This is a genomic window from Acidianus manzaensis, from assembly GCF_002116695.1.
Classification (GTDB): Archaea; Thermoproteota; Thermoprotei_A; order Sulfolobales; family Sulfolobaceae; genus Acidianus; species Acidianus manzaensis.
Window position 1 is genome coordinate 173,014 of the sequence record NZ_CP020477.1, and the last position, 57,671, is coordinate 230,684.

62 protein-coding genes (2 of these 62 only partly in view) are annotated in these 57,671 nt (G+C 31.8%); 31 read left to right on the forward strand and 31 right to left on the reverse strand.

The window, feature by feature from the left end; genetic code table 11:
- On the forward strand, positions 1 to 290 hold the 3' portion of the coding sequence (locus B6F84_RS14160) for a 3-hydroxyacyl-CoA dehydrogenase (RefSeq protein WP_250638081.1). The gene continues 541 nt to the left of window position 1, outside the view; only the last 290 of its 831 coding nucleotides appear in the window; the start codon falls outside the window, past its left edge; the stop codon is at positions 288 to 290.
- Positions 291 to 302: 12 nt separating this feature from the next.
- Here the strand turns inward: B6F84_RS14160 and B6F84_RS00555 are convergent, their stop codons facing one another.
- The 5 genes from B6F84_RS00555 to B6F84_RS00575 all read right to left on the reverse strand — a co-directional run bounded on the left by B6F84_RS00555 (position 303) and on the right by B6F84_RS00575 (position 8,011).
- Positions 303 to 3,755 carry a proton-conducting transporter transmembrane domain-containing protein gene (locus B6F84_RS00555; RefSeq protein ID WP_148690410.1) on the reverse strand — a complete coding sequence of 1,151 codons (3,453 nt, stop codon included), beginning with the start codon at positions 3,753 to 3,755 and terminating at the stop codon, positions 303 to 305.
- A gap of 602 nt (positions 3,756 to 4,357) precedes the next feature.
- A complete protein-coding gene (locus B6F84_RS00560; protein WP_148690411.1) occupies positions 4,358 to 5,128 on the reverse strand; it encodes an SDR family oxidoreductase in 771 nt (256 codons plus the stop codon).
- 41 nt (positions 5,129 to 5,169) lie between these two features.
- Positions 5,170 to 5,718: a hypothetical protein gene (locus tag B6F84_RS00565; RefSeq protein ID WP_148690412.1), complete on the reverse strand. Its 549-nt coding sequence runs from the start codon at positions 5,716 to 5,718 to the stop codon at positions 5,170 to 5,172.
- Positions 5,681 to 7,066, reverse strand: a complete 1,386-nt coding sequence (locus B6F84_RS00570) for a selenium-binding family protein (protein WP_148690413.1) — start codon at positions 7,064 to 7,066, stop codon at positions 5,681 to 5,683. The genes B6F84_RS00565 and B6F84_RS00570 overlap by 38 nt, the downstream gene beginning before the upstream one ends.
- A gap of 171 nt (positions 7,067 to 7,237) precedes the next feature.
- Positions 7,238 to 8,011, reverse strand: a complete 774-nt coding sequence (locus tag B6F84_RS00575) for a DMT family transporter (protein WP_148690414.1) — start codon at positions 8,009 to 8,011, stop codon at positions 7,238 to 7,240.
- Positions 8,012 to 8,283: 272 nt separating this feature from the next.
- On the opposite strand from B6F84_RS00575, the gene B6F84_RS00580 reads away from it, so the two are divergent.
- From B6F84_RS00580 to B6F84_RS00590, 3 genes are all read left to right on the forward strand, one after another.
- Positions 8,284 to 9,408, forward strand: coding sequence for a thiolase family protein (locus tag B6F84_RS00580; protein WP_148690415.1), 1,125 nt, complete (start codon positions 8,284 to 8,286; stop codon positions 9,406 to 9,408).
- Positions 9,405 to 9,680: a PhlB family protein gene (locus B6F84_RS00585; protein ID WP_148690416.1), complete on the forward strand. Its 276-nt coding sequence runs from the start codon at positions 9,405 to 9,407 to the stop codon at positions 9,678 to 9,680. The genes B6F84_RS00580 and B6F84_RS00585 overlap by 4 nt, the downstream gene beginning before the upstream one ends.
- Positions 9,681 to 10,061: 381 nt before the next feature.
- A complete protein-coding gene (locus B6F84_RS00590; RefSeq protein WP_148690417.1) occupies positions 10,062 to 10,589 on the forward strand; it encodes a DUF998 domain-containing protein in 528 nt (175 codons plus the stop codon).
- Between the two features lie 56 nt (positions 10,590 to 10,645).
- Here B6F84_RS00590 and cyp119 read toward each other — a convergent pair whose 3' ends face one another.
- Both cyp119 and B6F84_RS00600 read right to left on the reverse strand, forming a co-directional pair.
- The gene (gene cyp119 / locus B6F84_RS00595; RefSeq protein ID WP_148690418.1) at positions 10,646 to 11,773 is read right to left on the reverse strand and encodes a cytochrome P450 Cyp119; all 1,128 of its coding nucleotides are present in this window, start codon (positions 11,771 to 11,773) and stop codon (positions 10,646 to 10,648) included.
- Between the two features lie 167 nt (positions 11,774 to 11,940).
- Entirely contained in the window at positions 11,941 to 13,374 is a 1,434-nt protein-coding gene (locus tag B6F84_RS00600) for an MFS transporter (protein ID WP_148690419.1), read from the reverse strand.
- 153 nt (positions 13,375 to 13,527) lie between these two features.
- Between B6F84_RS00600 and B6F84_RS00605 the strand changes: the two genes are divergently transcribed.
- The 6 genes from B6F84_RS00605 (at position 13,528) to B6F84_RS00630 (ending at position 19,343) form a co-directional block, all read left to right on the forward strand.
- Positions 13,528 to 14,166: a hypothetical protein gene (locus B6F84_RS00605; RefSeq protein ID WP_148690420.1), complete on the forward strand. Its 639-nt coding sequence runs from the start codon at positions 13,528 to 13,530 to the stop codon at positions 14,164 to 14,166.
- 97 nt (positions 14,167 to 14,263) lie between these two features.
- Positions 14,264 to 16,090: a thiamine pyrophosphate-dependent enzyme gene (locus B6F84_RS00610; protein WP_148690421.1), complete on the forward strand. Its 1,827-nt coding sequence runs from the start codon at positions 14,264 to 14,266 to the stop codon at positions 16,088 to 16,090.
- Entirely contained in the window at positions 16,078 to 16,647 is a 570-nt protein-coding gene (locus B6F84_RS00615) for an indolepyruvate oxidoreductase subunit beta (protein ID WP_148690422.1), read from the forward strand. The genes B6F84_RS00610 and B6F84_RS00615 overlap by 13 nt, the downstream gene beginning before the upstream one ends.
- Before the next feature lie 10 nt (positions 16,648 to 16,657).
- A complete protein-coding gene (locus B6F84_RS00620) occupies positions 16,658 to 17,956 on the forward strand; it encodes an acetyl ornithine aminotransferase family protein (protein ID WP_148690423.1) in 1,299 nt (432 codons plus the stop codon).
- A gap of 185 nt (positions 17,957 to 18,141) precedes the next feature.
- The gene (locus B6F84_RS00625; protein WP_148690424.1) at positions 18,142 to 19,029 is read left to right on the forward strand and encodes a thiaminase II/PqqC family protein; all 888 of its coding nucleotides are present in this window, start codon (positions 18,142 to 18,144) and stop codon (positions 19,027 to 19,029) included.
- On the forward strand, positions 19,026 to 19,343 hold the full coding sequence (locus tag B6F84_RS00630) for a TA0938 family protein (RefSeq protein WP_148690425.1): 318 nt from the start codon (positions 19,026 to 19,028) through the stop codon (positions 19,341 to 19,343). Before B6F84_RS00625 ends, B6F84_RS00630 begins: the two co-directional genes overlap by 4 nt.
- Before the next feature lie 163 nt (positions 19,344 to 19,506).
- On the opposite strand, the gene B6F84_RS00635 is transcribed toward B6F84_RS00630, so the two are convergent.
- The gene (locus B6F84_RS00635) at positions 19,507 to 19,716 is read right to left on the reverse strand and encodes a sulfocyanin (RefSeq protein ID WP_148690426.1); all 210 of its coding nucleotides are present in this window, start codon (positions 19,714 to 19,716) and stop codon (positions 19,507 to 19,509) included.
- Positions 19,717 to 19,832: 116 nt separating this feature from the next.
- On the opposite strand from B6F84_RS00635, the gene B6F84_RS00640 reads away from it, so the two are divergent.
- A complete protein-coding gene (locus B6F84_RS00640; RefSeq protein ID WP_148690427.1) occupies positions 19,833 to 20,210 on the forward strand; it encodes a hypothetical protein in 378 nt (125 codons plus the stop codon).
- A 102-nt stretch (positions 20,211 to 20,312) separates the two neighbouring features.
- Here B6F84_RS00640 and B6F84_RS00645 read toward each other — a convergent pair whose 3' ends face one another.
- Complete coding sequence (locus B6F84_RS00645) at positions 20,313 to 20,897, reverse strand: thiaminase II/PqqC family protein (protein WP_148690428.1); 585 nt, start codon at positions 20,895 to 20,897, stop codon at positions 20,313 to 20,315.
- Positions 20,898 to 21,278: 381 nt separating this feature from the next.
- Between B6F84_RS00645 and B6F84_RS00655 the strand changes: the two genes are divergently transcribed.
- Entirely contained in the window at positions 21,279 to 22,106 is an 828-nt protein-coding gene (locus tag B6F84_RS00655; protein ID WP_148690429.1) for an MBL fold metallo-hydrolase, read from the forward strand.
- Here the strand turns inward: B6F84_RS00655 and B6F84_RS00660 are convergent.
- Positions 22,021 to 23,178, reverse strand: coding sequence for an extracellular solute-binding protein (locus B6F84_RS00660; protein ID WP_148690430.1), 1,158 nt, complete (start codon positions 23,176 to 23,178; stop codon positions 22,021 to 22,023). The two genes, B6F84_RS00655 and B6F84_RS00660, sit on opposite strands and share 86 nt — an antisense overlap.
- An 87-nt stretch (positions 23,179 to 23,265) precedes the next feature.
- On the opposite strand from B6F84_RS00660, the gene B6F84_RS00665 reads away from it, so the two are divergent.
- A complete protein-coding gene (locus tag B6F84_RS00665; protein ID WP_236748990.1) occupies positions 23,266 to 23,997 on the forward strand; it encodes a cyclase family protein in 732 nt (243 codons plus the stop codon).
- Positions 23,998 to 24,061: 64 nt separating this feature from the next.
- Positions 24,062 to 24,802 (forward strand): helix-turn-helix domain-containing protein, encoded by a 741-nt coding sequence (locus B6F84_RS00670; protein WP_236749103.1) that lies wholly within the window; start codon positions 24,062 to 24,064, stop codon positions 24,800 to 24,802.
- A gap of 29 nt (positions 24,803 to 24,831) precedes the next feature.
- On the opposite strand, the gene B6F84_RS00675 is transcribed toward B6F84_RS00670, so the two are convergent.
- From B6F84_RS00675 to B6F84_RS00685, 3 genes are read right to left on the reverse strand one after another with little or no spacing between them, the layout of a single operon-like run.
- Positions 24,832 to 25,569: an ATP-binding cassette domain-containing protein gene (locus B6F84_RS00675; protein WP_148690431.1), complete on the reverse strand. Its 738-nt coding sequence runs from the start codon at positions 25,567 to 25,569 to the stop codon at positions 24,832 to 24,834.
- Between the two features lie 10 nt (positions 25,570 to 25,579).
- Complete coding sequence (locus B6F84_RS00680) at positions 25,580 to 26,578, reverse strand: ABC transporter permease (protein ID WP_148690432.1); 999 nt, start codon at positions 26,576 to 26,578, stop codon at positions 25,580 to 25,582.
- A gap of 12 nt (positions 26,579 to 26,590) precedes the next feature.
- Entirely contained in the window at positions 26,591 to 27,619 is a 1,029-nt protein-coding gene (locus B6F84_RS00685) for a substrate-binding domain-containing protein (RefSeq protein ID WP_236748991.1), read from the reverse strand.
- Between the two features lie 111 nt (positions 27,620 to 27,730).
- On the opposite strand from B6F84_RS00685, the gene B6F84_RS00690 reads away from it, so the two are divergent.
- Genes B6F84_RS00690 through B6F84_RS00700 form a run of 3 tightly spaced genes read left to right on the forward strand, consistent with a single transcriptional unit; the run spans position 27,731 to position 30,098 of the window.
- Positions 27,731 to 28,492 (forward strand): SDR family NAD(P)-dependent oxidoreductase, encoded by a 762-nt coding sequence (locus tag B6F84_RS00690; protein WP_148690434.1) that lies wholly within the window; start codon positions 27,731 to 27,733, stop codon positions 28,490 to 28,492.
- Entirely contained in the window at positions 28,489 to 29,670 is a 1,182-nt protein-coding gene (locus tag B6F84_RS00695; protein ID WP_236748992.1) for a CaiB/BaiF CoA transferase family protein, read from the forward strand. The genes B6F84_RS00690 and B6F84_RS00695 overlap by 4 nt, the downstream gene beginning before the upstream one ends.
- Complete coding sequence (locus tag B6F84_RS00700) at positions 29,667 to 30,098, forward strand: MaoC/PaaZ C-terminal domain-containing protein (protein ID WP_236748993.1); 432 nt, start codon at positions 29,667 to 29,669, stop codon at positions 30,096 to 30,098. The genes B6F84_RS00695 and B6F84_RS00700 overlap by 4 nt, the downstream gene beginning before the upstream one ends.
- A 467-nt stretch (positions 30,099 to 30,565) precedes the next feature.
- On the opposite strand, the gene B6F84_RS00705 is transcribed toward B6F84_RS00700, so the two are convergent.
- Positions 30,566 to 32,002, reverse strand: a complete 1,437-nt coding sequence (locus tag B6F84_RS00705) for an aldehyde dehydrogenase family protein (protein ID WP_148690435.1) — start codon at positions 32,000 to 32,002, stop codon at positions 30,566 to 30,568.
- Between the two features lie 86 nt (positions 32,003 to 32,088).
- Here B6F84_RS00705 and B6F84_RS00710 point away from each other — a divergent pair, with 86 nt between their 5' ends.
- The 3 genes from B6F84_RS00710 to B6F84_RS14240 all read left to right on the forward strand — a co-directional run bounded on the left by B6F84_RS00710 (position 32,089) and on the right by B6F84_RS14240 (position 34,179).
- Positions 32,089 to 32,979, forward strand: a complete 891-nt coding sequence (locus tag B6F84_RS00710) for a fumarylacetoacetate hydrolase family protein (protein ID WP_148690436.1) — start codon at positions 32,089 to 32,091, stop codon at positions 32,977 to 32,979.
- Between the two features lie 256 nt (positions 32,980 to 33,235).
- On the forward strand, positions 33,236 to 33,493 hold the full coding sequence (locus tag B6F84_RS14235; RefSeq protein ID WP_420807162.1) for a hypothetical protein: 258 nt from the start codon (positions 33,236 to 33,238) through the stop codon (positions 33,491 to 33,493).
- Between the two features lie 398 nt (positions 33,494 to 33,891).
- Entirely contained in the window at positions 33,892 to 34,179 is a 288-nt protein-coding gene (locus B6F84_RS14240; RefSeq protein WP_420807163.1) for a hypothetical protein, read from the forward strand.
- A 199-nt stretch (positions 34,180 to 34,378) separates the two neighbouring features.
- Here B6F84_RS14240 and B6F84_RS00720 read toward each other — a convergent pair whose 3' ends face one another.
- Genes B6F84_RS00720 through B6F84_RS00735 form a run of 4 tightly spaced genes read right to left on the reverse strand, consistent with a single transcriptional unit; the run spans position 34,379 to position 38,090 of the window.
- Positions 34,379 to 34,768, reverse strand: coding sequence for a CBS domain-containing protein (locus tag B6F84_RS00720; RefSeq protein ID WP_148690437.1), 390 nt, complete (start codon positions 34,766 to 34,768; stop codon positions 34,379 to 34,381).
- Between the two features lie 54 nt (positions 34,769 to 34,822).
- Entirely contained in the window at positions 34,823 to 35,110 is a 288-nt protein-coding gene (locus tag B6F84_RS00725; protein ID WP_148690438.1) for a ferredoxin family protein, read from the reverse strand.
- Positions 35,107 to 36,297, reverse strand: coding sequence for an NAD(P)/FAD-dependent oxidoreductase (locus B6F84_RS00730; RefSeq protein ID WP_148690439.1), 1,191 nt, complete (start codon positions 36,295 to 36,297; stop codon positions 35,107 to 35,109). Before B6F84_RS00730 ends, B6F84_RS00725 begins: the two co-directional genes overlap by 4 nt.
- The gene (locus B6F84_RS00735) at positions 36,294 to 38,090 is read right to left on the reverse strand and encodes an FAD-binding protein (RefSeq protein ID WP_420807167.1); all 1,797 of its coding nucleotides are present in this window, start codon (positions 38,088 to 38,090) and stop codon (positions 36,294 to 36,296) included. Before B6F84_RS00735 ends, B6F84_RS00730 begins: the two co-directional genes overlap by 4 nt.
- 240 nt (positions 38,091 to 38,330) lie before the next feature.
- Between B6F84_RS00735 and B6F84_RS00740 the strand changes: the two genes are divergently transcribed.
- Together B6F84_RS00740 and B6F84_RS00745 are read left to right on the forward strand one after the other, a co-directional pair.
- Positions 38,331 to 39,413: an acyl-CoA dehydrogenase family protein gene (locus tag B6F84_RS00740; RefSeq protein WP_148692789.1), complete on the forward strand. Its 1,083-nt coding sequence runs from the start codon at positions 38,331 to 38,333 to the stop codon at positions 39,411 to 39,413.
- A gap of 6 nt (positions 39,414 to 39,419) precedes the next feature.
- Complete coding sequence (locus tag B6F84_RS00745) at positions 39,420 to 39,857, forward strand: MaoC family dehydratase (protein ID WP_148690440.1); 438 nt, start codon at positions 39,420 to 39,422, stop codon at positions 39,855 to 39,857.
- Here the strand turns inward: B6F84_RS00745 and B6F84_RS00750 are convergent.
- From B6F84_RS00750 to B6F84_RS00765, 4 genes are all read right to left on the reverse strand, one after another.
- Positions 39,854 to 40,615, reverse strand: a complete 762-nt coding sequence (locus B6F84_RS00750) for an acyl-CoA dehydrogenase family protein (protein WP_148690441.1) — start codon at positions 40,613 to 40,615, stop codon at positions 39,854 to 39,856. The two genes, B6F84_RS00745 and B6F84_RS00750, sit on opposite strands and share 4 nt — an antisense overlap.
- A gap of 209 nt (positions 40,616 to 40,824) precedes the next feature.
- Positions 40,825 to 40,977: a C2H2-type zinc finger protein gene (locus B6F84_RS14245; protein WP_420807164.1), complete on the reverse strand. Its 153-nt coding sequence runs from the start codon at positions 40,975 to 40,977 to the stop codon at positions 40,825 to 40,827.
- Positions 40,978 to 41,177: 200 nt separating this feature from the next.
- Positions 41,178 to 41,984: a ferritin family protein gene (locus tag B6F84_RS00760; protein WP_148690442.1), complete on the reverse strand. Its 807-nt coding sequence runs from the start codon at positions 41,982 to 41,984 to the stop codon at positions 41,178 to 41,180.
- Between the two features lie 52 nt (positions 41,985 to 42,036).
- Positions 42,037 to 43,284 carry an NAD(P)/FAD-dependent oxidoreductase gene (locus B6F84_RS00765; RefSeq protein WP_148690443.1) on the reverse strand — a complete coding sequence of 416 codons (1,248 nt, stop codon included), beginning with the start codon at positions 43,282 to 43,284 and terminating at the stop codon, positions 42,037 to 42,039.
- Between the two features lie 710 nt (positions 43,285 to 43,994).
- On the opposite strand from B6F84_RS00765, the gene B6F84_RS00770 reads away from it, so the two are divergent.
- On the forward strand, positions 43,995 to 45,014 hold the full coding sequence (locus B6F84_RS00770; protein ID WP_236748995.1) for an alcohol dehydrogenase catalytic domain-containing protein: 1,020 nt from the start codon (positions 43,995 to 43,997) through the stop codon (positions 45,012 to 45,014).
- 226 nt (positions 45,015 to 45,240) lie between these two features.
- On the opposite strand, the gene B6F84_RS00775 is transcribed toward B6F84_RS00770, so the two are convergent.
- The 6 genes from B6F84_RS00775 to B6F84_RS00800 are packed head-to-tail and all read right to left on the reverse strand — an operon-like array spanning position 45,241 to position 48,937.
- On the reverse strand, positions 45,241 to 45,708 hold the full coding sequence (locus B6F84_RS00775; protein ID WP_148690445.1) for a metal-sulfur cluster assembly factor: 468 nt from the start codon (positions 45,706 to 45,708) through the stop codon (positions 45,241 to 45,243).
- Positions 45,705 to 46,835 carry a ferritin family protein gene (locus B6F84_RS00780; protein WP_148690446.1) on the reverse strand — a complete coding sequence of 377 codons (1,131 nt, stop codon included), beginning with the start codon at positions 46,833 to 46,835 and terminating at the stop codon, positions 45,705 to 45,707. Before B6F84_RS00780 ends, B6F84_RS00775 begins: the two co-directional genes overlap by 4 nt.
- 9 nt (positions 46,836 to 46,844) lie before the next feature.
- Complete coding sequence (locus B6F84_RS00785; RefSeq protein ID WP_148690447.1) at positions 46,845 to 47,192, reverse strand: MmoB/DmpM family protein; 348 nt, start codon at positions 47,190 to 47,192, stop codon at positions 46,845 to 46,847.
- The gene (locus tag B6F84_RS00790; RefSeq protein WP_148690448.1) at positions 47,170 to 47,571 is read right to left on the reverse strand and encodes a Rieske 2Fe-2S domain-containing protein; all 402 of its coding nucleotides are present in this window, start codon (positions 47,569 to 47,571) and stop codon (positions 47,170 to 47,172) included. Before B6F84_RS00790 ends, B6F84_RS00785 begins: the two co-directional genes overlap by 23 nt.
- Positions 47,568 to 48,002 carry a hypothetical protein gene (locus B6F84_RS00795; RefSeq protein ID WP_148690449.1) on the reverse strand — a complete coding sequence of 145 codons (435 nt, stop codon included), beginning with the start codon at positions 48,000 to 48,002 and terminating at the stop codon, positions 47,568 to 47,570. The genes B6F84_RS00790 and B6F84_RS00795 overlap by 4 nt, the downstream gene beginning before the upstream one ends.
- Positions 48,003 to 48,007: 5 nt before the next feature.
- Positions 48,008 to 48,937, reverse strand: a complete 930-nt coding sequence (locus B6F84_RS00800) for a YHS domain-containing protein (protein ID WP_148690450.1) — start codon at positions 48,935 to 48,937, stop codon at positions 48,008 to 48,010.
- A gap of 514 nt (positions 48,938 to 49,451) precedes the next feature.
- On the opposite strand from B6F84_RS00800, the gene B6F84_RS00805 reads away from it, so the two are divergent.
- Both B6F84_RS00805 and B6F84_RS00810 read left to right on the forward strand, forming a co-directional pair.
- Positions 49,452 to 50,924 (forward strand): CoA-acylating methylmalonate-semialdehyde dehydrogenase, encoded by a 1,473-nt coding sequence (locus B6F84_RS00805; protein ID WP_148690451.1) that lies wholly within the window; start codon positions 49,452 to 49,454, stop codon positions 50,922 to 50,924.
- Between the two features lies 1 nt (position 50,925).
- On the forward strand, positions 50,926 to 51,354 hold the full coding sequence (locus tag B6F84_RS00810; protein WP_148690452.1) for a GlcG/HbpS family heme-binding protein: 429 nt from the start codon (positions 50,926 to 50,928) through the stop codon (positions 51,352 to 51,354).
- A 4-nt stretch (positions 51,355 to 51,358) separates the two neighbouring features.
- On the opposite strand, the gene B6F84_RS00815 is transcribed toward B6F84_RS00810, so the two are convergent.
- On the reverse strand, positions 51,359 to 52,030 hold the full coding sequence (locus tag B6F84_RS00815) for a helix-turn-helix domain-containing protein (RefSeq protein ID WP_236748996.1): 672 nt from the start codon (positions 52,028 to 52,030) through the stop codon (positions 51,359 to 51,361).
- Between the two features lie 124 nt (positions 52,031 to 52,154).
- Positions 52,155 to 53,162, reverse strand: a complete 1,008-nt coding sequence (locus B6F84_RS00820) for a VOC family protein (protein WP_148690454.1) — start codon at positions 53,160 to 53,162, stop codon at positions 52,155 to 52,157.
- Between the two features lie 124 nt (positions 53,163 to 53,286).
- Here B6F84_RS00820 and B6F84_RS00825 point away from each other — a divergent pair, with 124 nt between their 5' ends.
- From B6F84_RS00825 to B6F84_RS00845, 6 genes are all read left to right on the forward strand, one after another.
- Positions 53,287 to 54,072 carry an acetoacetate decarboxylase family protein gene (locus tag B6F84_RS00825; RefSeq protein ID WP_148690455.1) on the forward strand — a complete coding sequence of 262 codons (786 nt, stop codon included), beginning with the start codon at positions 53,287 to 53,289 and terminating at the stop codon, positions 54,070 to 54,072.
- Positions 54,073 to 54,117: 45 nt separating this feature from the next.
- Positions 54,118 to 54,921, forward strand: coding sequence for an acetoacetate decarboxylase family protein (locus B6F84_RS00830; RefSeq protein WP_148690456.1), 804 nt, complete (start codon positions 54,118 to 54,120; stop codon positions 54,919 to 54,921).
- Positions 54,922 to 55,102: 181 nt separating this feature from the next.
- Positions 55,103 to 55,270: a hypothetical protein gene (locus B6F84_RS13785; RefSeq protein WP_187152721.1), complete on the forward strand. Its 168-nt coding sequence runs from the start codon at positions 55,103 to 55,105 to the stop codon at positions 55,268 to 55,270.
- Entirely contained in the window at positions 55,249 to 55,629 is a 381-nt protein-coding gene (locus tag B6F84_RS00835; protein WP_148690457.1) for a GNAT family N-acetyltransferase, read from the forward strand. Before B6F84_RS13785 ends, B6F84_RS00835 begins: the two co-directional genes overlap by 22 nt.
- Before the next feature lie 510 nt (positions 55,630 to 56,139).
- A complete protein-coding gene (locus B6F84_RS00840; protein WP_148690458.1) occupies positions 56,140 to 56,400 on the forward strand; it encodes an AbrB/MazE/SpoVT family DNA-binding domain-containing protein in 261 nt (86 codons plus the stop codon).
- 159 nt (positions 56,401 to 56,559) lie between these two features.
- A complete protein-coding gene (locus B6F84_RS00845) occupies positions 56,560 to 57,165 on the forward strand; it encodes a class I SAM-dependent methyltransferase (protein ID WP_148690459.1) in 606 nt (201 codons plus the stop codon).
- Between the two features lie 177 nt (positions 57,166 to 57,342).
- Here B6F84_RS00845 and B6F84_RS00850 read toward each other — a convergent pair whose 3' ends face one another.
- On the reverse strand, positions 57,343 to 57,671 hold the 3' portion of the coding sequence (locus tag B6F84_RS00850) for a hotdog fold thioesterase (RefSeq protein ID WP_148690460.1). 43 nt of this gene lie beyond the right edge of the window; 329 of the gene's 372 nt are visible here — the last part of the coding sequence; its start codon lies off the right edge, out of view; it ends in the stop codon at positions 57,343 to 57,345.

The window sequence follows — 57,671 nt, forward strand, 5'->3', positions numbered from 1 at the left end:
AAAAGAGAGGTTACAATTTTGAATGTAAAGAATTAAAGATTTTATACGAAAAAGGATATCTTGGAGCTAAAAATGGTAAAGGTTTTTATGATTGGTCTCATGGAAGGCCTTCTATTGTAAGAACTGAGAGAATGCCAGCTTCTAAAGATTTAATTGGAGATGCTATAAGTGAGGCTCACTGGCTAGTAGATAATCAAGTGTCAGATAAGGATGATATAGATTTAGCTGTAAAATTAGGTTTAGGTTGGAAAAAGGGCATATTTGAGTATGAAAAAGAGATAAATAACTAAAAGAAAAAGATTTTATTTTACAAAAAACAATATAATTAGTATAATAGATATTAATACTATACCTATAGAGTAATATGCTACATAATTTCTTAATATTCCTGATTGAATCTTTGGTACTGCATATGTACCGAATGCTTTTATGCTAGTAGGCAATTTTAAATTAAGTATAGTATAGTATTGATCTTCTACTCTCTCAAATAACCAATTAAATGCATTGTTACCATAAATCCCTATTTTATCTAGTACTGGATATAAGAAAAATCCAGTATCAAAGAACTTAATTATTGGATCAATATTTAGATTAATTTGTCTAGAGAATAGAAATGACGCAAAAATAACTCCTATCGCTGAAATTATTGCGTCATAGTCAGAAAAGTAGAGAAGTTTGCTTACTGTTAGCATTTGAGTAGAAAAGAATCTCATTATTACCAACATGAATGGACTAATTGCTAATGTAAATGCTACAAGAAAAGATGGAGAAATTATCATTAGTTTTCCTATCTTTTTATCTTTATGAATTTCTGGTATTGTTTCCATTTTATGCGTGTATGCGAAAAGTCTAAAATTACCTGATTTAAAATTGAAATTATTGGTAAATACAGTAAATTCTGATTTCCATGCAAATGTTTTTACTAGGTATCTAATTATATACAGTGCGGCTGCAAATTCTAGACATAAATAAATTGCCTCTAATGCAGGATTGAAAGTTAGTAAGTTTGCTATGAATGAGTGTGCCCAAAAGCCTATTAAAGGAGGTATACTGGCAAGGTTTAGTGCTGAAATTAGCTGTAATATAAATACTCCTCTTAATTCTTTATAAAGTGATGAGTATTCTTCTATAAATCTACTTTCAGTATAATGTATTACCGATCCTGTGTTCATAAATAATGACGCTTTGTATATTCCATGAGCTATTATTTGGAATAATCCTATTGCAATTCCAGAGTATACATATAATGGCGAGTGGAAGTAAATAGAAAGTAATCCTCCTATAGAGGATGAGAGAATTGCTAGACTTATCTGATCTGCTGTAGAGTTAGCTAATATCACTTTCTGTTCTTTTGATACTAATGCTCCAAAAGTAGTATACACTGCAGTAAATATTGATAATCCTATCATTATCTCGAAAAATGTAATATTTTTTGTATAAATTAAAAATGGATATGTAATGAATGTTAGTATTGCACCTAGATTTACCATTGTAGCTGCATGTATTAATGCACTGATAGGTGTTGGCCCAGTCATTGCTGTAACTAGCCATTGTGTAAATGGAAATACTGCACTCTTAGCTAAACCACCTAAATATAGTGTGATTAAGAGTATTAATGAATAAGGAGAGTGAACCAGTATAGAAAAACTGCCAAACAGCGATTGAGCAGGAGGATATAATGTAGAAATTCCATCAAATTGTGAAAATGTAGTAGAGAATAGTAAATATCCTAAACCAAATATTAATCCAGTGTCTGCAGTCCTAGTGAATATTAGAGCTCTTAATCCACTCTTATATGGTGTTGATAAGTATTTTATTCCAAGAAATGATCTTCCAGATCCTACAATATTTTTACTAGAATCGTTTATGTAGTAACTTATTAATGCGAATGAAGCTAATGAAGTTCCTTCCCATCCAAATAAAAATAAGAAAATATTATCCGAGAGTACAACAGCTAACATGGAGGTTACAAAAAATCCAAAGAAGCCCCAATATCTCCTTAATACACTGTCTTCTTTCATGTAATCTATGCTGTATAATGAAATGAAAAATGAGATTATCAGTATAAATGACGATAATATTGCTTGCATTAATGATGAACTAAATGAGAAGTAACTTAATAACGTGAATGAGAAAACTGGAGATAAAAATGTATGTTTTACCAAAAGAATATTTATAAGAGTATATATTGCTAGACCTGCTGCAATACCTATAGATGCAGTTGAAATACTACCTCTAATATCTTGATTAAATGTTTTAGGAGTTATCAGTGCTATAAATGCACCAATCGAAGGTAAAAGAACTATAAGTGGTAAAAGTATATAGTTTCCGCCTACAAATGTAATGAAATTAGAAAATGCATTTGTAAGTATTTCCGGATATATAGAGAATATAACGCTAAATATTGCTAGTGCACCTATAATGGAACTGATTAAGCTCTTATCTATTGATATTGTGGTTTTTGTTCCTCCATATACGTCTTTAAATAACATGACTCCATATGCAGACGAAAGTGCCATTGTAATGAAGATGCCAATAAGTATTGGTATGAACCATAGTCCTATTAAGTGTACTAAATCTGCAGATGCTAGTATTAGAAGTACTTCTCCTAAAAATCCTATTGTTGGTGGCAAACCTAATACATTTAATAGTCCTATGAAAGAAAATGATGTAAATGCAGGCGAAGTTTTAAATAGCATTAAATTTTTGTCGTCTATTTTCTCTTCTATACTGCCTATTGAAGTAAAGAGTATTCCTTTTCCTAATGCTATACTTACGTAAATTATTGCAGATGCTAGAATTCCTAATGGTAATTCTACTTTAGATCCTAAACCTAACATAAAAGAGATAGAGGCTCCTAGTAGTAAGTAGCCGAATTGGGAAATACTGCTATATCCTAAGAATTTGTTAAAATCTTTTTGAGCAAATGTATTCACTGCACCATATATCATTGTTAGTAATGCCCATGCAATAAAGATCGGAGATAGGTAGCTCAAGGAGTTAAATAAATAGAAGTATATTATTATTACAAATATGAACATACCAGTAACTAATGTATTGATGACAATAGCTGGCGATGGGGACTCTTTATAGGTTTTAGGTAACCATGTGTTAAATCCTAATTGTGCACCCTTTATCAGCATGCCCAATATTCCTAATAGGAAGAATAGTGGAGCATATGGCAATACAGAAAAGTTATTAAATACATCATCTATTTTATAAATATTCATTGTACCCGCTCTTAAGCCTATGAGAATTATAGATGATAAAAATAGTGCCATTCCTACTTGTGACCAAAGAATAAATATTGATGAGGCTTTTTCTCTGTCAGATTTCCCATATATTAATATCATGAAAAATACTGAGAAAATTGAGATCTCTAGAAATATAAAGAGTTCCAATAAATTAACTGATAGAGCAGTATATATTAACGATACTCCGGCTAATGACAGTAATCCGTATATTAAACTAGAATTTACGCTTCTGGACTTAAAATAGTCATATGAAAATATTATTGATGCAAGAGAAACTATTATAATTGCAATAATAAAAGGATAATTTAGCTGATTTATAGTAAATCCAATAGAGCCAATTTTATTAATATTATAGAAGGATATAAACAAACCATAGTTAAAGAGATAATAGACATTAATTACTATACTAGCTATCCCGGTAAAAAGTGAAATTCTCTTATTAATAAAGAATGTTAATCCAACAAGTATAGCAGATATTATTAAAATGAAGGGAATTATCATGATGAAATCTCACCACAATATAGGAATGATTAAGCTTTAGTATTAAAGTATAAGCCTAAATAATGTTTATTAAATTTAAGTATATTATATTCATAATTTAGAAAAGATATTTAATGTTAGATTGAGAAGTTAAACAAATATTTTCTTGTATTTTTCAAGTGTATTTTTCATAGTTAATTTAAACTAACTCACTATATTTTAAGTAGAATTAGAGATAAATTTTAATTTTTATGAGTTAGCAAAAAATTCATTTAGAATAACGTAAAAATAACGTAGTTTAGTATCAATTTTATGGAGATTTAATTAATTTATAATCAATTAAGAGGAGAAATACTATTTAGAAAATCTAAAGAGTAATATGAAAATTTTGACTATATCATTTTATAGAAAATTGCTATATTTTTTCCTTTTTTTTACACTATTAACTTCTATTCATACTTTTGTAAAATTTAATGGCAACTGTTGAACTAATAAATAATATTTAACTTATTTACATTATATAGTAGTGAGTTTTTAACAATTGATTTTCTATTTTAAATATAAACTAAAAAAGTTATAAAAGTATTTTAGAGAAAAATCATCTGGATTAAATTATCTCTAAATTATTTTGGATTTTTTTCTGGAGAACTGATAGGAATTAGTGAAGTTAGTCCTCCATCTATAACTACACATACGCCAGTTATGAATGATGCTAAATCAGAGGATAAGAATGCTGTTAAGTAACCTATGTCTTCCGGTGAACCTATTCTTTTCAATGGATATACTTCAGCCCATTCCTTTATTTTATCTTCAATCTTATCTTTACCAACTTCCTGTTCTGCAGCCCATTCTAATAATGGAGTTCTAATTGAACCTGGACATATAGCTATTGATCTTATAAATGGAGCAAAATCTACTGCTATGCTTCTAGTTAAACCTAAAAGAGCATGCTTACTAGTTGTATATGCTGCAACTCTCTTCTGAGTTGCTAAAGATTGAATTGAAGCTATATTAATAATTACTCCTTTTTTCTGTTTTAGCATGTAAGGTATAGAATATTTGGACAATAAGAATGGCCCTTTTACATTCACGTTAATTATTTTGTCCCATTCTTCTTCACTTACTTCGTTTATAGATCCGTAGCTTTCTATCCCTGCATTATTAACTAAAATATCTATCTTATTATATTTTTGAATTACATAATTTATTCCGTTTAATACTTCTTCCTTCTTTGATATGTCTACTTTGAAGAAATCCACTTCATAAGCTGGTTTAATTATATCAAAATTTACAACTTTTACACCTTCTTTCATTAGAACTTTTGCTATTCCTTCTCCTATACCTTTTGATGCTCCAGTTATTATACCTATTTTATCCTTGAGATTTAGATCCATATGCACTATGCGATATGCTAAATAAATGTTTTTCTTGAAACTTATCGAAAGATAATTAAGAGAGAGAATATTAATAGAACACCAATAACATAAATATAATCAAAATTATATTTTGTTAGAGAAAGTAGAATTTTCTGAGAGTTTTTTGCAAATTCGAATACAATCTCTTTTATTATTATTGATAAAACTAAGAATAGAATAATATAATTCATGAAAACTGCAATTGCCAATACTAGAAGTAAACTCATCTGAAGTAGAGAATTAACAAAGGAATAAGTTATAAGATTTGATAAAGTTGGTTTCATATTTCCTGAATAATGAAGAATTTTACCTATAAGGACTTTTGCTATAGAATGCAATAAAAGGAGATAAAATATAATTATCTTTAGTAGAAAAGAAGAATCTAAAGGTAAAACATAAACTAACAAGATACCAAGCAAATAGTATACTATACTAGTCAAGATAGGAACTAAATAAGCTATATTACCTTTAAATGAATAAAAGTAATAGGAAAAAAGTAATCCCTTGTGCGGATCTATTCCTTCTAAAACGCTAAGGATAACAATAGGAATCAGAAGAAGCGTCTCCACCTTTCAATCTCACCTGATGAGCTCTACCTTCTCCAAAATCAACGAAGAAGTCCTTATCTACTTCTAATCCGCCGTCTTTATTTGCGTTTAGTTTTACCATCCATCCTTTTAATCCTTCAGGATAGAATTCGTTATCCCATGTACTATATAATGAATTAGTTACGTAGACTCTTTTACCGTCTCTACTAACTTCTAACATTTGTGGCGCACCGGTTAATTTATGTCCAGCAGGGTGATCTTCTCTATGGAATATTCCACCTAACTTCACTTTACCTGTAAGTATTGGCTTAAATGGATTTGAGACATCGTATTGTCTTACTTCTCCTATTCCCCATAAACTTACGTATAGGAATTTATCATCAAGAGAAAGATCTATATCCGTAACTAAAGGTGGTACTGCTTTGAATGGTTTTAGAATTTCTGGTACATCTTCAGCAGGTTCTGCAGGAATTTCAATTACTTTTTCTGCATTCCATTTTTTATCTTCATAAAACCACAACCATATTGAACTACTAAGATCCTTTAAACTAACTACCATATTAATAAATCCCATCATTTTTGTAGGATTATGTAATGGCCTTAACTCTAAAGCCATTCTATTTTCTTCTCCTAAGGTTATCGAAGAAATTTTCCTTCTCCTCCTTAAATCCCAGAAATGAATTCTATTTCCGTATTTATCTTTAAGATGTTCTAACTTTAATCCGTCTTCTATAGTATTTGGCGTAGCCCATTCGCTACTTACCATCACTTCATTTGGTAGATTCCACCAGAAATCATAAGCTAGATATTGATCACCTCTATCTATTTCCCATTTGCCTAATGGGTCAAAAGTATAATGATCTAGCATTAATATTCCTCCAGGTCCATCTCCAGTCTCATTACCAAACGCACTAATGTAAATACCATCTGGACCACAATGTACAGTATGTAGTCTAGTATATCCAGTTTTGCTCACAACCTCTTTTGGTTCTATAGTTTTTACAATTTGTGGTTGTCTAGGGTTCTGTTTTGTATCAATGATATATATTCTAGATGATCTTAAACCAGGAACAACTAGATACCTCCTTTCTACGTCTGGCCTTCCATTTGGACATAGAGCAGAACTACAAGCGTTCCAACCAAAATGATGAAGCTCGTCATTAAAATTTGGAAGTTCCACTTTATATATAATCTTAGAGTAAGTTTCTGAATCTGGATTTACGTCAACAACTGCTATAAAATCGGGTTTTTCTACTCCAGTTTTAGTATGTAATCCTGCAACATAAGCCAAATCTTCTGGCGGAGATTCCATAGCCATTTTAGGGGATGGATAGAATGTTGGGTCTCTTTTAAATGAGAATACTCCCATATATATAGTTAATTAAGATATTTATTTAAATTTTATGTTATATGCTAATATTGCACTTATTAAATTATTTAAACTTACTATAACCTTTCATGACAATATTACCAAAAATATTTTTGTTCTTAATCCTTCAGGATAAGTGAAATTAGTTAAATGATCCTTCTTTCTCTCTTTTTATTTTTTAAATATAAAATAAATTGAAATTAATGTTATTGCCCCTCCTATAATTTCTTGAATATTCGGAATCTGATGAAAAATAGGTATTGCCAGTAACGTAGCTACTACTGGTTCAATAAGCTCTGCAGATGTTACTAAGCTAATAGGTAGCTTATTTGCAGTGTATATAATTGAACCATGTCCGATTAAAGTAGGAATTAAAACAAGACCTAATACTGCAAGTATCGAAACTAAATTAAATTCGCCTATACCATATACTGGTAAAATTGGAATCATGAATGTTGAAGATAATAAGTAAATGAAAGATGCGGTTGAGGTAAAATCGTAATGTAATTTAGATAAGAAATAAGTATAAAAAGCAAAGGAAACAGCAGACAGTAATGCTAAAACATTTCCTAGAAGATAACCGAAACTTACGCTATAGTTTATTATTATTATCCCTGCTATTGCTGTGAGTATGAATAAGTCAATTCTTCTTCTTAATATCATTGCAAATATCGGGCTAGTAGAGACTAGAATAGTTGAGGCAGATATTGTAGTTAAGAAAACACTACTTACAAAAAACATCATATGAAGTGAAAGAAATAATGAAGGAATGATAAAGTATTTCAATTTAAACTTTCCTTTTCTGGAAAAGGCAAGCAGAATTGATCCAGCCAACACAAACCGTAAAAACGTAATCAAAGGTGGAGATATGGTACAAAATTTGACAAAAATTGCTGCAGTTCCAAAAGCAACACCGCCTAAAAACAATATTGCCTTTTCCTTCATAGTATAGAAAAATATAGATAAATGTATTTAAGCATAACGTAGAATATTATTTTAACATGTACTGGAATAATTTTAGATTTTATCTTTCGTGACAATGCATCTTATTTTTTCATTACAACAGCTATTTACAAAAAAATTCAAAATAAAAGTAAAAATTTAATCAAGTTAATACTTGTTATATTATTTAAAAGTGTTACATGTAGTTAAAACTTTGAATACATGATAAGAGATTATACAATAAATTTTTAAACATAATGGATCGTCTTTAATGCATGGTAGCTATTGTAGATGTAGGGATTACAAAATTCGGCAAGAGAAAGGAAAGCGTCATAGAGTTAGCCGGTGAAGCCAGTAAAGACTTGGTCAGAAAATATGATTTTGATTTTGTAATAGTTTCCAATTCATATTCTGGAGAATTTAATTCTATTTCAGGAATTAATTCTCTAATTACAACTTATTTGGGAATTGACGAAGTTCCGTCAGTAAGAGTTGATAATACTAGTGGAAGTGGAGGGTCAGCATTACTTTTAGCTAAATCTCTTTTAGAGTCCAAAGAAGCTAATACGGTGCTAATAATAGGCGTAGAAAAAATGTCTGATAAGAAAACCAGAGAAGTAACTAAAATAATTTCTTCCTTACTCCCTGAAAACGAAAGGATCGCATCCTTACCCTCACTTGCTTCATTAGCTACAATTAATTACATGAAAAAGTTTGGAGCCACCAGAGAAAGCATAGCAGAAGTGGCTGTAAAAAATCATTATAATGGATCTTTAAATCCTTATGCTCATATTCAAAAAGCAGTATCACTTCAAGATGTATTATCTTCACCAGTTATTTCTGAACCATTAAGATTGTATGAATATACTCCTATTAGTGATGGTGCAGCATCGATAGTAATGACTAGAAATGAAGATGCGTTAAGTTATACCAGTAAACCAGTCTATATAAAAGGAATAGGATATTCTAACAATACTTCATTTATATGTGATAGAGATGACTTTACTACCTTGGACTCAGTTAGAAGAGCTTCAAGGATGGCATTTAAGAAGGCAAAGATAGAAAAAATCGATTTTGCAGAATTACATGACATGGCCACAATTCTTGAAATTATTCAATCAGAGGATATTGGCTTATTTCCTAAGGGTGAAGGATGGAAAGCTGTAATTAATGGAGTTACTAGATTAGATGGTGATATTCCTTTAAATCCTAGTGGGGGATTGAATTCTAAGGGTCATCCTATAGGCGCTAGTGGGATAGCTCAAGCTTTGGAGGCTTTTTGGCAAATTAGAAATGAGGCAGGAAATAGGCAAGTAAAAGATGCAAGAGTTGGATTAAGTTTAAGTATGGCAGGATTTGGAAATTCTGCTACTGTAACAATTTACGGTGACGAGCCATGATGAAGTGTATAAACTGCGGATATGTAACAAGTTATGAAAGGATAATTTGCCCTAAATGTAAGAGTGAAATGAAAAAAGTAGAGGAAAATAATAATAATGGTACTGTTATACTTAGTTGGAAACTTTACGTTACTCCGGATGGAAACGAAGAAGAATATTATATTAACTTGATATCATTAAACGGAACAAAGGCTTTATGTAAATCTTCTAGTGAGTTAAAAGAAGGAGAAAATGTAATGATAAATGGGCAATTATGCGAGAAAATAACCTAAAAATAGTTTTTCCAAGCACATATCTAAAAACTAGAATTCTCTAATTTACTCTAGTAAAATATAATTCGTATATTTTTTCTAAAAACTTACTAAATGGAAATGAGTATATATCCTTAGTTGTAGATTATGGAAAAGTGAGTTCATTTATAGTAAATTCTTCTAGTATTATTACAGTGCCTTTTTCTCTTTGTAACTGATTCGTTTCTCAATTTAACTTATGTTTTTATATTAATGAAAAAGTTCTAATAATTTTTCATGGCTTGGATATTGGGAGTACCGTAGGATTAAGTAATTCAATCTAAAACTTAGCTATTTAATTTTTTATGAGAGCTCTCGTTATAGCAACAATAAGTATTTAGTTTCTATAGTGAAATATAATTTATGGATAGATCAAAGATTTCTGGATATTTAATTTTAGTAGGAGTATCTCAATTTATATTATTTATTATTGTAGCTGAAGCTTTATATCCAGGCTATTCTATAAGGTCAAATTATGTTAGTGATCTTGGAGTTGGGAGTACAGCAATAATATTCAATGGATCAATAATATTTATGGGTTTACTTATTATCGTAAGTTCTATTCTTTTGTGGAGATCATATTCATTTCTTATTTTTATTACCGGAGTAGGAGCTATGTTTGTGGGGATATTTCCTGAAACTACTGGTTATCCTCATTTAATTTCTGCACTTATAGCATTTCTATTTGGAGGAATTTCTGCTATTGTTACTTCTTTTCATAGAAATTATTTCTGGAGTATACTAGGTATAATTACGTTAGTCAGTTTAGTCTTGTTTATCCTTAAAATATACCCAATAGGACCTGGAGGTACTGAAAGATTAATTATATATCCTGAACTAATTTGGGGAATTAGTTTCGCTACATACTTAATAGAAGGGAGAAAACATTAAAGAAGTAGAGTAAAAAAAGGATAATTTTTCAGATAAAACGAATTCTATTTTTATTTCTAATTAAGTTTATTAGTATCTAACTTTTTCCCTTTAACAACTAATTTCTTATATCCGTTAAGTATCTCATTTTCAATTTTCTCCTTTTCTATAATATCTGTAATTTCCATTTTTCTAGATAATTCTTCTAATAATATTTTAGCTTCTAGTCTTGCTAGTGGTGCACCTAAGCACAAGTGTATTCCAGAACCGAAACTAAGATGAGGATTAGGGGATCTGTCTGGTATAAAATCATCTGGATTATTAAATACGCTCTCATCTCTATTAGCCGAAGCGATCCAAACTCTTATAAGTTCGCCTTCTTCTATTTCTTTTCCTCCGATATTTACTTTTTCCTTAGTTATTCTTGCAGTTCTCATTACTGGTGGAGAATATCTTAACGCTTCTTCTACTGCCTTCAATCCTCCATTCTTCCTTATATAATCCCATTGTTTAAATATAGTTAAATCTTCTATGGCATTTCCTATTAAATTAGTAGTTGTTTCATTTCCTGCTATCATGAGTAGAATAAGATATCCTCTTTTCTCTACATCGGATAGATTTGAATTAGCAATAACTGAAGTTATATCATCACCTTTTTCTCCTTTCCTAGAATTTATAACGTTTTTAGAAAAATTGATTAATTCTAGATATTTCTTTCCAATCCTAAAAATTTCCGTTGGTTTACCCAACCTTAACGCTACTATGTCAGACCACTCTTTAATCTTCTTCACATCAGACTCTATTCCTAACAATTTAGATATTATTATAACTGGTAAGGGGACTGCAATACTTTCTATTACATCAAATTCATTATCTAAGTTTGAAATTAAGTTATCAACAGTTTCTCTTATGAATCCCTCTAATTGTCTTAAGTTAGCCGGATTAAAGAAATTGCTCGTCATTCCTCTAAGTTCATCATGTAATGGTGGATCAGATGTTAACATTGTATATCTTGTCGGTACAGCGAAAGTTATTTTGCCCGATCTTAAATCTGGCAATTTTTCATTATAGTCTGTCATAGCAGAGGAAAATCTCTTAAAATCATTAAGTATTAATTTACAATCATTATAAGTAAACACATTCCAAACTTCTCCGTCATAATAAACTGGGCTTTCTTTCCTCATTTTCTTGAACCAGTCGTACATAATTAAAACTTTTATTTTGAGGTTAAATACTTTTCGATATATCTATTTAATTTTTCTCAATAATTAGTCTTCTAATAAAACTTGCTTATTCACGTTTTATCACTATAAATTTTTATGTTTTTCAAAAAAATTGATATTATATAATAATAATTTATTTTCATGTAGAATTATGGAGAAATCTCATCTAACCTCCTATGTGCAGTATAATGACCTCCTACAAGTGCAATTATTGCGGCTATAACTAAGAATACTGCGATAAGTCCAAAGAGTTCCAGAGTAGGTAATAAGACTGCTATTGATGTAATATAAGCTACTCCTATCCCTCCTCCTAAATGCCCGAATCCATCACATAATGCAAAACCTGAAGTTCTAGCCCTAGTTGGGAAACTTTCAGCTGTCCATGCGTAAGCTACTGGGACCCAAACGTTAAATCCTATAAATAATATAATTGCTCCTATACCATCAATTATTATATTTGGTATTATCGCTACTATTATTCCTCCTATCACTGTTATTAGCGCACCTATACTTATCCAGAACTTTCTTTCTATTTTTTCTCCAAATTCAGTTGCTATAATTGCTGCTAATACGAATCCTGTTATTCCAATAGCAGAAATTACTCCTGCCTCTGATGAACTATATCCATGAGCAGTAAGAAGTGATGTTAAACCGGAAGCTATGCTATATACTGTTGTATAAGCTAAGAACCACATTGGCATCAAAATTGCTAATCTCTTTAGGTAGAATTTATTTGTTAGAATTTCTGAATAAGGTACCTCTTTTTGAGGTTTACTCATAGTGACTAAGTTAGGAATTTGAGGTAAAGAAATTCCCCTCTTTGTAATTTTTTCCTCCATAGATCTTACTATTGTTTCAGCTTCGTTGATCCTTCCTTTTCCTATAAGCCATCTAGGAGATTCGGGTAATTCAAATCGTAAAAGTAGACCTATTATAGCCAAGAATCCTCCTATAATATACATTACTCTCCAACCGTTTGTTGCTAAATATCCTGACCCACCTAACGCGAATGGTAATCCTTGCGGAAACGGTGCCGATGGTGTAGTTAAGATTAATCCTAACCATATAGCTAAAAATCCACCTATCGTAGAGAAAACAAAAATTAATGATACATATTTTGCTCTTATATGCGTAGGTGCTACTTCACTGATATATGTGTTAACTATTGCTAAGTCTGCTCCTACGCCTATCCCTGTCAAAATCCTTGCAATTAAGAATTCCAGATACGAAAAAGTGGCTGCATTATAAAATGAGCTTAAACCCATTATTAGCATTGTTATCATTAGCATATTTCTTCTACCTATCTTATCAGAAATTGGAGACAAGACAAGAGAACCTATAACGTAACCGATTAAATTGCCTAAAACTACCGGTCCTAGTAATATGGCCGCATTTGAAGGAGATACATGAAATAATACTACTGCAGTCTGAACAAAACTTACATTTATATTGAAAATATCATAAAATGTAAATAATTCTCCAACACCTATAATTCCTAACAAAATATAGTTAAAGGCCCATGTTGGTAGCCTATCAAGTCTAGCTATAATTTGGGCTGACTTTACATTATCTTCTTTTGACATATTCGTTGATACTTCTTCATAATTATAACTATTATATCAAACTGATTTCAGAATTTTGTTTTATAGATAAACAAAACAATTTTAGTTTATATATATTTTCTTCGTTATTAGCTTTAAAAAAGATATATAAGCTTAGTTTCTAATGTATAAATTATGAGTGTTATATTTTTGCCACTAGAGTCTTATATAGCAGACGTAACATATGAGTCTAAAGGAGGTTATGTATTAAAAATAGGAAAATATTATGCTGTATACATTAATGGAAGGATAGAGTATGTTACAGATAATGAAACATTAGCTATTCTCCTACTTTACGAGAAATTCTTAGATAAACCAAGGAAAACTATGCACAAAATATTAAGATTGCCTCTATTAAGGTTAACAAGAGATAGTCCAATATATAATAGTGGAGAAATGCTAATAAAAGGAAGGTTAGATAGCGATAATTTAGAAATCTTATCCTGGAAAGATTTACAAGATTATTCTTTTGATATTATAACATACGAATGGGAGCATAATGCACTCCGTTCAGAAGGTAATAACGTAAGAACTTTTGTATTAAACTTCGATAAATGTGAATATAAAGCTCAAAATCAAGGAACTCAAATTTATGAATGTTATATTGAAGATTTCGGAAGATATCTAGTACTTAATCATATTATAAGTTCAGTTGTAGCACAATCATTAGACATACTGCTAAAACTAGGAGAATATGCATTAGAAATTGATTCAGAAACTTTAGAAGGATTAAAATCATTCTATGATGATAAAAAAGTTTATAATTTGGTATAATGCTAAAATAAAATTTTTATGTAATAAAAGGAGAATAAACTAAAATTTAAATATTAAGAAAGATTAGCTTTTATGTCATATTTCATAATTATAAATTATGATGCAACAACTTGTTAATCAAAAAACGTTATTAGGCAATGAGGCAATTGCATTAGGTGCTTTAGCTTCTGGAGTAGCAGTTGCTACTGGATATCCTGGAACTCCATCAACTGAAATAATAGAGACACTACAGAAGTTCAAAGATAGATATGTAGAGTGGAGCGCAAACGAAAAAGTTGCTTTTGAAACAGCTTATGGTGCTAGCATTACTGGAGCATATGCTATGGCTTCTATGAAACACGTTGGAATGAACGTAGCTTCAGATGCAATAATGAGCAGCTCATATACTGGAGTAGAAGGAGCATTAGTCATAATCTCAGCTGGAGATCCCTCTATGTGGTCATCTCAAAGTGAACAAGATAATAGATATTATGGATTAATGGGATTAATTCCAGTAGTAGAACCTTACGATCCCCAAAGTGCACATGATTTAATAATTAAAGCATTTGAGTTCAGTAATAAATATCATCATCCAGTAATTTTTTCTACTAATACAAGAATAAGTCATGTAAGAAGCTTGGTTAATGTTAAAGATCCGATTTCGCCAAAATTTGGAAAATTGATTAAAAAACCTGATAAATATTCCTTAGTCCCAGAAGTAGCAAAAAAGAATAGAATAGAACAATTAAGGAAATGGGAGGAAATACAAAAAGGAATTTCAGTATTTAACGAAATTGAAGAAGGAAAAGATGATAAAAAAGTTATAATAACATCCGGACTAGCTTATGCATATGTCAAAGAATTAGTTGGAGATAGTGTAAAAATTCTAAAATTATTAGCTCCAGTTCCATTAAATAAGGACCAAATCATTGATGCGTTAAGTAATGCAGACGAAGCTTTAGTAGTAGAAGAACTTGAACCAGTAGTAGAAATGCAAGTTAAAAACATAGCATTTGATGAAGGAATTAGAATTAAAATTCATGGAAAAGACTACATTCCTAGAAGCGGAGAATTAACTTTAGACGCAGTAGGACAAGGATTGAATAAATTTCTCGGGATAGAATTTGAGAATAACAACGAATTTAATGATATTTTATCAGAAGTTCCTCCTAGACCTCCTGCAATGTGCCCAGGCTGTCCGCATAGATCTTCATTTATCGATATAAAAAGGGGAGTTGTTCAAGGAGGATTATCTCAAACCTTCTTCTCCGGAGATATAGGATGTTATTCCTTAGGAATCTTACCCCCATTTAACGAACAAGATAGTCTAATAGATATGGGAAGTAGCCTTGGAATTGCAAACGGGGTATTTAGATCGACAGGCAATATACCTATAGCTATAATAGGAGATTCCACTTTCTTCCATTCTGGTTTACCGGGTTTAGCTAATGCTGTATATAATAACTTACCCGTAGTTATTGTTGTATTAGATAATAGAGTAACCGCTATGACTGGACAAAATCCTAGTCCTTCTAGAGAAATAGATATTGCAAGTACAGCTAAGGGTATGGGAGTAGAATTTGTTAAAGAATTTGATCCCTTCGATATTAAGGGAGGAGTGAAAACTATTGCTGAAGCTTCTACCTGGGTTAAGAAGAATAAGAAACCGGCATTATTAGTAGCTAAAAGAACGTGCGCTTTGGACGTAATAGATAAAGTAGAAGAATTACCATTAGCTGTTGTAGACATAGATAAATGTACTGGATGTTCAATATGCTATGATTTCTTCACATGTCCAGCTATAATTCCTAGAAAAGATAAGAAAATAGAAATTGACGATGTGCAATGTATAGGCTGTGGAGCTTGTATTCCAGTTTGTCCATATAATGCAATTAAACTTCAAGGAAAAATACCTGAAGGATGGGATGAATTATGGACAAAGTAGATATTATAATTGCAGGTATTGGTGGACAAGGAATAATAACAATGGGAAGAATTTTAGTAGAAGCGTCTAATTTAAGCGGAATAAAGGCTTTAGTATCTGAAACTCACGGTTTAGCACAGAGAGGAGGAGCAGTTAATGTTCACGTTAGAATAGGTGATGTTTTAGCTCCATTAATCCGTAAAGGAAATGCTGATTATTTAATTGCTTTAGAAGCAACAGAAGCATTAAGAAATATAGATTATGCCAATAAAAATACAATTATTATTATAAATAAATTGGTAGAAAGATCTGTTTTACCTAAGATAAAAATGTTATCTTTTGAAGAAATTTTGGAAAAAATAAGAAGAATATCTAATAACGTAATTCCTATTGACGCTAAGAAATTAGCTATTGAAGCTGGAAATCCCAAGGCTATGAATGCTGTAATGATAGGAACAATGATGAGTTTTGGAAAACTGAAAAATCTAGTAAATGAAGAAAATATATTGAAGGCTTTAAGAACTGATGTAAATAGAAAAGCTTACCTCTCAGGAAAAATAAAAATAGAAGTAACATGAGATTGATAATATGATAACTATAAAATCCTCTAAAAAAGTAATAGAAGAATCCGATAATCTTTTAGCCACAACAACCAGAGATAGTGATTTGTTCCCATTAGTAATAGACCATGGAGAAGGAGTGTGGATTTATGATATTGATGGAAACAGATTTCTTGACTTTACTTCCGGAATAGGCGTTAATAATTTAGGTTGGCCTTCCCATCCAGAAGTTATAAAAATTGGAATTGAGCAAATGCAAAAATTAGCTCATGCAGCATCTAATGATTTCTATAATATTCAACAGTTAGAATTAGCTAAGAAACTAGTCTCTTTATCTCCGGGCAATTTTGAAAAGAAAGTCTTCTTTTCGAATAGTGGAACGGAAGCTATAGAAGCGTCTATAAAATTGGTAAAGTCTGTAGAAGAAAAACGAAAATATTTAATCTCTTTTATAGGGGGATTTCACGGAAGGACATTTGGGTCTCTATCGTTAACAGCAAGTAAACCTATACAGAAAGCTAGAGTAGGTCCATTAATGCCTGGAGTCTACTACGTGCCATATCCTAATCCTTTCAGGAACCCATGGCATATAAATGGATATGAAGAGCCGGAAGAATTAGTTAACAGAGTAATAGAATACTTAGAGGAATGGGTTTTTGGGCATTTAGTACCCGCAGATGAAGTGTCAGCAATATTTTATGAACCTATTCAAGGAGAAGGAGGTTATATAGTTCCTCCTAAAAATTTTTTTAGAGAATTGGAGAAGTTAGCTAAAAAATATGGAATATATTTAGTTGACGATGAAGTGCAAATGGGAATTGGAAGAACTGGCAAGCTCTTCGCTATAGAAAATTTTGATGGCGAACCAGACGTTATAACACTAGCTAAAGCATTAGGAGGAGGAATTATGCCTATAGGTGCTACAATATTTAGAAAAGAATTAGATTTTAAAGAAGGAATACATAGCAACACTTTCGGAGGGAATGCATTAGCTACTGCAATAGGAAGTAAAGTTATAGATATAGCAAAAGATCTACTACCTCATATAAAAGAAATGGAAAAAATATTCAAAGAAGAATTGTCAAATATGAAAGTAGATGATGTAAGAGGTATTGGACTAGCCTGGGGAATTGAATTTATAAAAGAAGATAGAAAACCTGACGTTAAGACTAGAAATAAGGTAATTGAAGAAGCTTTCAAAAATGGACTTCTATTACTTCCAGCAGGAGAGAGTTCAATTAGGATAATCCCACCTCTTGTGATAGAAGAAGATGAAGCCAAAGAAGGATTAAACAAATTGAGAAAAATAATAAACTCTATCAGATAATTTTTTCTCTCTTTTTTAATTTGAGGCTATCATAATTTTCCTGAATCGCGTTGTAGTCTTTAAAAAAATAAAAAGAAGATTACGGATAAATTACAATAATTTAAGAATAACTTCACATAACATTCTATATTTAGAAATTTTCTGTTGTTAGAAAAGTTTAAGATAATAAAGATAAATAATAACTTATGCCAATATGTCCAGTCTGTGAAATTACATACGATTCTTGGGATCAAGTTTCAGACCATATGTTAAAATTTGTAGAAAAGAGTGAAGCAAAACATGTAATGTGGTTAAACCATAATATTTCTATTAAATCTCTAAATCAAAAGGAACTATCTGAAAAATTAGAAGAATTTTTCTCACTAAACGAATCCTTAGCTATGTGGATTAGAAGAAGGTTTATAGAGAGATTCTACGGAACCGAACCTCATCCTTTTATGGTAGCTATGCAAAATCCTACTAAAGGAGTATTGTTAGGATACGTTTTAGAACACCAGCATTTTCTAAGAAATTGGGTAAGAATTCTTTCTACTATTATATATAGATCTGAATACGATGACGTAGTAAGATACGAGTTAGAGAATATGACTACAGAATTTTTAGGATTTGAAGGTAAACCTTCACATTATGAACTTCTCATAAGAATGGGAGAAAGTCTAGGGTTAAAGAGGGCAGAAATTCTCTCTACACCACCATTGCCTGCCACATTATCAGCAATTAAAACCTGGAAAAACATAGCTGAGACTAAAGGCTGGGTTGAGACTATGGCTGCAATGCATAGCTTAGAATTAGTTTCTGATAGAAGTTTAATTAAAGATGGGGCTACAATACCTTACTTTTCTCCTAAAATTTTAGAATCTAATGAATATCCTGATGCAGTAAAAAATTTCCTTAGAGAAGGATATGAGGCTGATTTATATCATGCTGGAGAGGCTTTAAGATTAGTAGAAAAATATGCTAAAAATCCTGAGATAATTCAAGTTATAGTGCTTAAATCTTTTGATGCTTTTGCAAAATATTTATTATCTAGGCTTGAGAGAGGTATGATGCTGGATCCACTGGTGAAAGCATGAAAATAATAGTAAATGGAAAAGAAGCAGGAACCAAAGAAACAGGTTGCGCAATATGTGGCAGTGACTGGGGTTCATATTATGCAAAAGTTGATGGAGAAGAATTATTCTTCTGTTGCGATATCTGTGCGAAAGAGTTTAGTAATATGATTCAAGAAGTTAAAAATAGAACCAATTGGAATAAAATAGATGAAGTAAATATAAGAGGAAATTGGTCTATGGGAAGACATGTAATGGCAAGATCTGGAGTTCAGAGATATTATTTTTACATAACTTTCGATGAAGACGGAAATATAAGAACATTCAAGCCAGAATAATCATTTTTTATTTTTCTTTAATATAAAAGATACTATTAAAATATAGTTTGTAGAGTATCTTAAAATTGAGTTCTTCTCTAAATCAGAATCATTCGTTGAGCCAGCGTAGAATATTCAAATGGTACACACTAATTAAAATATTAAAAAATTAAATTACTTTCTTTTATCCTCCCCAAACATAACCAGAAGAGGAAGATGTTGAAGTAGTAGAAGAACTGGAGGATGTTGATGTAGTAGACGTTGAAGATGTAGGCTTAGAAGATGTAGTAGAAGCTGTATGGGACGGTATCATAGCAAAAAATACTCCTCCTACTATAAGAATTATTACAGTCAGAATTATTATACCTAATTCTATTCCGCTTATTCCTTTCATCCCATTATTTTTATATTCGTCATTTTTAAACTTTGTCCCAAATCTTAAGTAAGATTAATAAAGAAGAGTGATAATTTGGGTAAATGTTTAAATACTCATATAGAAGATAAAAACGTATGAGCGTAATAAAAAGCATATACTCGCCCATCAGAATAATTGGAGGAATAGTATTCTTAGCATGGGCAGGAATTCATTTATACTTATCAACTTCGTTACTCAAACTACTTCCAGTAGTAGGAGAATTCTTCATTTTTGATTCTATCTTAGCTATAATAGCTGCAGCCCTTCTCATCATTAACTTCAAGATGTTATATTTACCCATTTTAGTATACTCTTGGATTAATTACATTTTAATAACTGAATCTAGAGTATTTCCAGCTCCAGTATTAGGATATTCATTACCCGTAGTTAATGCTTATGTAATAGCTGCTCTTATTTTAGATGTGATAGCAATAATTTTAGTAACTCTTATCTGGATAGGTTCAAGAAGATAAAGGCAAAAATGGTATGTACTGTCAAAAGTATATTTAATTTGAAAGCTAAAAATTTTTTAAATCAAATTATAAAAATACTAGAATTTGTCATGATAAATGTTTTTAACTTTCTTGGTAAATACTATTCCAAAAAGATAACTCATAAGCCTGTATTGTTTTAGCTATTTCTAGATAGTTTTTACTATCATATCTCGAAATTATTTTCTCAGCTAAATCTTCGTCAATTTTAGCATTTGCAAACAATTCTAAAAACTCAACATTTATCTTTCCTTTAAATATTTCAGCTAATTTTTTGCAATTCTGACTCCAAATAGGTAAATTAATCACTAAAGCTAATACTTGCTCTCCAGTACTAGCATAGTTTGCTAACCAGGCTAGATAATGAGTATACGCTACTGCCCAAGGCAATGGTTCAACATTTTTATTTGCAATTTTCCTTAAGATCTTTAGTCCAGCATAATCTCCTTCTAGTGCACTTAATAGAAAATCTATTTCATCTTGTTCCTTAGCTTTGCTAAGCATAATAGCTAATGATTTAACGTCAGAATTAACAATATACCATTGTTGATCATATATGAGCTGAATTTTATTTTGCGCTATTTTTCCTTCTTCTGCAGATTTTATAAAAGGATGATTTATTATCTGTTGATTGATTTGACTTAACTCTTCTCTTAATTGCGATAGCATAATCTAAATTAATGTTGAAGGAATATATAAGTTAATTATTAGATAAGTTATATACACTTTTTCTCTTTAATAACTTGAATAAATATAGATAAATAAAATATTAAAAATTTTTAATAAAAATGTTTAACACTTACATAAATTCTCATAGAGAGAATACGTCTTTTTGTAGTTATTTGTAGATAATAAGTTGATGAAATTTAATTTTATTGCGTTATATCTTTACCATTATGTTAGTGTATAATATTTGATCACTTAACGCTCCCGACAAATATCATATATTATTATTAGTAGTATTTTTGGTTGTGCGGTATCAGCTACTGATCTGATACTTAATGCTTTCTTAATAAATCAGATAAATTGAATTGAAAGGTGCTATGGCAAATGATAGAATTAAGAAACATGAGTAACGAAATAACACTAATAGCTACTGAATATCATGACGTAGATTTAAATCTTTTACTATATAGGGGAAAAACTGGTAAATCAATATTATTAGATACTTCTACAGCGATCCAGATAAAGTCTATTATTGATAATATAGGATATTTTCCAGATATAGCAGTTATTTCTCATGCTCATCTGGATCATGCAGGAGGTTCAGAGTACTTGCACGATCACGGTACAATCGTAATAACTCATCCTGTGAGTGCATCCTTATTGTCTGATTTAGATACTGCTATATATAGCTTCTTCCCAAAAAAGTATTTTAAATGGATAGGAGAAAAAGAAAGTATTTCATTTATTAACCTTATCAAAGAGGAATTGGGAAATCCTAAAATTACAAGCACACAATTAAATAATGCTAATCCAGTTACTTGTTTTGATGCCTTTGGACACGTTACAGGGGCAATAATATGCAGAATAGATAACGTATTTTTTACCGGTGATGAGATTCAAGGCACAGGAATAAGGGATAGAAACGAAACAAATTCAATACCACAAATATCATCTATCGAAGATTACTTAATAACCATTTATAAGTTAATTAATATGAAGCCCGAAATAATTATTCCAGCTCATAATTATTTACCCAATAATACTAGAGTAATTGAGGGTTCATCTACAGAAACCTTTTTATACTCCTCTATAGAAGCTGTACTTAAATTACTCCACTTAACCGCATCTATTTTAGAAGAACGTTTCCTTGTAGGTTATGATACTCTTTCAAATTTAATAACCGTATTTTTTCAATTGTATCTTCTTTTGTAATTTCCCCTTTAAGAAATTTATTAATTACAGTTCCAGTCTCAACATGAAGTTTTACAAAGCCTGGAAAATTTGGTCTTACATAAGCTAATAATATTGTATTGATTGTATTAACATAACAATCTTTGCATTTAGCATTAGTTTCCTTATCTAACCATATTCTGTAATCTGCAGGTTGGCCTAAATATGAAAAATACTTCTTTTGTATATCAAAGTTATAAAACCATTTTACAAAATTTAAAGTTTCCTCAATATATTTATTCCTCTTGCTTATTGCTAGACCAGCACCACCTAATACTGACCCATAAGGTAATTTTGAAAAACTTGGTATATTAGCAAACGCAATAACATTTTTCCTGTATCCGTCACGAGAATAATTATAATACCCATACGTTAATGGAACATAGCATATATCGTCTTCTTTAGAAACATAATTAAGCAGTTTTATCGGATCACTTTTTACACACATTTCCCCACAACTGTCTGAAATTGTCTTTAATATATCAAGGATTAATGATACATTTTCCATAATTTTTTTACTGATCGTAGTATAAAAGGGATTAATTCCTAAATTAACGCTTAACGTTAAGAATGACGAGTGTGCATGAATTGGTGAAAATGGCATTCCAATTTTGCACTTCTCCTTGATCTTTAGTACTTCTTTCCATTTCTTAGGAATTTTTATTTTTAGCTTTTTAAACAAATCTGGTCTATATGCTGAGACTTGAGAAGCAGCATCTACAGGAATTGCCCATATATGTCCATCATATATGTAGCTTTCAAAAGTTTTACCTACACTAATTTTTTGTATAAGTTCTATATCATTTTTACTTAATATCTCATCTAATGAAAGGTACTTTCCACTTTTAGCTATATCGCCTACGGCTGGATAATCCATTATTACTAGGTCATATTTTTCCGCTAATTTTTCTTGGGAGTAAACCGTAAAGTCGTATAAAGAGTTCTTGTCCCATATAATTTTTATTTTTGTTAGCTCATAAAAATCTTTTGAAACCTCCACTATACTATTATAGCCTCTTGGATCATCCCAGGTAATTCCAGCTAGTTCAGTCATTACAAGCTGTAACTAGTTTTTAAATTTAAAACGATATCCTAACATGTCTGAGAGAATATTTAATAAGAGAATAAATGACATTCTCATATGAAAAGTTTATCAATAAATGATCTTAATGAGTTACTTAAGGCATTAGAGTTTTTTGATTTCACGATGCCACTATCACATAATGTGGTGTCATGGCCTACACATCCACCTATACAAATTAATAAATTCAAGACTGTTGAAAGAGATCTTTATGATGCGCATGAAATTTATATGACCTCACAAGACTATACACACTTTGATGCTCCATCGCATATGATAAAGGGCGGAAAAACAATAGACGCATATGAAATATATAGGTTTGTGGCACCGGCGATAATACTGAACTTTTCCAATAAGGAGGATCTTGAAATTACTGATAAAGACCTTCAACAATTTTCTGACCAAATAAAAAATGTAAATGCAGTAATACTTTTTACTGATTTTAATAAAGATCCTAAGGAATTTAAATATAACTGGAAGTATTTGGGAGTTTCAAGTGCTAAGTATTTATCACAATTTTCAAATATAAAAATGGTTGCAATAGACGCTCCAAGTATAGCCGGTTGGTCTGGTGATGTGCCTGCTGCTCCTCATATAATTACTGTTAAAGACGCAATAGATATACACTTATATTTACTTGAAAAGGACATATTGATAGTCGAAGGGCTATATGATGTTAAGAAGGCTATCGGAAATAACAAGTATGTGTATGGAGTTCTTATTGCATTGCCGTTACAAATAGTTGGATTAGATGGAGGGCCTTGTAGAGTGATATTTACTAAATTCACTTAAATTCGCATGTAAAACAAATAACGCAAAGTTTAAATTGATTGATACTAAATATTATATTGTGGATATGCACATTATAAAAAACGAGCATGATAACTACGTGATTACATATTTCAGAATTAAGCATGAGGGCTGTTGGTCAGAACTGACAAGTAACAATAAATTTGAGGCCATAACTTTGATCGCCAGACCAAATAAGGATAAAAGATTTATCCTAGCTTATGACGAAGTAAAGCTGAACAATTATAATCTAAAAAATTTCATACGGGATTTAAAAGGAAATAATAGAGTAAAAGAAATATTTAAAATAAGAATTATAAATAATAAAAGAAATATTTATAGACTTCTTTTAAAGGAAGATTATGAAAATATGGTAAGAGGAATTCTCGACAAATATACTCTATTTGATATCAAAGATTTAATATTGAATGGGGAGGAAAGAATAGTCCTAGTACTTCCTTCGTCGGAAATAATTGAACTTAAAAAAGATTTTGAAAATATAGGAAAATTAATTAAATTTACATATAAATATATAAATATTGATGAATTATTAACGGACTCTCTTCTAACAATATTTAATTTAACAAAACGCGAACATGAAAGTTTTAAATTAGCTTATAAGTCAGGATTTTACGATTTACCCAAGAACATAACATTAGAAGAACTAGCATCATACATGAAAATATCTAAACCTACTATGGAAGATTATATAAGAAAAGCTGAAAGAAAAATCTTTAAGAGTTTCTATCATCAATATTATTATTATGATATGCTACTGGAGGGAGATTCGGAGGAAGATTCAAAATAGTCTCTTGATCTAGCTGGGTTTCAAGAAATTCAACTTTTTTGGGTTATTAATGTTGCTAATTCATTTACTGAAATTTCTGACTTTAGAAATTCTCCTATTTTCTTGCCGCTAGCCATAGCTACTATTCTATCAGAGACTTCATGAACGTGAAACAGGTTATGTGAAACAAATATTACTGATATCCCAGTTTTCTTCAATGCTGATATTGTATCCATAACTCTTTGTGTTTCTTTTACTGAAAGATTATTAGTTGGTTCATCTGTTATAAGTAGCCTTTTCTTAAAATAATAAGCTCTAGCAAATGCTAAACCTTGCCTTTGTCCTCCTGAAATTTCATCAACTCTAAGATTTAAATTAGGTATTCTTAAGCCTATCTCTTCTAATGCTTTTTTAGCTTCTTCTTTCATTTTATTCATTTTAAGAAATCCGAATCTTCCGGTAATTTCTCTCCCTAAGAAGAAATTCCTCCTTATATCAATTGTATTAACTAAACTTAAATCTTGATACATCATTTCTATCCCAAGCTTTTTTGCATCATGTGGAGAATTGAACTCGACTTTTTGTTCGTCTACATAAATTTCCCCTATATCTGGTTTATAATACCCTGCTAAAATTCTCATCAGTGTAGACTTCCCAGTCCCATTATCTCCTATTAACCCTATTACTTCAGCTGGATAGATCTCTAAATCTATACCCCTAACTGCATATAAGCTCCCGAACCATTTATGAATGTTTACCATTCTAACTATTGGTATTTTGTTACTCAATTAGTTTCACCTAATCAGTTTCACCTAATCTTATGTTTTTACTCATCTTTTTAGCATAGTTATGCGCTATTACTACTACTATAATCAAGGCCCCTATTAAGGTTTCATATACATAGGAAGACACTCCAGCTAATATTAGACCATTTTCTATACTCCATATTATTATTGTTCCTATAATTCCTCCTATCACGCTCCCCTCCCCTCCAAATAATGAGGTACCGCCAATTACAGATGCAGCAATAGCATCAAGTTCTAAGTTACCTCCCTGATTTGCTATGACTTGTGAGTATAGTGAGCTTTGCATTATTCCTGCAAAGCCAGACAAAACTGCAGTCAATATAAAGAGTGAAAGCTTTACGTAATCAACCCTTATTCCCATTCCTTTTGCGGCATCTTTATTTCCTCCAACCGCAAATATCCAATTTCCCCATTTGTGTCTCTCCAAAATTAGATAAAATAATACTGCAAATCCAATAAGCCATATTAATTGCGAGTTTATTAATCCTCCTATTGCAATGTTGCCTACTAAAATCTTAGTTATCGATTCGGGTAATTGAAAAGAATAAGGTTGCCCTCCAGATATTTGAAGCGCTATTCCTAACCATACAAATAATGTTCCTAAAGTGACTATAAATGAGGGTATTCCAAATTTAATTGTAATAAAGCCGTTTAAGGAACCAATAATAGCTGCAATCATTAAACTTATTATTATTGATGCGATAACGTTAATTCCATAAGATATCAATGAATAAACTATTAATGGAATTAACGCGAAGGTAGCGGCTACTGAAAGATCAAATTCTCCTGCTATCATTAGTAACGTAACTCCCAATGTCACTATACCATATATAGGAATAACTGTAAATAATACTATAAGATTACTTAAGCTTAAAAATCTACTATCTAAAAGATCAAATAATATCCATAAAATAATTAAAGCAAAAAAAGAAGCAAATTCCTTATTTGATACAATTTTATATAAATACCTTTGATTTTGAGGATTTGCCACTAGATTTCACCTTTAGTAGAATATACCCTCATTTACTAATGGTTCTACTTTTTGAGCTATTTCTTTAGTTAGGACATAATTACCCGCATTTACATTCCACCCAGTAAAATCATATTTTACGACAAATGCTCCTTGAATAACTGGTAAGAAACCTTGTAGGTATGGTTGCTGATCAATCGTTAGTTGAACATATCCATCAAGTATTGCTTGAAGTACTTGCGGTGTTATATCAAATACAGCTACCGGTATTTGGCCTGGTTTTATTCCTAACTTTGGAAAGGCATCCATTACTACTGCTCCCCCATATCCGTTACTTATTACAGCTTTAGTATCTGGATTAGCTTCTAAATATGCGGTTATTTGAGACTCTACTTGTGAAAGAGTGAAACTAGATTCTATTATATCCCATGTACATCCATATTCTTTAAGAACTTCTGTTTCCCCTTGTATACGCTGTTCAGCCCATACTTCACCAGGACCCTCATTTATTATTACTACATGAGAATTAGATGGGAAATATTTGCTGAGCGCTTGAGTCTGTGTGTCTCCTGCTTTAACTAAATTTTGACCAATATAAGATATCGCACCAGTATACTCAAAATCTTGTTGAGTAGGTGCATCTACATTAACTAATATTACAGGTATTCCTTCTTGCGATGCTTGATGTAGATATGGCTGAACACTTGTGTATATATCAGTTGCAATTAAAACATCTGGATGTTGATTAATTGCAGTTTGTAGATTAGAGATTATTTCAGCTACATCAGAAGATCCATTTTGCGGTCTATACATAATACAATCGGCGTTAACTAGTTCGCATCCATTATCAAAACCTCTTTCTACAACATTGCCGAATACGTTTGTTGGTCCCCAATGCCCATTGAATATTATTTTAACTCCCTTGCCTATTTGAGCGATTGATGGAAGTTTTGCACTAGATGGTGGACGCGTTAATGAATATCCAGCTAATCCCCACCCTACTGCAGCGGCTGCTCCTAATCCAGCTAGACCCGCTATGAAATTACGCCTAGTCTTATCCACTATAGCTTATCCCCAATTAGTAATATTAGTGTAATAATTTAAAAGGGGATACTCATACATGTATGAGTTATACTATAAAATGGTTTCTTGCGAGACAACTAATGAGTAACTATGTTTAACTTTAAGGATAAGGTAATATTAGTAACGGGTTCGTCATCTGGAATAGGGAGATCTACTGCAGAATTATTTGCTAGGCTTAACGGAAAAGTTATTGGAATAGATTTAAACGATGAATGGGGAAGAGAACTGGAAAATAGCTTAAAAAAAGAGGGATATGAATTTACTCATTTTAATGGGGATATAAGTAAAATTGAGGATATGAAAAAGATTATTGAATATACAGATAAGAATTATGGAAAATTAGATGTTTTGGTCAATAATGCAGGTATAGCTGAATGGAAGTATTTTGAAGAGCTTACTATTGAAGATTGCGAAAAAATTATAAGAATAAATTTATTTCCAGCGATATTTCTAACTAAACTTGCTTTACCATTACTTAAAAAGTCAAGTAATGCTAGTGTAGTTAATGTTTCTTCAGTAACAGCAGAGAGAGGCGAGGATAATCTGCTGTGTTACGCTGCAAGTAAAGGTGGTATTAATGCAATAACTATTTCTCTAGCAAGAGTTTTAGCAAAATATAATATAAGAGTTAATGCAGTTATTCCTGGTCCTATAGACACTCCAATAAATTGGGTTAGGATCAAAGGTCCGGATAAGGAAAAATGGAATGAATGGATAAAACAAGTTGTATTACTTGGAAGATGGGGCAAACCTGAAGAAGTTGCTACAGTTATAGCATTTTTAGCGTCTGATTTAGCAACCTTTATAACAGGATCGCTTGCAGCTGTAGATGGAGGTTATCTAATTAGGTGATATTATTGCCGGAGGCTTTAGAAGGAATAAGAGTATTAGAATTAGGAATATACCTTAATGGACCTTATGCTGGAAGATTACTAGCTGAACTAGGCGCTGAAGTCATTAAAATAGAACCTCCATGGGGAGACCCAATGAGAAAATCACCACCATTTATTAATAATGATAGTCTTCATTCAATTTATTACAATGTAAATAAAAAATTTATAACATTAAATTTAAAGTCAGAAAAGGGGAGAGAATTATTTCTTGAACTTACAAAGAAAAGCGATATAATAATTACCAATTTTAGACCTGGCGTTCTAGATAAATTAAAAATAAATTACGAAGAATTAAAAAAAGCTAATCATAAAATAATTTTAGCTTCATCAACTGGATATGGATATAATAGTCCATACAGAGATTTACCTGCATTTGATCCAATAATTCAAGCACTTAGTGGTATGATGGATTCAAATGGTTATCCAGATAGACCTACAAGGGCCGGAATGGGACTATTAGACTTTGTAACCGCTGCATATACAGTTATAGCTATATTGGCTGCATTGATATATAGAGAAAAAACTGGAAAAGGTCAATTCATAGATATGAGTATGTACGACGTTTCTTTGACTCTTTCTATGCAATCATTAATTTATCTATTCCTGGGACATCATCCAAGAGTGGGACCAACAAGCTTAGTATTTTCACCAGAATATTTATATGAGGCTAGAGATGGCTACGTTTATGTGATTTTGCCTACTGATGAAAGCTGGACTAACTTTATCAAAAGAGTAGGAAAAGAAAATTTACTTAATGATCCTAGATTCAAAACAGTAGAAAATAGAATTTCTCATAGAGAGGAGGTAAAGAAAATAGTTCAAGATATTTTCAGAAATATGACGAAAGATGAGATTGTAAAACTTGTAGTAGATTGTGGTGGTGCAGCAGCACCAGTAAGAGAGCTAAAAGAGCAATTTGATGACCCTCATGTAAAAGTAAGAGATATGTTCGTAGAGTTTCTTATTGATACCAATAAACTTCAAGTTCCAGGATCTTCATTTAAAATGAGCGAAACACCAGGAACAATTAAATGGCCTGGATTATTACCCGGATATCATAACGAAGAAATATATGGGAAATTACTCGGTTTAACTAGAGAAGAAATAGAGAAATTAAAAAATGAGGGAGTAATTTGACCATTGAGGTAACTAAGATAGGATATAAGTTCATAACTAAACGGAGAACAATTACCGAGGCAGATATAATATTATTTGCAGGACTTACTGGTGATATGCATCCAGCACATTTAGATGAAATTTACTCAAAATCCTCAATATTTGGGAAAAGAGTCTCACATGGCTTTCTAACTCTTTCACTTTTACAAGGTTTACTAGCCCAACATGAGATTATTAATAATATAGTAGCCTTATTAGGTGTAAATAATGTGAAATTCAAATCTCCAGTATTTATAGGAGATACTATTTGGTCCGAATGTGAAATAGTAGATAGTAGAGAGAGCAAAGGTAAATCAGGAAATTATGTTGTAAACATACATTGTGTTGGGAAAAAGCAGGATAATACAGAAATTTTAGAGTATGATATAATAGAACTTATGAAGCTGTGAATTTTTTATTATTCTTCTTTTCTTCTAAGTGTATAATGAATGACCTTTATCTTTTTTATATAGCAGTATAATTTATAGCGTTATTATGGAGTTAATACTTTTTACAAAATTTATAAAAGAAATATATTCTCTTTGGATATAATGTTGTTATGAACGATATTAAAGCTATGTTGATTTCACTGATATTTTCAACGTTTAATTATTGCAGGGCAAAAATATTTATGCTTTTTAATAGATGATATTGTTAAGAAAGTTTCACGAAAACTTTATTGTAGATTTTTATCCATTTTGGGCTTTTAAGAATAACCATGGCATGTCTTCAATTCCAAGCAGAAAGTTTTTGAGGGTGTTGGAGTGCAGCCATGAAAATAATTATATTAAAAGTAAACCCGAAGCATAAAGTAGTACTGCTTTTATCTTAGATCTATGTAATAGGATTAGGAAAAAAGAATTTTTAATGCTTTCAGTTACCATCCCTCATAAACTGTCTTTTCTTTAAGGTAGAATTCTAATGCTTCTTCTCCCATTTCTTTCCATGTAGTAGCACCAGAATTCTTAAATCCACCGAAAGGTGCTTGAAGTTCTAATCCTACAGTTGGTTTATTAACTTTTATTACTCCAGCCTCAACTCTAGCTAAAAATTCATTTATTGCTTTAATATCAGTTGATACTATACCTGCAGTATGACCATAGTCTACAGCGTTAACTAATCTTATTGCCTCATCTAGATCCTTAGCCTCAGTTACACTTAATATGGGCCCAAATATTTCTTCTTTGAACAGTCTTATTTCCGATGTAACTCCTTCAAATATAGTAGGCTCTAGGAAATATCCTTTACGACTTATAGTATTTCCACCATAAATTAATTTAGCCCCTGCATTTTTCCCATATTCTATATATTCTAAATCTTTCTTAAACTGAAATTCATCCACTACCGGACCCATATCAACATCTTCAGTACCTAGTCCAACTCTCCACTTCTTAACTCTCTCTAAAAGTCTTTGCTTAAACTGACTATAGATATCCTTATGGACTATCAACCTACTCGTCGCCGTACAAGATTGTCCTGTTAATCCAAAAGCTCCCCTTACTGCTAGTTCTGCAGCTAGTGTTAAATCAGCGCTCTTATCAATATAAAGTGCATTCTTTCCACCTAATTCTAATTGTATTCTGGTCATTCTCTTTTTAGATCCTACCAGCCTATAAATTCTTTGTCCAACCTCTGTAGATCCAGTAAACGAAACAGCAGCCACACTATCGTCTGTTACTATAGTATCACCGACTTCGCTTCCCTTCCCTACTACTAGATTCACTACACCTTCCGGTAAACCAGCTTTGCTTAACACTTCAACTAATTTAGCTACTAATAATGGTGTTTTTGTTGCAGGTTTTAATAGTACAGTATTACCCGCAGTTAATGCTGGGGCTAATTTCCAGACAAGTATTGAAAGTGGGAAGTTCCATGGGGTAATTAACGCTACTACACCTAAAGGTTCTTTCAAAGTAAATATTCTTGTATTAGGATCAGCTGAAGGCAAGGTTTTTCCAGAGATCTTAAAGGCTAAAGCCCCATAGAATTTAAGTAGATTATAGCTTCTCATTACTTCAAATATGCTATCTTTAAGTGTCTTACCCTCTTCAAGAGTCATCAATAGCGCAAATTCTTGAGCCTCTTGTTCCATCAATTCTCCAGCCTTAAGTAAAATAGAACCTCTCTTTGGTGCGGGAGTTTTGGCCCATTCTTCAAACTTTGCCACAGCTCTATTTATGGCCTCTTTAACGTTGTCCTTAGTGTACAATTTGATTTTAGCTAATACATGATCCTTATCTGCAGGATTTATGTCAAGGTATTCCTCTCCATTACCCTTAATCCACTTATCCGCCAACTCCTGATATGATTTCATAATTACTATCTTGTTCTGACTGTTTTTTATTTTGATATACTAACATGTTTGCTAACAAGTTTATTAAATGTTAAGAGGATTTTATCATGATGAAAATATTTAGAGTTGTAAAAAGAGGTTACTACATAAGTTATGCAATATTAGAAAATAATATTGTAATAAGACTAGACGAAGATCCAGTGAGAGCGTTAATTAGATACTCAGAAAACAAGGAAGTATTAGGAGATAAGGTTGTTGGATTAGATTATGAACTGTTACTGAAGAACTTTCAAGTAAATGACGTTAAGATCACTAAACCAATAGATCCCTTAGAAGTGTGGGGATCTGGAATATCATATGAAATGGCTAGGGAAAGATATTCTGAAGAGAACGTGGCTAAAATATTAGGTAAGACAATATATGACACTGTTTATGATGCAGTAAGGCCAGAAATATTCTTCAAAGCAACACCAAATAGATGTGTTGGTCATGGCGAAGCCATAGCTGTGAGAAGTGACTCTGAATGGACCTTACCGGAGCCTGAATTGGCAGTAGTTATAGATTCTAATGGAAAGATTTTAGGTTATACTATAATGGATGATGTTTCAGCTAGGGATCTAGAAGCTGAAAATCCACTTTATTTACCTCAGTCTAAGATATATGCTGGTTGCTGCGCTTTTGGACCCTTCATAGTTACACCAGATGAGGTAAAGAATCCATATAATTTAGATATAAAGTTGAGAATTCTAAGAGAAGGTAAGGTATTCTATGAGGGTAGTGTTAATACTAGCAAAATGAGAAGGAAGATTGAGGAACAGATAGAGTATATTATCAGGGATAATCCAATACCAGATGGAACTATTTTGACTACTGGAACTGCTATAGTTCCTGGAAGAGATAAAGGACTTAAGCATAGAGACGTAGTAGAGATAAGTATAAGTAGTTTAGGAACGCTAATAACACCAGTTATAAAACATGAAAAAGAAGATAAAATATAATTTTAAGCAAATTTTATTTTTATAGAAATATCAATAATTAAAGTGAAGAAAAATAAAAACATAGAAAGGAAGATAAGGTTTTTATATAAGAATCTAATTAAAGTATTGTGAGTGTTGGAGTGCAGCCATGAAAATTAGTATGTAATACGAGAAAAATGAAAACTTAATAAAGTTGTATATACAAAAATCCCGACATAAAACCCTAGCTAAAAACACTTGTGCTAGGTTACCATGAGACGAATAGTGGCCAATCACAATGAACACGATAACCCTAGCACAATTAATACTAGAAATACCAATAAATCAACTCCCCTTACCAAAATCAACAACATACTACTACATAAACAAACTAAAAATAAAAAAGAGGAGAAAAGAAAGAACAACAACGCAAACAGTAACTTGCCCCAAATGCAAATCACACAATGTAATAAAAAACGGATCATCAAGAGGAAAAAGAAATACAAATGCAAATCTTGCAACACTACATTCTACCAAGGAGAGAACCTTAGACTAAGCAAAGATGAAAAAGAATGATAATACAAATGTATACTCACAATATGAGTATGAGGGGTATTTCAGATATTCTTGTGAGAGACGTTCCCACTGTTTATCACTTGATTAGGAAGAAGGCTCTTGAGGCTTATCTCACTCTTATTGATCTTCAAGGCTCAAGGCTTGATCCGGCCTCATTCTGATCGGGTTTGTATAACTCAAACTCGACTAATATGTTTTATATGAGGCTTGATGAAGGATTTTTATGTGGGAGAGAAGGTTTTTGATGAGCAGTGGACTTTTTTTATCGTGTTAGTTCAAAGAGGCAAGATTTGTGGGTTTGGAATTGTTTGATTGATGGTGTTCCTTATTTTGTTGTTGGGAATAGGAGTTATGGTACTTTGAGGTGGTTGTTGGGGTTTGCCTAAGGGTGGTGTTAGTTTTTATGATTATCAAGTTTATCAAGTTCTTGATGATCGTGTTGTTGGTAAGAGGTATACGTTTCGTGTTGAGGGTTATCATTCTATGGTAAGAAGTTGTTTAGCTCGTTTTAATCGTGATACTAAGGCTGTTACTAGGAGTGTTAGTATGGTTAATTATAGTTTGAGTTTACTTATTGCCATGAAGGGTAAGGTGTTTTCTAGTGTTGTTACTCCCTTTAATCAAGTACGGTTGGAAAATATCAAAAGAGGATTAGAGAGAGTTTAATTTAATTCGTATTACATGCTAATTTTCATGGCTGCACTCCAACACTTATTTTACGATAGTTCTAATAGAGAGGATTGCCTTAATTTTCAGACGCTACAGAAACTACCATTATGTAGATTACCAGTAGAAAATTCTGATATATATTGAAATATAAAGGATATAAATAAGAAGAACAAAAAAGATTTAAAATAAGATTAATTCAATAAGTCATCTCTTCTGCTTCCAAGAGGGACATTGTGCCCATTACGTCTCTCATTGAAATTATCCCTATATCTTTTCCTTTTTCAGTAACTACTAAATGCCTTACTCCATAAGATGCCATTATATCCATTGCTTCAATTAATGGCTTATCTGACTCTATTCTCAATATTTTAGTTGTAGCTATATCTAAAGCTGGATCATTGTAATTTTTTCCCATGGCTACTGCTCTAGTTATATCTCTCTCTGTCAAGATAGCTGTAATCTGATCTCCTTTTCTCATTACTACTGAACTTACGTTATATTCTCTCATCTTTGATGCTGCATCCCTTATCGATGAAGATTCGTCTATTACAACTAAATTTTTAGTCATTATTTGTTTTATATTCATTATATACTTACTTGCTTTCTATACTTAAAAATAATATACATCATGTTTTATGAATTATCCGTATCTTAATGCTATGCCTAATCCGTATCTTGGATATTTCCAGATTATATTATTGAATGGGCAAGCAATTTTACATGCACCACACTCTACACAGTTTTCGTAAGATACTACTATCTTTCCATTTATCCATGAGTATACGTTAGCAGGGCAGACGGAAATGCATGGCTGTGGAGTTCCGTATGTTTCTTCACATTTTTTGCAAGTCATTTGATCTTTTATTTCCAAATGCGGAATTTCATCTCTTTTATATCTTAAAGTATATAATTTTTCTTCTATTTTCATATCATACTCCCCCATAACATGAGTAAATGTTTAATCATAGATGGGAATTGTGACTTATATTGGCTTACTTCTGATAAATCTCCAGAAATCCACGATTCAATTAAGTTAGTAATCATGTCATCATATACAGAAAGATATCCCTTACCTAGCATTTCGCTTTCTATTGGCCTTAATTTTGCTATTTCTTTGATTTCTCTTGAATTGTATAATTCAGATACGTATTTTTGACAGCTCCAAGATTCTGTTACTGCAGTTCCTGCTATACTACCAGAAATTATAGCTGGACCTATGCCATTAAATACTAAAGGATTTACTAAACCTATTGAATCCCCTACTGCATAAATGCCTTCTTTACAAGCTCTCCATTTTGGAAATCCATCCTCTGGAATTATTTTAGCTGAATATTCTCTCAGAGAAGAACCTTTTACGAGTTCTGTTATTCCAAATTTCTTTTCAAATTCATCTAAAATTTCGTATGGTCTAATTTTTCTTTCTATCAATTCTTGCATTGGTATTCCAACTCCTACTGATATTGAATCCTTATACGTATATAGGAATCCAGCATAAGGAACAGGAGAATTTGATATAACTCTCCAGGCTAATCCATCATCTGATGAAAGATTTAATCTCTTACTTACTTCTTCCTTATTTAGGCTGTAAACTTCCTTTATTGCCTGAACTGTACTTTCTGGCGATAATTCTGGCCTTAATCCTAATTTCATTGACAATAGAGAATTTACTCCTTCTGCCAGTACTATTTTATCTCCTTCTATTTCTCCTCTATCTGTAATTACTTTGTATGAAGAAGAATCTTTCTCTATTCCCAGTGCTGTAGTTTTAGGAATTAGTAAAGCTTTATTATTTTCAGCTTGTTGCCATAAGAATTTATCAAATTTCAATCTTGAAACTGTAACTAACTTAGTAAGAGGAGATGCTTCTACGCTTACATCGCCATTTTTAGATGATAGCATTAGTTTGATTTTTTTAACTTCTCTTTCCGCTGGTAAATTGCTAGTATCAAATACTTTAGCTATTTCTGATACTCTTATCATTGCTCCAGACACATTTTTTGAACCAGGTTCTGGTCCTCTTTCTATTGTAAGCACTTTAAGTCCAGCTTTTGAAGCTAATAGAGAAGCTGCACTACCAGCCGGACCTGCACCTATTACAATTACGTCAAACTTCATTTACTCCACCTCTTAATTATTTCTGGAACTATTTCAAAAAGATCTCCTACAATACCATAGTCACAATTCTGAAATATTGGAGCTCCTGGATCTAGATTTATTGCAATAATTCTCTTAGATCCAGATATTCCTACTAGATGCTGAACTGCTCCAGAAATTCCTAATGCAATATATAATTTTGGTCTAATAGTATTTCCTGTCTGTCCTACTTGCTTATCCTTTGGATACCAACCCATATCAGCTAACGGCTTTGTAACTCCTACAACGCCACCTATGACTGAAGCTAATTCTTCGGCTAGCTTTATGTTTTCTGGACTTTTTATTCCTCTTCCTACTCCTATAACTACGTCAGCTTCAGTTAATTCGTTTTTCTTCTCTATTTTTTTATACTCTAAAACATTATACCTAGAAAATTCGTCGTCTACAGTTTCTTCTACTAGCTCTCCTTTTCTCTCTGCCTTAGGTAATGGTTTAAACACTCCTGCTCTAACTGTAACCATAACTGGTCTACTGGTAGGGCATATTATTGTAGACATTTCCTTTCCTCCAAAATCTGGTCTAGTAGAGTTAAGTATTCCTTTTGAATCTACATCAAAGCTAGTACAATCAGCTATCAATCCTGTGTCGATTTCTATAGCTGAAGTAGAAGCTAATTCTCTGGAATTTTTAGTGCCAGGGAAGAATATTGCCTCAGGTTTATATTTCTTAGCTAAGGAAGATAATGCTCTAGTATAAACATCATTATCATATCTTTTCATTGAAGTCTTCACTTGATATACTTTATCCGCACCGTAAGAAAATGCTTCCTTAGCTAGATCAGCTCCTATTATTACTGCAGATAAGCTTGTAGACATCAAATCGGCTATTCTTCTTGCTTCTCCCATAATCTCCCAAGACGCTTCATTTGGCTCTCCTGAAATATGATCTACATAAACCCATATTTCTCCGTTAACTTTTGTTATTGGAGAAGGTTTTTGATATGTTGTATTCTCTTCTTTTGTTAATAACGATGTTTTAATTTTTTCAATTATCCAATCTGCAGCTTCTTTAGGATCTTTACCTTGAAATATTTCTGGATTTCTTGTCTTTGGTGGAGGGTGAACTTTTATAACTTTTGTCGGAGAACCAGCTAGCCCTATTTTATTCGGTTCTGCATTTATATCGTCTTTATTTAATTTAATTATTTTAGCTAATTTTGAATTTATTATGCTCATAATGTCTGGCTGTCTAGGCTTGTTTATCGTTTCGTTTACAGTAATAACTGCAGGTAATGGAACTTCTACAGTTTCCTCATCAAATTCAGTTGTTCTCACTACTGTTATTGAATGATTTTGCATATCAATCTTCTTTATCTCGCTTACATAACCTACTATAGGTATTCCTAACCATTTTGCAGTCTGTGGACCTACTTGTTCTGTTTCACCGTCTACTGCTCTTCTACCAAAAATGTATAGATCAGCTTCTCCAATTTTTTTGATAGCTTTGAAAAGAGTGTAAGAAGTGGCCCAAGTATCTGCTCCGGCCAGAGCTCTATCAGTTATTAAATAGGCTTTATCAATACCCATAGCTAAGGCTTCTCTTAATGATGGTTCAGCTTGTGGTGGACCCATTGTAATTACTGCGGTTTCTCCCCCATATCTTTCTTTAACTCTTACTCCTTCTTCTATTGCGTGTAGATCTGGAGGATTTATTACTGCAGGTACTCCTTCTCTTACTAAAGTATTAGTTACTGGATCTACTCTTAGATCGTCAGCATCTGGCACTTGTTTAATTGATACTATTACTTTTACCATCTCTATCAATTATAATTATGAATTCTACATATTTAAACTCTTTTTCAGTTTTTTATATTTTAAAATAATAATCTAATATTTTAATAAATAAAAATTAAAAAAGTTTAAAAAAGTATTATTCAGCAATAGATTATCTTGTCAGTATATTTAATCAGCACTAAACATCTCTACCTTTTCGAACAAGTATATAAGACATTATACCGAATGTTTTAATATTTTCAAATCAAACTAATTAATATGATATCAGAGGAAGAATATCGGCAAAAACTAAAAGAGTGGATAGATAAAAATCGTTCTCCTGAGTTAGAAAGAAAAGTACTTTTTGATACAGTAGAAAGTAATAACTATGATCAAATAAGAGAATGGCAAAGAAAATTGTACGAAGCAGGATATCTAGGAATTACTTGGCCAAAAGAATATGGAGGTCAGGGATTAGATCCCATTTATGAAGTTATAGCTTATGAGGAATTTCTAAAGGCTGGATTACCATATGGTCGAAGTTTAGGATCTATAGGTCTTATGGTAGTAGCTCCAGCTATTTTAAAGCATGGAAATGAAGATCAAAAAAGAAAATATTTGAGAAGAATTTTATCAGCAGAAGATATTTGGTGTCAAGGATTTTCTGAACCTAATGCAGGATCAGATTTAGCTAATGTGAAAACAAAAGCCGAGGAAAAAGGAGATTATTTTATTGTAAATGGACAGAAGATTTGGAGTAGTTATGCTCATGTAGCTGATCGTATGATTTTACTTGCAAGGACTGGAGAAGATAAGTATCATGGATTAACTATGTTTATAGTAGACATGAAACAGGAAGGCATTAAAGTTTCTCCAATTCATCAAATAACTGGAAAAAGTGATTTTAACGTAGTATACTTAACTGACGTTAAAATACCTAAGGAAAACATAATAGGAAAAATTGGAGAAGGATGGAAAGTTGCTATGACTGTTCTTAATCATGAAAGATTCTTTTTGGGAATAACTATGTTATTCGCATCAAAAATAGTAATTGATAAATTAGGACTTAAAGATCAGAATTTAATAGATGATTTACAAGGCTTAGAAGCTTTCTATAAAAGAATTCTAATTAAGTTAAGAAACGGAGAAGATATAGACGTAGAAGGAGCAATACTAAAGCTAGTTTCTTCAGAACTATTACAAAAAATTTACGAAATTGCTATTACAAATAATGACCTAGAGAAAATTATGGAAGAAAAGTGGTATTTAGGAATGCTATCATCTAGAGGTAGAACAATAGCTGGAGGTACATCAGAAATATTAAGAAATCTTATAGGCGAGAGAGCACTAAAACTTCCGAAGTGATTAAAAATGTATTTTGAAGATTTTCAAATTGGACAAAAATGGGAAACAAAAGGTAGAACAGTAACAGAAGCAGACGTAGTACTGTTTACTGGATTAACTGGAGCTTTAAACCCATTATTTCTTGACGAAGAGTACGGAAAGAAAACCAGATTCGGGTCAAGAATTTTACCTGGTTTACTAACTGCATCATTCGCAGTAGGTTTAGCATATCAATTATCTACAGATCCTTTCGGAGAAGGATTTGTAGCATTAACCAAAGTAGAAATTGAAGCTAAAAAGGCAGTAAAAATTGGAGATACTCTTAAAGTTATAGTAGAAGTTGCTGACAAAAAGGAAAGACAAAAAGACGGAAGAATTTACTTGAATTTAACTACACTTAATCAGAATAAAGAAGAAGTTATGAAATTAAAGATGGAAATTTTATGTAATAAAAAAGAGGATTAGCTTAATGCTTTATCCAAAAGCAAAATTCTTTTTAAATGCAAATGAAGATCTAAATCTGCTGTGAAGCCCATTCCTCCATGAATCTGTATAGAATCTAATATCGCTCTAAAAGCCTTTCTAAACGCATGATCAAACACGTTACTTCTTTCTCCAGTAAGATATCTAGATCTAACTAATTCTAAACCTATAGTATCATCAACTATTTTGTGTTTTATAGCCTCGTATGAACCTATGGGTTTGCCAAAAGCTATTCTAGAATTTGAATAATTAATAGCACTTTTCATGCAAGCAATACCATGCCCAATAATTTGAGCTGAAGCAAAAAATTTTGCGTTATCGAAATTATATTCGCTGGAAGAAAGAGATACATCGCTTAATTTAAACATTTTAACTGAAGGATCAGGAGATTCAACTTCAATTAATTTAACTTTATCTCTGCTTATCATACCTTCGGGAGTCACTATTATTTCAGCTTTATCAGCATCAGGAAAATACTTCACTCCTAAAGTAGCTGGAACATCTGATCCTAGTAATGCTGACGTAGATACAATTGATGGTAATAGACTCTCTCCAATAAATTCTTGAATTAACAGAGAATTAACAGTAGATGTATTTTTTATAAAATCGAAAACTCCTATATTCTTTAGCTCATTAAAGAGCGAAATCTCGTCTCTTCCTTTAAATCTTGCAATAGCCTCTGAAAATGATGATAAAACTAACTGTAAATCTTCATCCTTAGATTCTAAATCTAATAACATATATTATAATAGTATATCTTAGGAATAATAAATATCTTTTTAAAAGAGTTAAAATCACTGGCCTCGACTTTAGCTTATTGTTACATTATTAAGATTGGTGAACTACTCCGCCCTTACCGTAGGCCAACCAAACCATGATATAATAACATCTACAATATTTCCAAATATGATGATGAGCCACATTAATCTGGTTCTATCCATGAAATCACCTAACTTATGCAGATATTATGCTTTTTGCAAATATGATCAAGTAACGCATTATAATTGCTAGATTTCTTCTTACATATCATGCAATGTAAGGGATGATTAGTATATCTTATATGGTTAATAAGGGCAGTACGTGATGTAACGGAATAAGACATAAAGTACAGACATATTCCGAAATCGCTTCATTTATGCTAACTTCAATAATATAACATGTTTGGAAAAGTAATATCATCTGTATATGTAGATTTCCCAGTTACGATAGAGTAGTGCTCTCGTAACTTCATAGGAATTGATTGAATATCAAGCTTAAAAGTAATAATCTAAAACTTGTTTTAAGTTATGAAGGATAAAAAAATCAAACTTTCTTTTGTAATTCTTCAGATAGTTTAGTAACATCTGTAAATGTCTTTAACACAGGATGCCCGATTTGAGCATGTCTTGATTCATCTGTCTGAATGCTTTGTGTAGCGGTAGAAAACACGAAATCATTAGCTTTGTTAGCCATTGCAGCATAAGCTATAAATTGTAAGTTTGTAAATCCGGTTTCAAACGCAAAAGTTGTCAATAACGCAAACTCTATTGCTGTAGTGCCTGTTATTGTGTCATCAAAAAATGATCTTGCTGCAATAGGTAACCAGCCATCTGTCCAGAACATTTTATGAGCGAATGCAAATTTTGGATTTACTGTTACATTATCATGAGATAATAATATCTGTAGTTGTGCATGTCTTACTTCATCCATCGAACCAAATGTAGCTAGGTTCCTCCATTCCCCCGCTTTAGCAAATCTGGCCATTCTTATTTCTGCAATTGCTGCCGTATATTCTGGTATTGGTACTGCAGTTATATGGAAGCAGAATGCTCCTTGATGATATGTTGAATCTAATTTTTTAACTAATTCGGCACGAATACCAGCATCTCTTACTGAAAATACTTTTTGGTCTTTTTCTTTTTGATTCTTAACGTACTCCCTATAAGTTACTTTATAAGGAGCATCGTATAGTTCTGCCCAAACGTCTATTGGTAAGTTAGGGACTCCCGTCATATCTACTGGGAATAGTTCTTCTTCCGATACATATTTTGGCGTCCATTCTAGTCTATTTTCTAAATCGTAGTACTCATCTCTTGTGGGTAATCTAGGTTCTTGCGGAGTTGGTTTCATTAAAGAATCTTAAACTTTATGAAAATAAAAGGGTTTTTCGAACCAGTTCTAATCATAACAGTTTATTCAAGTTAAAAGTAAGGTCTTCTATCTCTTTCTGTTTCTTAGAAACGTCAACATTATTTAGGATTAACTTGTTTAATGCTAATAGCTCAACAGACTTTCTGTTTATTGCTAAATAACCTTTAATTAATCCACCCTTTACATAGATGATGGAGAAAGATGGTTTCTGTAATTCTAACTTTCCTCTTATAATGTACTCATCATATTCCCTAGTTTCACCTGCAGATTCTATGTGTAAATCAAAAATATCTGACCACACCGACGATATGAAATTATATTTTTGATTTTCATCCATCATATTCTTTGCTGCTAATTTACCAGTGTATTCTGCGTTATTCCAGTGCTCAATTCTTTTTCTCTTTTTACTTACTGGATCTAAGATGTTTGCAACATCTCCTGCAGCGTATATATCTTTCTGGTTTGTTTCTAGATATTCATTAACCAAAATGCCATTACTTACCTCAATACCACTTTGTTGAGCTATTTCGGTATTTGGGACTATACCTACAGCAATTAATATTATGTCGCTCTCAATGTTTTTTCCAGAATTAGTTACTAGGACTCTTTTATTTCCTTTATTAATTATTTCCTTTCCACTATCATTTAAAATAAATGTAATGCCATTATTTTCAAGATACTGCTGCATGAACCTTGAGATTTTCTCATCTACGAAACTGCTCCATATATATGGTAAAGCCTCGATAATAGTTGTTTTAACGCCCAGCGTTATAAGACTCGATGCAACTTCAACACCTATAAAGCCTCCACCAATAATTGTAGCAGTACTAGCATTTTTAATAGCATCTTTAATATTATTACAATCTCCTAAAGTCCTAAGATAAAACACTTTATCCATGTTTTCTCCAGGTAAGTTTAGTTTTCTGGGCCTACCTCCTGTAGCTATCAAAGCCTTTTTGAATTTTATATAATCACCATTAATTTCTATAACTTTATCTTTTGTATTTATCTTATTTACTGGAATATTTAATATTATCTTTAAATTTTCTCTTTTATAAAATTCTTCTGGCTCGAAAAATAACTCCTCCATTTGCATTTTTCCTTTCAAATAGTCTTTTGATAATGGAGGCCTATCATATGGGTAGTATTTATCTGCTGTTATCATGGTAACTTTTGAATTAGGTTTGCTATTTATTATCTCTTTTAGAGCGTTATAACCTGCAATTCCACTACCTATTATTAAATATTCGGTTTCAAAATCCACAATGTTTTTTTTCATTCCATAACTAATAAATGCTTCTCTAACAAGTTTTATTAATAAATAAACATACGAGTTTTCTTCAACTTTGAGTATGTTGATAGATATCTAACATGTATAATTTTCTACTAAAGATCTAAAATAGATTGAAGTTAATGAAAACTTAGATGACTTCATATAATGACAGTTATATGAAGGAACTGAGAGCATAATCGATTATGAGGAAGATTATATAAATAACATACTGTAAATACATGCACGATCTACAGATGATAGTCCTCTAACCAAACATAACAAAATTATTGCTTGAACAGTGTGACATCACACTTGCGAGTTTTGATGGATTGAATACTTGTTCTTTAACAAAAGCAAGAAGTGAAAGATATTATAATCCTGGGGAAGAATGTTAGATAGAACATGATAAACCTCACTAATAAAAAACTAGGTGATTAATGTGTTTACACAATAAGTTATCGATAAGGAACTTCCTCTTACCTTTAAACGTGAAACACTTAAGAGGAATGCTAATTAAAATTGAACAAATATTATAAGAGTATAATATAGTTCGCTATCTTTCTACTGTTATCCTAACCACACTGATAATAGAAATTACTGGAATATATTCGAATATGTTAGAGAATTATATATAAAATATAAGATTAAACTTACGTATAATGAAAGCAGCTTTCCTAACCGAATTCAGAAAGGATCTCGTAATAAAGGATACAGATGTGCCTAAGGTAGAGAAAGGTGATATTCTTTTAAAGATCAAGTACTGTGGTATCTGCAGATCTGATTGGCATTTATGGAGAGGTGATCCAGCTTTAGTGGCATACATGGAGTGGTCTGGAGGAAAACTTCCTATAATCCAGGGGCATGAGGTATATGGAGAGGTTGTTGAGGTAGGAGACAATGTAACTAGGCTTAAGGTAGGAGATAAGGTAGTTATACCTGCGTCATCTACGGGAGATAATAGAACGTGTAGATATTGTATGGATGGAAACTCTAACGTTTGTGAACATTTAGTAATACCAGGCTACGGAATAAACGGATGTTTTGCTGAATACATGCTAGTTCCAGAGAGATCTGTGGTTGATCTCGTTAAGATTCCTGAAGGAGTAAAACCCGAGTGGGCTGCTTTATTATCATGTGGATTCGGGACATCATGGAATGCATTTACCATGAAGGCTAACCTTAAGCCTGGAGATATGGTTTTAGTCATTGGGACAGGAGGAGTTGGACTCAGTGCTATTGCAATAGCTAACGCCATTGGAGCAAAAGTTATTTCAATAGACCTTAATCCTACAGCTACTGAAAAAGCCAAGAAATTAGGGAGCATTGAAGCCTATTATTATTCTAATCCAGAGGAACTGAAAAAGATTGTGGATGATATAATGAAAACTCATGGACTTGTTGATGTAGTATATGATACTACGGGCAATCCTGATGCTGTAACCTCTGCTCTCCCCTTAATAAGACCTCAAGGTACACTCTTGCTAGCAGGACTAATGATGAAAGGAAAAGAGACGTTTCCGCTACCAGCCGATCTAGTAGTGGCAAGAGAGATTAAAATACAAGGAGTTCTGATGCTACCCGCTCAAAAATTTGAAGGAATATTTAACTTGTTAAAAGAAGGCAAAATGAATTTGGATCCAGCAATTTACAAGTTCATAAGTTTAGAGGAAGCAAATAATGCATATAGGGAAATGAGCGAGTATAAGACTGCAGGAAGGATTATGATTAAATTCTAATTTTTTAAGAAATTATAATTTTTTCTAAAGTTAATTGCTTCTATAGTGTCTCTTATCTAGATCATAACTACTTTTAGCGAGTACATAATAATTACCTTTTAAAGTTAAAGAATAAGTCCATAATGTTTAGCATTAAATCTTCAAGTCAAGGGTATTATGTATTACTTACCAAGACTAAATAAAAAGTAGTTTAACCTCTTATAAATAAGGGAGAAAAAAATTCTTTTTACAATATCTTATGTTTATCATACCAATTTTTGAACGTTTGATATCTATCATCTAATGCTTTTCTCATATATTGCACAGGATCTTCTTTATTAATTCTAAGTTGCATAACTAAGCTTTCAATTTTAGAATCTTTTTTCATTAATAGCTCAATAGCTTCTTTTCCATAAATTTCCTCTAACATCATTCTTCCCTCAAGAGTTGCATAACCTATATTCCATTCTTCGTTATAATCTGCTTTAGCATCAACCTTATAGTCTGGAAACGCTCTCATAACTTTGTATTTTACTTGAACAGTTACTAGATCAGCTAAAGTACAACCTTTATTTGCAGTAAAAATTAGTCTAATAAAAATTCTTTTCTCTTCATCATCTATATTTATTTCTCTGACCAATCCTAGGTCATATATGTTTATAGGAATTTCTGGATCGTATATACCTCTTAATATTTCTACTATTTTATCTTTCAAAGTTCTATGCCTCTTAGATATTCCTCATGTTCTTTCTTTATTTGAGATATTACATTATCATACGAGTTTTTGAATACTTCTTTAAAGCCCTCTGTAGTTTTGTAAGCTTTTTCTTTCCATTCATTTAACCACGGTTTTACAACATCTTTTAATGTTGTCTCTTTACTAAATGCAAACTTAAATAACTCAGCCACTTGATGCCTATGTCTTATTGTATCATTATAGTATGACATATTAATGTGTCTCATCATGTCATCTCCTTTTTGAGAAGCTAAATCAGTTAAATGCTGGAGCAATAGTTCGTCTAGTACAAATTTTACGCCAAGATTGTAAGCAACTAATGCTTCTCCATAGTCATATGTTACTAACATTTTTTCAATTACTTCTCTGGCTGGCTGAAATATGGGACTCTCTTCAAATTGTTTTCTGTCTTCTTTTCCAAACCCGAAAGTTGGATAAACTATATCAAGCATTTTAATTCTTTGAGCTATTCTTTGTACTCTTCTCATATGATCCATACTCATGAAGATAAAGATGTTAGCTATTGAGCTACTGGGGGCCATTGTTGCTAAATACGCTGAACCCATTTGTATGGTATGCCATATATATTTTAGAGGACCATATACATCGCGATAAAATTCCAGCATCTCTTCACTTAAATTCTGATCGTATTTTGTCGCTACAATTTCCTCATATAGTTTGTCCAGATATGTTTCATTATCATCAGCCGTATTGTTATATGTCTGATAAACTAACTTATACGGATCCTCATAATCATGCCATAGTCCTTTTTCAAATAATGGCTTTACAAATGGTGAGTTATCTCTAAAGTGTCTATACCATTTTTGGGTTATATGCTCAGTACCGAGCTCAAATGGCCCTTTATCATATACGTATGTTGGAGATCTAGGGTCTGCCCAATAAGCTAAACCATAAGTTACTATTTGATATTCTGTTGGTTTCTTTCTTCCAATTTTCCTTTCTAACATGGGCCACGTAGACCAAACTCTTTTATAACCTCTGAACTCATAATCTCTAAAGAACCTATCACCTTCAACACCAGTCTTAAATGCTCCAAACAGTTCCTTATATCTTTTATACCATTCTAAATCTTCTAATTTAGTCATAATCTCACCTCAAGACTCTAAATACCACCTTATATGATCTCCTCTGACTTCAATTCTTCCAGCAAATGAACTCATTCTGACTTCAATTTCTCCAGGGAATCTAACTTCTTCGCCTAATATTTCCTCTAAAGTTGGCTTTCTAAGGATTAATTCTCTATCTCCTAGTACTCTTAAATAAGATCCTCTATCAATTATTCCCTTAAACGTTTTAGGATTATCTTTAACTATAGCCTCTATAACTGCATATGCAAATTCGTCCTTTGTCAATACGGGACCTACTATATCTTTAGGTAGATTATTCATATCTTTTATCTCATATTTTTCTAAAATAGATTCAAGAGTTAATTCCAGTGCCATTTAAAACACCTCTCCTATACATACCAAACCATTTAGTTTTGAATTCAAGAACGGGAATTGAGGGAACTTTAACAAAAATATCATTACCTTCAATTTTAACTTCTAAAGGGAAAAGGGTACTTTCCTTAGGATTTTCACTTTCCCCAGTTAAGGCATTATATTCCCATAAGTGTACTGGGCAAATAATTTTTCCTTCTCCATCAAACGAATTTTCATCTAATAGGCCTAAGGCATGAGCACACCTAGCATAATAAGCCCTTATATTACCTTTAATATTAAGCAATAAGATTTCATATTTCTTAACTTCAAATAATTTTGACTCTCCTTCATAAATGTCATCTAATGAACATAGTTTCGCAAATTCCCCGGGATAGTTCATGATCTTAACCTCCCTTCTCTTTCAAGCTTTGCTATAATACTATATTTCTGTATCTCATCTGCAAATAATGTTGCAGGAGATCTGGGCGCATTCTTTATTGCTTCCTCTGTCTCTTTAATTATTTGAAATATCTCATCAGTTTGATTCTCGGGTTTCCAAAATTCTTCTTTTGGAGGCCACCATACTAGCCAAAACACGTCATAAGGCTTAATGATCTCCTTAACTTTAGCATTTATATCAAGAACTTGTCCCGTGCTATAGTTCACCAATCTTAGTTCTTTTTCTGGTTTATCCCACACTAATACATTAACTGTTAAGCTCTTTAACGTCTCTATGGCTTCTTTAATTGTTATATTACCTGGTAAAATAGCAGGTAACCATACTGTAGCTTCTTCTGGAACAAATACTATGGGTATAATTTCCTCACTCATAATCATCACTCCTGATATTTTCTAATCCTATTCATTAAATCAGGATCTTTCTCTTTATATAATAATCCATAAGCACCATCGGTAGGGTCTAAACCAGCCTCTCCATCTTCTGTTAATCCCATATTCCAAATGACCTCATCAAGCATTCTTTTTGGATCTTTATAGGCCTCTTCAGTTAACTGAATCATTCCCTCAAGCACTCTTTGTGTATAAGTTCTTCTTCCAGCATATCTATCTGGTTCTTGCTCAAATATCCATAGGCAAGCAGGACTATCTAAAGTATAGATTTTACCTTTATATTCTTTAAGGTAGATTCTTAAATATTTGCCATTAGTTGGTGCTTGTATAGGAACTTGACACACTGAACATAAATGGACAGCAGTTAATGGAAGGGGTATTTGCCCATTAATAATTTTATAAACGTATAGATCCCAAACTCTGCCGAAGAATTTTTCCCAATGAGGATATTTTTCATTTAACCATTTTCTCTCATCCGGTGTTGGTCCTCTAAATGATATATTTAGGGTTCTTCTCCAAGTGTAGAGCCCAATTATAAAATCGTGATGCCAGTGATCTAACTCTAAATTGAACCATTTCCAATACCATGGTGGATTAGTTCCATAATCTGATAGCATCCTCATGAATTGTGCTCCTACCCACTCTGTCATAAATTCTTTATATGACATTATTCTAGCATCTAATGGGGTTAAGTAATCCATTGATACTCCAGTTAATGCTCCTATTAACCTAATAGATAACCAGAACCCCTTATGTACCAGATACTCTCCAACCTCCTTATAAGCTGGTCCTTTTTCTCTTAACTTTGACGCATATTCTATAGTTTTCTTATACTGCGATCCTAATCCCTCAGCAATATTACTTAACGCTTGCTTTACTTCACCTTTTGTTGTGCCTAAACTCCCTTCTGTAGCCATTATTTATATAGACTCTTTATATTACTTTAAATATTGTTCAAACATGTTTGAACATTATAAATAGATAGAAGCCAAAATAATCGCATATAATTAATTATTATGGAGTATTTTTGCTGCGGCCATAAAAAATGCGAGATTAAAACAATTTTTATCATTTTCTTAATATTTTCGAACCACACTATGGTGAATAATGTTATTAAATAGATAAAATTCTAAAGACATTATATATTATGTATATAAATTTATATTTCATAATTACGAAATTATACATTAATTTCTAACTAGTCTATTTTATACCTAAATGATATTGCCACAAAGAGTTTAAATAATTTTTATCATTTTTACTATATTAATGTTAATTTTGTTCTTATCATATATTTTCCGCATTTCTTCTATATAATTGAATGAGATTGCTAAATTCGCAACGGAAACTTAAAGCGTCAATTTTTTACTATCTTTAAAACATGTTTGAGGAAGGTATAATATAATAGTCTAAAAGTTTAAATTTGAGAATATGTTACTCGAAGAAATAAAAAGGGATTATGGAAATCTCAAAATATATATTAATGGAGAGATAAAAGAAAGTAAAACTGATACCTGGGGCAAGGCTTTTAACCCTACAAAAGATGAGGTAATTGCTAATGTCCCATTTTCTACTAGAGATGAAGTTAGAGAAGCTATTCAATCTGCCAATGAAGCCTTCGAGAAGTGGAAAGAGATTCCAATAACACAAAGAATTCAGTATTTATTTGCAATAAAGAATAAATTGGAAGAATATAGTGAAACGATAGCAAGGATGATTACACAAAATCATGGCAAGACTATCATAGAGGCTAGAGGTGATATGAGAAGATCAATTGAAAATGTTGAAGCTGCAATATCCGTCGCCTATACGTTATATAAGGGTGAACATTTAGATCTAGTCTCCTCTGAAGTTGACGAGACAGTAGTCAGAGAGCCATTAGGAGTTTTCGGAATTATTACCCCATTTAATTTTCCAGTAATGGTTCCATTTTGGTTTTTGCCATATGCAATAGTGCTTGGAAATACTGTTGTCATCAAACCTTCAGAAATAACCCCAGTTCCCATAGAAATGATAATAAGAATCTTTGAGGAAGTTAAACTACCAAAAGGTGTAGTAAATGTTGTTCATGGAGCTAAAGATGTTGTTGATGAAATGTTTTCAAATAAATTAATTCAAGGTGTTACATTTGTTGGTTCTACTAAGGTTGGTAAATATATTTATGAGAACTCTGCTAAATATGGTAAAAAGGCGATAGTGCAAGCTGGGGCTAAAAACTTTGTAGTTGTTATGCCAGATGCAGATTTTAACAAAACAATTCCATCAATAGTCTCAGCGTTCTTCGGTAATGCTGGTCAAAGATGTTTAGCTGCTGCAAACTTAGTAGTAGTTGGCGATGTATATGATGAGGTGAAAAGAAAATTTATAGAGGCTTCAAAACAATTAAAGTTAGGTTATGGTCTTGATGACACTGTAGATATGGGACCAGTGGTAACTAATGATGCTAAAAAGAGAATCTTAGGTTATATTGATAAAGGTATTAAAGAGGGAGCAAAGTTAGTACTAGATGGAAGAAACGTTAGAATACAAGAATATCCCAATGGTTATTTCATAGGCCCTACAATATTTAATGAGGTAACACCAGAAATGATAATAGCTAAAGAAGAAATTTTCGGACCAGTAGCATCTATAATTCATGCTAAAAGTTTAGATGAAGCTATAGATATGATAAATAAAAGTAATTACGGTAATGCTGCATCAATATTTACTTCTAGTGGTTATTATGCTAGGAAGTTTAGAATGGAAGTTAATGCTGGAAATATTGGTATAAATGTAGGAGTTGCTGCACCTATGGCATTCTTCCCGTTTGGAGGTAGAAAAGAGTCATTTTTCGGTGTTCTTCATGGACAAATTGATAGCGTGGAATTCTTTACTGATAAGAAAGTTGTGATTACTAGGTGGTGATATGAATAAGACATACGAAAAACTAAGTATAACTGAGGGATTAGCACTAGAATTGATTAATGAAGCAGTTAAAAAGGCGAGAAGGATTGGGAAAGCTTTTATTATAGCAATAGTCGATGAGAGTGGTGTATTAAAAGCATTTTTAAGAATGGATAATGCTCCGTTAATTAGTGTACAAGTAGCTATAAATAAAGCGTATACTGCTGCTGGATTTGGAATTCCTACACATCAATGGTATGAGATGCTAAAGTCTGATCCGGCATTGCAATTAGGTGCACCATGCGAAATAGATAAGCTAATAATATTTGGTGGAGGTTTTCCTATTGTAGTAAATGGAAAAGTTATAGGAGGAATTGGAGTTAGTGGAGGAACTGCTGAAGAAGATATGCAAGTTGCTCAAGCTGCATTAGAGATATTAAACAATAAGTGATAATTTATTTTTCTTCTTTTTTCTTAGTATTTTTATCTATATAATTTAAAGTGTTTAAGAATTTCAAATCATCCAAATATTTAGTAATAATTTTACTTTCTATTGATCTAATATGGTAACTAAATGTTGATTTGCTCATGTCAAGCTTTTTGGATATTTCATCTGATTTTATCTTTCTAGGAAAATCAAAATAACCTTGCTTATATGCTGAACCTAGAATCTGTACCTCTTGCGGTGAAAGTTCATCCTCTTTGATTTCATAATCCTTACTTCCTAAGATCTCTATTTCTCCTTTAGATTTTAATTCGTTAATAAATTGATTTAAGTAACTTTCATAAATAAGTATTTGCCAAATTTCTCTTCCCTTATATTTTAGCCCTTTCACTACTATTCCTTCATTAGATTGAAGAGTGTTTAATACACTATTTTTATACCTCTTTCTAAAATCAAATAATATCTTACCTTCTTCCGAAATAGATAGATGATTATAACCAACAAAGCTTTTAGTCTTTTTAATTTCAGAAATTAAATTTTTGTACTTTTTATCTAGAAGAATAATTGATCTAATAAAGTTCTTTTCTGGATTGATCGTCAGATACATAGTTTTTACAACGTAGTCTCCTACTAAACTTGTCCAACAACTCTCATGATTAATTGCAAGAATGACCTCTTTCAAGTTATTTCTCATCACTTTTCCCTAATATATATATAATGAAATTTATTTATAAATAAATATCAAGCTTTGCTTAAAACTATTAATGTCAAATTAATTGAATATAATAAAAAAGAAAACACTAAACTTAAATCTTAGCTCCTAATTTTTGCCTAGCTATCTCCTTGATCTCATCTAAAACCTTATTTGGTGGAATTGGACTTCCATTCCAAAAAGCTTCAGTTACATGACCCCAGTAGTATAACCATCTGTTCTCATCCTCTTTTGTATCCCAAACAACTGGTTCCCAATCTGGAACAGTATTAATATAACCTCCATGTAGAAGTTCAATTATATTTCCACCAGGCTCTTTAACATATAGCGAATGACTATCTGTTATGCCATGTCTTAATGGACCTCCTACAATTTCAAGACCATAATCACTATATGCATCAGCAGCTCTTAATAAATCATCAGCATAATCTACATTAAATGTTACATGGTTTAATCTACCTGGTACCCCAGATGGATCTAAGCTAATTGCTAAATCATGTGCTGTACCATTTACAGCCATCCAATAAGCTATAGTATGGTCCCCCTCTTTAAGAATTTCATTAACTTTAAAAGTAAGTTTCTTAAGTAATTCAATTGATTTTGCTAATGCTGAATCATTATATGCAAAAATAAATATGTGGGACAAATCTTTTGCTTGCATACCTTGAGGTAATTTCTTCATTGGCCTTGCTTTATAACCTGACCTTAAATTACCACTAGCTCTCCATAGTTTAAGATCCCATACTATTTTCCCTATCTGACCACTAGGCAATACAAATTTGTATCCTTTTCCTACACCCATATCTGGTTCTCCATCATCCCAACCTAGACCTAAACCATAACTATTAATAATTTTTACTGCCTCCATTAAATCCTGCTCACTATATGCTCTCCATGTAATCTCTCTAACTCCAGCAGTATCTGACTCAGTCACCTTTAGACTATAAGTATACCAATCCTCCCACCCTCTTAAGTAAACTGATCTTCCTTTTCTCCCTATCTCATTAAGTCCTAATATATCCTTGAAAAACCATAGAGTATCATCAATTTTTGGTGTCACTACTTCCACATTTACTAATTGAGAAAGGATCTTATTTACCATTACAAACCGCTATGATAAATCTCATCGTATTTTAATAATAAAGGTTTTTCAAACAAGTTCAAAATGAACAATAATAAACTACGTTAAGTAATCCTTATTAATATTACGGAAAACAGTATTTACAATGGAGAAAACAGCATTTAAGACTTTCACATTACCTATATCTAAAAGTGGTAAATCACAAATAGTTCCACCACCACCTTGGATATACGCTATTGAAATGATTGGGGTTGATATACTATTTAATAAAGATAACTTAAGTGAATTAGTTCCTTCTCCATTAGAAGCCGAAGGGGAAGGGTTTATATACATAGCAAAAATATTTACCATAGCTGGCAATAGATATGAGTTACTTTACGAAGATCCAGAAGAAACAAAATATATGGAAAGTGCAGTATTTTTAAAGGTGAAATATAAGGGAAATATCTATACATATTCTCCATTTATGTGGGTTGATAAGGATATGCCCTTAATAAGGGGATGGCTCTTAGGATATCCAAAAAAACTTGCCATTATTTCAATGAGCGAATTTCATAAACTATTAGAAGGCTATGAAGGACCAAAGGCCGGGATTACAGTAGGTGGATATGCTTTAAGAAATGGAAAAGAAATTGTAAGAATGAAAATTAATCTTAAGGAAAAAGTGGATAAGTCACCCATTCCTTATGGACCTATTGTTCAATTTAGAAGATTTCCTTCAGTACAAGATGGACAAGACGTTTATGAATTAGGACAGATAATTTCATCTGATTTTAAGCTAGGTGAGGTTTGGAAAGGTGATGCCGAAATATCTTTAGGTTCCTCTATTAACGATGAACTCAATCTTCTAAAAGCTGAGAGTATAATATCTGGTTACTATCTTAATTGGGCTTTTAAACAACATGGTTTTAAAGTACTTGAGAGATTTTGAACATGTTTGAACTATGTTTATAAGATATTAAATCTTTTTACTCTTATGCAATCTGATTTCACATTACCACCGACTAAAAGTGGAAGGTCACAAATAGTTTTCCCACCACCATGGCATTACGGAGTAACTTACATTTCAGCACACGTCAAATTTGAAAAAGAATCAGCAAACCAACTATTACCAAACTTCCTAACAACAGATGGAGAAGGATGGATATACATTGCCGAATTCATCTCAACATCAGACTACAACTGGGATTACATGTACCAAGACCCAGACCTAGTCCAATACATGGAAGGAGCAATAGGGCTCAAAGTAAATTTCGAAGATAAAAACTACTTATACTTCCCATTCATGTGGGTAGACAAAGACTGGGCACTAATAAGAGGATGGATCGACGGATACCCCAAAAAGATAGCAAAAATCACAATGACCAAACTACACCCACTACTACCAAAATACAACAAACCACAACAAGGAACAAAACTAGGCGGATACGTAACCAGAGGAGGAGGAATAATGCTCAGACTACAAATACAATTAAAAGAAAAAACAGAATCACTACCAATAAAAAACTTCGGCCCATTCCTGAACATAAGAAGATACCCAACAAGAGGAGATGAAGAAGAAGACCTATACGAAATAACAAGCAGAATAAGAGAAACAAGCAACTACGGAGAAATATGGAAAGGAGAAGCAAACATAGAACTAGGAGGTTACGTCAACGACGAAGTAAACATACTAAAACTAGAAGAAACATACGCAGGATACTACTACACACTCTACTTCAAAGTAACAAACACAAACCTAGTAAAAAAACTTACACTAAAAGAAATAATAAGCAAATAGAATCCATTGATCTAATTTAAGATTGCATCTATAGTGCCATCGAGGAAATTTAAAAGCCCCACTCATGAACTTATGTTGAAATACATATAAACTTTAGTCACTCATTATGCCTAAATGACGGTATTATGAGCTGGCTCATTTTGTCCAAGATAAAGTTTTTTATTTAGACTAATCTTATGCTATGGAATTGGAAAAGTTTATTACAAGAAATGGTATAGAATGGATTATTAGATACCTTGAAGAGAAGGATTTTTATGATTTGTTAGATCATATAAATAGCCTTGTTGAGGAGGATGCAATGATACTCATGAACAGGGGAAATTTACATTGGAGGAGGAGAGAAGGTTAATCTCCTCTTGGCTTAACCAAATGAAATTGGAAAAAAGAATAGTAATTGTAGCTGAAATAAACAAGAAAGCTATTGGTATTGCTGACTTAGCTATAGGTTCCTATAGGTCATCTCACACAGCTAATTTAGCAATAAGTATCAGAAGGGAATATAGAAATATTGGGGTAGGGAAAAAACTTATTGAACTGGGAAAGCAAAAAGGAGTAAAAGTCATATATTTAGAAGTGATGAAGAACAATAAGCATGCTATACATCTATACGAGAAAATAGGGTTTAGGAATACAGGTATTTTTCCTAAGAAATATAAATACAAAGATGAATATGTTGACGGTCTCCTTTACACTTTCGTACTAGAATAACACTTAGCTAAACTTTGCTAACTATTTCTATACGGTAGTCCAAAATTCAATTTATGAAAAATATTACTTGGACTTTGTTTTTGGTTGATAGAAAAGAATGCAAATTAAAACTTAAGAAATAAATTAAACTCTACGAGAGAAAAACACTTGCGGAAGAGTAGATAATATTAGAATTTCCTATAAGAGGACTATCCATCCCTAACCTTTCGGATGAGAGACTTCAGCTTCCTCAACCCCCATTTATGTTAAGTTCAAAATTTTTCACTAGTTATATCTAACTGGTTATCTAACTTGAAAGTGTAAAATAAATTTTATAATCGATTACTTTTAAACTTTAATTTAATACGGATTTTTAAACGTATTATGTGAATAAAAGTATAAAACTTATTTCTGAATAATTATCATATATTTTACTGAACAATGCTACATATAAAATTTCTAACAGTAAATAACTTAGTATATGAGAAGCTTTTATTCTAGTTAAACTGATTTAACTTTAGTGAAGCTAGTTTGACTATAAGGATTGAAGTTGGAAAGGAAGGCTATATTATAATCCCTAAAAAAATTAGAGATTTACTAAGTATAAATGAAGGTGATATTCTTATTTTAAGAGTTGAAAATAACAAGATAATATTGGAAAGAGAAAAGAAAATTGATATAGAAGATATTAAGAATAAATTTATACAACACGAAAAAAGATTATCTTATATAAGGAAGCCAAAGTTAGGAGAACTAGCAGAGGTAAAGATAGAAGACGAATTCAAGAATTAATATTTTTAGATGCAAATTTCCTTATATATCCAAATTTATCGGGAGAATGCAAAGAATTATTTTAATTTGCTTTCTACAGAAACTTAGTCCTTACTAATTTTCTGCTTGTTTTATAAATTTCAGATAGGGTTATTAAGAGATAAAGCTAGATTTTAAGAGATGGACAAATTATATTTTGGGACGTATCATCATTCTACTTTTGAAGAATCTGAAAAAATGAGGGAAAAAGCTAAGGAGATGTTTGAGAAGGCATTTAAGAGGATTATAGATGATAGAAATAAGGATTTACAAATTATAGATATAGGTTGCGGTTTAGGTTTCCTTACTATTCTTTCTGCTTCCTATTTTCCTAAAGCCACAATAACCGCTGTAGATTTATTTACTCACTCATCTCTTAAAGAGAACTCTAAAGATATATTGAAAAATAATCTTAGAATAGCTCAAATATACGATAGAGTAAAAATCGTTGAGGCAGATATAACTGATAAACTTCCTTCAGGGAAATTTGACCTTGCAATATCTAATTTAGTTCTCCATAATCTAGGAAAAAAGAGATTTATTGCGTATAGAAATATTCATGATGTGCTTAAATCTGGATCGTATTTCATAAATGCTGATGGATTTATAAAGAAAAGCGTATTTGAGGATCCTTTCCAAAATGATATGAAAAAGATTTCAGACATATTTGATGTTGATTTTGTAATAAAACCAGAAAATGAAAATTTATTCTTCAAATATATGTTAATTGCATTGAAATCTAAATAATTTAAATATATAATTAACGTGAACGCAAATATTATATAAATAAGAAATATTAAATACAAAAATATAATTCACTATTCTCTACTGTATAAATAATGCAATAGATAAGAAATATACTAAATAATGCATCACCTACATTTGTCCTATCACCTTTCAATTAATGAATTTTTACTATATGTCTTATTTATTTTGATCCAAGTGATACACCAAAGCATTGACAGATGCTATTTCTTTTCCTTCTTCATTTTTCACTAAAATCTTATATAATGATGTGGTTTTGCCTTCGCTCTCCTCAAAAGCTTCAGCAATTATTTTGTCTCCTTCTTTAGCTGGTTTTCTAAAATAAATGCTCATCTGCAAAGCTACTGAGTCTCTATTATAATTACTAATAATTTCAAACGCTATATCAGCTAATGAAAATATTAAGGAACCATGTGCTGTATTGTGAAGATTTAAATGTTCTTTTGTTACTTTACAAGATACCCTAGCGTAATGTTCTCTGACTTCTT

Coding starts and splice junctions, on each gene's coding strand:
- B6F84_RS00730 (WP_148690439.1), bottom strand. CDS start 36,297: ATGAAGTTTGACGTAATTGTAATAGGTGCAGGTCCGGCTGGTAGTGCA.
- cyp119 (WP_148690418.1), bottom strand. CDS start 11,773: ATGTACGACTGGTTCAAGAAAATGAGGAAAGAAAGCCCAGTTTATTAT.
- B6F84_RS00725 (WP_148690438.1), bottom strand. CDS start 35,110: ATGAAAATAGAAGAAAAATTATATACTTTAAGATATAAAAGAGATGAA.
- B6F84_RS00625 (WP_148690424.1), top strand. CDS start 18,142: ATGCCAATATGTCCAGTCTGTGAAATTACATACGATTCTTGGGATCAA.
- B6F84_RS13785 (WP_187152721.1), top strand. CDS start 55,103: ATGGAATTGGAAAAGTTTATTACAAGAAATGGTATAGAATGGATTATT.
- B6F84_RS14235 (WP_420807162.1), top strand. CDS start 33,236: ATGAACACGATAACCCTAGCACAATTAATACTAGAAATACCAATAAAT.
- B6F84_RS00820 (WP_148690454.1), bottom strand. CDS start 53,162: ATGGTAAATAAGATCCTTTCTCAATTAGTAAATGTGGAAGTAGTGACA.
- B6F84_RS00580 (WP_148690415.1), top strand. CDS start 8,284: ATGGTAGCTATTGTAGATGTAGGGATTACAAAATTCGGCAAGAGAAAG.
- B6F84_RS00780 (WP_148690446.1), bottom strand. CDS start 46,835: ATGACTAAATTAGAAGATTTAGAATGGTATAAAAGATATAAGGAACTG.
- B6F84_RS00570 (WP_148690413.1), bottom strand. CDS start 7,066: ATGGGAGTATTCTCATTTAAAAGAGACCCAACATTCTATCCATCCCCT.
- B6F84_RS00645 (WP_148690428.1), bottom strand. CDS start 20,897: ATGCTATCGCAATTAAGAGAAGAGTTAAGTCAAATCAATCAACAGATA.
- B6F84_RS00600 (WP_148690419.1), bottom strand. CDS start 13,374: ATGTCAAAAGAAGATAATGTAAAGTCAGCCCAAATTATAGCTAGACTT.
- B6F84_RS00670 (WP_236749103.1), top strand. CDS start 24,062: ATGCACATTATAAAAAACGAGCATGATAACTACGTGATTACATATTTC.
- B6F84_RS14245 (WP_420807164.1), bottom strand. CDS start 40,977: ATGTCTTATTCCGTTACATCACGTACTGCCCTTATTAACCATATAAGA.
- B6F84_RS00760 (WP_148690442.1), bottom strand. CDS start 41,984: ATGAAACCAACTCCGCAAGAACCTAGATTACCCACAAGAGATGAGTAC.
- B6F84_RS00765 (WP_148690443.1), bottom strand. CDS start 43,284: ATGAAAAAAAACATTGTGGATTTTGAAACCGAATATTTAATAATAGGT.
- B6F84_RS00745 (WP_148690440.1), top strand. CDS start 39,420: ATGTATTTTGAAGATTTTCAAATTGGACAAAAATGGGAAACAAAAGGT.
- B6F84_RS00590 (WP_148690417.1), top strand. CDS start 10,062: ATGGATAGATCAAAGATTTCTGGATATTTAATTTTAGTAGGAGTATCT.
- B6F84_RS00555 (WP_148690410.1), bottom strand. CDS start 3,755: ATGATAATTCCCTTCATTTTAATAATATCTGCTATACTTGTTGGATTA.
- B6F84_RS00635 (WP_148690426.1), bottom strand. CDS start 19,716: ATGAAAGGAATAAGCGGAATAGAATTAGGTATAATAATTCTGACTGTA.
- B6F84_RS00830 (WP_148690456.1), top strand. CDS start 54,118: ATGCAATCTGATTTCACATTACCACCGACTAAAAGTGGAAGGTCACAA.
- B6F84_RS00605 (WP_148690420.1), top strand. CDS start 13,528: ATGAGTGTTATATTTTTGCCACTAGAGTCTTATATAGCAGACGTAACA.
- B6F84_RS00800 (WP_148690450.1), bottom strand. CDS start 48,937: ATGGCTACAGAAGGGAGTTTAGGCACAACAAAAGGTGAAGTAAAGCAA.
- B6F84_RS00705 (WP_148690435.1), bottom strand. CDS start 32,002: ATGAAATCATATCAGGAGTTGGCGGATAAGTGGATTAAGGGTAATGGA.
- B6F84_RS00560 (WP_148690411.1), bottom strand. CDS start 5,128: ATGGATCTAAATCTCAAGGATAAAATAGGTATAATAACTGGAGCATCA.
- B6F84_RS00795 (WP_148690449.1), bottom strand. CDS start 48,002: ATGAGTGAGGAAATTATACCCATAGTATTTGTTCCAGAAGAAGCTACA.
- B6F84_RS00750 (WP_148690441.1), bottom strand. CDS start 40,615: ATGTTATTAGATTTAGAATCTAAGGATGAAGATTTACAGTTAGTTTTA.
- B6F84_RS00575 (WP_148690414.1), bottom strand. CDS start 8,011: ATGAAGGAAAAGGCAATATTGTTTTTAGGCGGTGTTGCTTTTGGAACT.
- B6F84_RS00630 (WP_148690425.1), top strand. CDS start 19,026: ATGAAAATAATAGTAAATGGAAAAGAAGCAGGAACCAAAGAAACAGGT.
- B6F84_RS00735 (WP_420807167.1), bottom strand. CDS start 38,090: ATGGTAAAAGTAATAGTATCAATTAAACAAGTGCCAGATGCTGACGAT.
- B6F84_RS00790 (WP_148690448.1), bottom strand. CDS start 47,571: ATGAACTATCCCGGGGAATTTGCGAAACTATGTTCATTAGATGACATT.
- B6F84_RS00655 (WP_148690429.1), top strand. CDS start 21,279: ATGATAGAATTAAGAAACATGAGTAACGAAATAACACTAATAGCTACT.
- B6F84_RS00810 (WP_148690452.1), top strand. CDS start 50,926: ATGAATAAGACATACGAAAAACTAAGTATAACTGAGGGATTAGCACTA.
- B6F84_RS00665 (WP_236748990.1), top strand. CDS start 23,266: ATGAAAAGTTTATCAATAAATGATCTTAATGAGTTACTTAAGGCATTA.
- B6F84_RS00720 (WP_148690437.1), bottom strand. CDS start 34,768: ATGAATATAAAACAAATAATGACTAAAAATTTAGTTGTAATAGACGAA.
- B6F84_RS00805 (WP_148690451.1), top strand. CDS start 49,452: ATGTTACTCGAAGAAATAAAAAGGGATTATGGAAATCTCAAAATATAT.
- B6F84_RS00690 (WP_148690434.1), top strand. CDS start 27,731: ATGTTTAACTTTAAGGATAAGGTAATATTAGTAACGGGTTCGTCATCT.
- B6F84_RS00585 (WP_148690416.1), top strand. CDS start 9,405: ATGATGAAGTGTATAAACTGCGGATATGTAACAAGTTATGAAAGGATA.
- B6F84_RS00660 (WP_148690430.1), bottom strand. CDS start 23,178: ATGACTGAACTAGCTGGAATTACCTGGGATGATCCAAGAGGCTATAAT.
- B6F84_RS00640 (WP_148690427.1), top strand. CDS start 19,833: ATGAGCGTAATAAAAAGCATATACTCGCCCATCAGAATAATTGGAGGA.
- B6F84_RS00620 (WP_148690423.1), top strand. CDS start 16,658: ATGATAACTATAAAATCCTCTAAAAAAGTAATAGAAGAATCCGATAAT.
- B6F84_RS00785 (WP_148690447.1), bottom strand. CDS start 47,192: ATGGCACTGGAATTAACTCTTGAATCTATTTTAGAAAAATATGAGATA.
- B6F84_RS00825 (WP_148690455.1), top strand. CDS start 53,287: ATGGAGAAAACAGCATTTAAGACTTTCACATTACCTATATCTAAAAGT.
- B6F84_RS00610 (WP_148690421.1), top strand. CDS start 14,264: ATGATGCAACAACTTGTTAATCAAAAAACGTTATTAGGCAATGAGGCA.
- B6F84_RS00710 (WP_148690436.1), top strand. CDS start 32,089: ATGATGAAAATATTTAGAGTTGTAAAAAGAGGTTACTACATAAGTTAT.
- B6F84_RS00615 (WP_148690422.1), top strand. CDS start 16,078: ATGGACAAAGTAGATATTATAATTGCAGGTATTGGTGGACAAGGAATA.
- B6F84_RS00845 (WP_148690459.1), top strand. CDS start 56,560: ATGGACAAATTATATTTTGGGACGTATCATCATTCTACTTTTGAAGAA.